This window comes from Brevundimonas faecalis (assembly GCF_040549405.1).
GTDB lineage: Bacteria > Pseudomonadota > Alphaproteobacteria > Caulobacterales > Caulobacteraceae > Brevundimonas > Brevundimonas faecalis.
In genome coordinates, this window is the sequence record NZ_JBEPTF010000001.1 from 1,220,019 (window position 1) to 1,274,264 (window position 54,246).

Sequence of the window (54,246 nt, forward strand, 5' to 3'; positions counted from 1 at the left end):
CATGGAATCGAGGGGACTGAAGGACAGGCGATGGCGGGCGGCGGCCGTGGGCTTCGCCGTCTCGACCGCCGTGGGGCTGGCGCTGGGGATCATCGGTCCGTTCGGCAGCTATCTGAGCGGGACCCTGCCGGTGCGGACGGCCTATTGGGTGGTCTGTCTGTGGGCCGGATGGCTGGCCTTCGGCGTCAGCCTGCCGTTCCTGGCGCGCTGGGCCGAGGCGCGAAGGATTTCGGCCTGGATCTGGACGCCGCCCGCGGTGGCGGTGCTGACCCTGCTGCCCGTGGTGCTGAGCCGGTCGCTGGCGGTGCGGCTGTGGCCGGTGGTCGAGCAGGTGGGCTGGCTGGAATGGTACGGGCAGGGGCTGGTGATCAGCGCCCTGGCCACCGTGGGCATGACCTGGGCGACCCGGCCGCGCGAGAATGCGACGGGCAAGCCGGACGCCGAATCCGCCGATCCGCGCGATCGCCTGCCGGCCAGGCTGGGGCGGACGGTGCTGTGCCTGCAGATGGAGGATCACTATGTCCGGGTGCATACGCCGCAGGGATCGGCCCTGGTGCTGATGTCGCTGTCGCAGGCCATGGCGGGGCTGAAGGACGTGGACGGGACGCAGACCCATCGCTCCTGGTGGGTGGCGCGCGCGGGCGTCGTGGGCGTGGTCGAGGACGGCCGCAACATGCGGTTGCGCCTGACCGGCGGGCTGGAAGCGCCGGTGTCGCGCGCGCGGGTCGGCGCCCTGCGTGAAGAAGGATGGCTGATCCCCTGACCGTGTCTGCGACCCGGCGGCTAGTCGGCGGATTGCGGCAGCCGTAGTTCGAACGTCGCGCCGCCTCGTCTTTCCACCAAGGCCAGGTCGGCCCGGTTCGCGCGCAGGAGGGCCTGGGCGATGGACAGGCCGAGTCCCGCCCCGCCTTCGCTGCGGCGTGTCGTGAAGAAGGGCTCGAAGATGCGTTCGGCGTCGCCTTCGGCCACGCCCGGACCGTTGTCGGACACCGTGAGACGCACCTGATCGGGGGCGGCGTGAGCGGTGATCCGCACCACCGTCGCGCCCAGTTGTCGGCTGTTTTCCAGCAGGATGGTCAGCGCCATCTCCAGGCTGGCCTCGGGCACGGCGACCAGGGGCAGGTCGCCCGGCAGATCGACCTCGATCGCCAGGCCGGCGCCCAGGGCGTCGGCGACGCGGGCCGTGACGGGGCGCAGATCGACCGCCGCTCCGGCCTCTGGTCGCGCCATGTCGGCCCGCGCCAGGTCCAGCAGTCGCTTCACCAGATCAGACAGGCGCCGCGCGTCGGCGTCGATGTTGTCGAGGAAGCGGCGGCGCTGATCGGGGTCCATGTCGTCGCCGTGGTCGCGGAGCAGTTCGACGGCGCCCTGAATCCCGGCCAGGGGCGTCTTGAACTCGTGACTGACGGCGGCGGCGAAGTCGCGCAGGTAGCGCGAGCGGCGTTCCACGGCCTCGGCCATCTGACCGAAGTCTTCGTAGAGGTCGCGGATTTCGACCGCGGCCGTCGAGGGGGGCGGCGGCACCGCGCCGCCGCCGTGCATCACGTCGCGTGTCGCGCGGCGAAGAACCTCGATCGGACGGGCGATGCCGCGAGAGATCAGCACCGCCAATACGCTGAGCAGGCCCAGAACCGCGACGATCCCGAACAGGATCTTGCCCCGGTCCTGATAGATCCCCTTGAACAGGGCGCGCGGCGAGCGCGAGGTCAGGATGACGCCCTCGACCTGTCCGTTCACCACGATAGGCCGCGCATGATGGATACGCAGGCCTGAGGCCCGGCTGAGCCACTCCATCGCATAGCGCGGCCGATAGGCGGCGTTGCGGCGCAGCACGGTCGCCGGAGCGCCTGCGAGCGCGGTCCGGACTTCAGGGAGGTCACGCCAGCTTCCGCCCATGCCGAGGCCGCGTACGACCACGCCGTCGCGGTCCAGCAGGACGAAGGAGGCCAGGGTGGTGCGGCTGGTCTCCTCCATCACCGGCTCGAGGCGATGCGCCGTGAGAACGGCTGCCGGATCGGCCGGCGTCGTCGCGGCGTGCGCGGGCGGACGGGGCGGCAGGACCGGATCGGAGCGCAGGTCGATGCCGGCCGGTTCCGGTTGAAAATAGCCGGGCGTTCGGCGCTGGACCTCGGTCGGGGGAAGGATGCGCGCGCCCGGCCAGGTCGCCTCGGCCGTCGCGGCAAGCGTCGCTGTCTGGGCGATCAGCTCCGCCTCGGTCTGACGGACCAGGGTGTTCTCATAGACCCGCAGGAAGATGGCGCTGAGGCCGGGCAGGACGGCTGCGAAAAACAGCACGGACAACAGGATGGTGCGTAGGCGCAGAGCGGGCCAGTGCGCCCGCACGAAGCCTCTCAGACGCTGGATCGCGCTTCCGATCACGCCTCGCCGCCGCGACAGGGGCCTATCTGGTAGCCGACGCCTGCGCGCGTCTCGACCACGTCGGCCCCGCCGATAGAGGCGAACTTGGCGCGCAGGTTGCGCACATGACTGTCGATGGTCCGATCGGTCAGAGCGAATCCCGGCCCGTGGATGCGGTCGATGATGGCGTCGCGGGTGAAGACCTTTTGCGGAGCCGAGGCCAGGGCGCGGACAATGCCGAACTCGGTGATGGTCAGCGGCACGTCGGCCTCGTTCCAGCGTGCGCGCCAGCCGTCCGTATCCAGGGACAGTCTGCCGATGCGGACCATGCCCGGGGGCGGCGGGGGCGGGGACATGTTCACCCGCCGCAGGATGGCGGCGACGCGGGCCACCACTTCGCGCGGACTGAACGGTTTGACCACATAGTCGTCGGCGCCCAGTTCGATGCCCAGAATCCGATCGATCTCGTCGTCGCGGGACGACAGGAACAGCACGGGCAGGTCGCTCTGGGCGCGGATACGACGACAGACCTCGATTCCGTCCATGCGGGGCATGTTGATGTCCAGGATGACCAGGTCCGGCCGCTGTGCGGCGATGGCGGCCAGGGCCGCTTCGCCGTCGCCCGCCTCGCGCGTCGCCAACCCGGCCTTGTCCAGGGCGAAGGTCAGGAGGTCGCGGATATGCGGGTCGTCATCGACGACCAGGACGGTGCTCTGCATGATCGCCATGTTCAGGTTCCGGCTTCAGAGGTCAACGGGGGAGCGACGGGAGACGGGGGCGGGGACGCCGAGGCGTGCGCGGGCGGCGGGAACAAACGCCCGTCGCAGTCGCGCGGACCGGGTAGCGGGGCGGTCAGAGGCCGGCCGGCGGTCAGTCGCTCGACCCGATCAAGCCGCCGGGCGTCACGCCAGCGCCAGCCCCGCCATTTCGATTGATGCTCCCGCATCGCCGTCAACTGGCGGTCGCGAACCGCCGCGACGCGATCCTGCAGCGCCGGGTCCGTCGTTCGCTGTTCCAACTCGACGAGCGACACCAGGGCCGCGCCGTTCAGGCCGTCGAGATAGCAGAGGTCCAGCCGTGACCCCTGGCCGTCGATCTCGCGCGCATGACGCACGTTCCAATGGGCCGCGATCGCGCCCAGGTCGATCACGCTGACCACCGCCAGCACCGCCAGGGCCGCGCCGACGTTGGCGTTGATCAGCCAGCTTGCGCTCTTGTTCTTCAGCATACGCCAGCAGATCAGTCCCAGGCCGACGCCGACCAGCACCATCCAGATCATGGCGGCGATGCGGAACCGGGTCAGGGAATAGGCCTCGATATAGTCGGCGGTCCGCAACAGGCTGGAGGCGACCAGAAACAGGTTCTGTCCGACCCACAGAACGACCAGTCTTCGAACCAGGGGCCGCGCCGCCGTTTCTGATCCCGGTCGCAGGAAGATCAGGACGAACAGGCCCGCCAGCAGGGCCGTGACGATCAGGGGATAGGCGCCGCGATGGGCGTACTCGGCCAGGGTCACGCCTTCGGGCAAGGGCGCGCCGCTCCACAGGAAGGCCAGGTCCAGGCCGTTCTGCATCGCGAACAGCAGGTTGAACACGATCAAGGACAGCGTGACCGAAGCGGCGGCTACGCGTGGGGTCGTCCGCGCCTCCCGCGACGGCAGAGCGATCAGGCGACGGCGCCAGCGCGGACGCAGAATGCCGCCGACGGCGATCAGAACGACGCCCCAGAAGACGAGCCTCGCCGTCGTGTCTTCGGACAGGGGCGGCAATCGCAGCTGCGCCGCCAGATCGCCGATCACCGGATTGGCGTTGGCGAACAGGGTCAGGAAGACGGCGCCGCCGAGCACGGGCAGGATCAGCAGCCGCACCGTTCCCGGCAGATTCATCGCCTGGCGTCGCCGGTTGGTTCGGTTGAGACGGATCAGGTCGATCCACGGCCCGACCACGGCCGTCGCCGCATGGATGATCAACCGCTGCGCCCAACGCCAGGCGTCCTCGCCGCCGCGCACCCGGGCCGACTGTGCGGCGATCATCAAGGCGAGACCGAACAGGACCCAGGTCAGGAGGCTGGGTTGATCGATCAGGATCACCGCCAGAGCCGCGGCGCCTGCCGCGGCCAGGAGACCGCGCCGATCGCGCGCCCATCCCTTTCGGAACAGGGCGGTCGCCGCCAACCACAGCAGGGCGAACAGGCCGAGCGTGGCGCCGGGTCGCTGCATGAAGAACAGCCGGTCGGCCAGGCCGACCAGCAGCAGCGCGATCCCGATCTTTAGCCAGAACGACGATCTAAGGGATGACTTGAACACGGCCGGACGGCGCTCCTCTTCATGAGGAGGTCCTTGTCGTCTGTGCGTGTCGAATGCTGATGGCCGTCCGTTCGAGATTTGGACCAGGTCGGATGCAGAAACCGTGCAGATGCCAGCCTGCGGGACTCACAGACCTGATCAGGAACGGGCGGCGACAGGCCTCGCCGCCGATCTTTATTCCTACGCTCGCCGTTCGACCTTGTGCGCCATGACGGGGCGGGGGCGTTCCAGGGGCGCTTCGGTCAGGGTTCCGAGGTGGATGAAGCCGGCGATGGTCTCGCCGTCCTGGACGCCGAACAGGGCGACGGCGGCGGGGTCGTAGGAATACCAGTCGGTGATCCAACTGGCCGAATAGCCCAGGGCGTCGGCGGCGTGTTCCAGGTTCATGCAGACGGCGCCGGCGGACAATTGCTGCTCCCAGACCGGGACCTTGTGGCCCTGGATCGGGGTCGAGACGACCATGACGGTCAGGGGCGGATTGGCCAGTTTAGCCAGGACGGCCAGGTCCTTTTCGCTGCGGCCCTGGGTTTCGGCCAGGGCGGCCAGGGCCTCGGACAGGTCGGCGCGGCTCTGGGGGCCCAGGACGACGAAGCGCCAGGGGAAGAGCTTGCCGTGGTCGGGAGTGCGGGCGCCGAGGGTCAGGATCTGCTCGATCTCGGCCTCGGACGGGCCGGGGGCGGCCAGAAGCTGGGCCGACGCCGAGCGACGGGTCGCCAGACGGGACAGAAGCGCATCCGAACGGACGGGCAGGGGCAGGGCGGCGTTGAGATCGGTCATGCCGTCTAGCTAGGATTTTGCAGCGCCCGGCGCCATAGCGGAGGGATGCACGATATTCCCGAGATCAAGCCCCGCTGGGCCCATGACCTGCCCGAGCCGCCGAAATGGGCGAGCCATGGCGACAGCCTCATGATCGACACGCCGTGGATGCAGGTGACGCGGCATCCGGCGACGGCGCCGACGGGGGCGGCGGCCGACTATCAGGTGGTGCGGCCCAAGAATGTGGGGACGGGGGTCCTGCCGCTGCATGAGGACGGGACGGTGACGATGGTGGGGCAGCACCGCTTCGCCCTGATGCGCTATTCCTGGGAGATGCCCGAGGGCGGGGCGCCGATGGACGAGGACCCGTTCGACGCGGTGCGCCGCGAACTGGCCGAGGAGGCGGGGCTGGCGGCGGAGCACTGGCGCGCGGCCCTGGACATGGACCTGTCGAACTCCATCACCGACGAGCGGGTCATGACCTGGGTGGCCTGGGGGCTGAGCGCGGTTCCGGTCGACCCGGACCCGACCGAGGTGATCGTGACGGCGCGCGTGCCCTTCCGTGATCTGCTGGCCGAGATCGAGCGGGGCGCGGTGCGGGACAGCTTGACGGTGGCGACGGCCTACAAGGCCTACCATATGGCGCGGGAAGGCGAACTGCCCGCCGCGCTGGCGCAGGCCATGCTGGGGGCGTAGGATCGCCTGCAAGGAAACGGGAGGCCCGATGGCCAAGCTGGAAATCGTGCCGCAAGAGCCGGACCTGTGGGCGCAGTTGCGGGCCGCAGCCGACGAGGCCGCGCGCGAGGAGCCGCGCCTGGCCTCGCAACTGAACGCCGTGGTGCTGGCGCATGACGATCTGGCGGGGGCCTTGAGCTTCCAGATCGCGCGCAAGCTGGGCGACGCTGAGCTGGGTGCCATGTCGCTGCGCGAGGTGGCGCTGGCGGCCTTTGCGGCCGATCCCGGCATCCTGACGGCGGCCGAGGCCGATCTGAAGGCGGTGCAGGACCGCGACCCGGCGATCCGGTCGCTGTTGCAGCCCTTCATGTATTTCAAGGGCTTCCAGGCGCTGCAGGCCTGGCGTGTGGCCCATTGGCTGTGGGGGCAGGGGCGCGACACCCTGGCCTTCCACTTCCAGAGCCGGATTTCCGAACTGTTCCAACTGGACATCCATCCGGCGGCGCGGATCGGATCGGGCGTCTTCGTCGACCACGGCACCGGCATCGTCATCGGCGAGACGGCGGTGGTCGGGGACGAGGTGTCGATGCTGCACGCCGTGACCCTGGGCGGGACCGGGGCGGAGCGCGGCGACCGCCATCCCAAGATCGGGCGCGGCGTCCTGTTGGGCGCCGGGGCCAAGGTGCTGGGCAACATCGTGATCGGCGACTACGCCAAGGTGGCTTCGGGCTCGGTGGTGCTGAAGCCGGTGCCGGCGGGCTGCACCGTGGCCGGGGTGCCGGCCAAGGTCGTGGCCTGTCCGACCGACGCGACGCCCGCGCGGACGATGGACCACACCCTGGCCGACATCGCCTATGACTATGTGATCTGATCTCGCCGCCTGTGGACGCCTGACGCGCGGGCTTCCCATGTGAGGGCGGCTTCTCTAGGTTCCCCCGCCTACGACACGTCAACGACACCAACGAGGCTACCCCCGTGAAAGAATCTGATCTGAAGCGCGTCGAGACGCACCTGAAGCGCACCTTCAACCACGGCGGCATCAAGGTGAAGGCCCGCAAGGTCGCCGACTCCGCCGAGGTCTATGTCGATGACGAGTTCATCGGCGTCATCTTCGAGGACGAGGACGAGGCCGGCTCGTTCATGTTCGAGATGGCGATCCTGGCCGAAGACCTGCCGCAGGACTGAGGTCGAGCCTCCGGAGGGTTTCTCTGGAAGGCGAGCTACGAAAAAGGCCGGAGGGGCGAACCCTCCGGCCTTTTGTCGTTTCGGACCTGTGGTCGGCCTAGAGGCCGAACAGGCGGGCGAAGAAGCCCTTCTTCTTTTCAGGCTGGGGCGCAGCGGCGGCGGGCGCTGGTTGCGGAGCCTGAGCCTGAGCCTGAGCCGGAGCAGCGGCTGGAGCGGGCGCGGGCGCTTCGACCGGCTTGGGAGCCGGGGCGGGCGCGGCGGCGACCGGAGCAGCGGGGGCCGGAGCCGGAGCGACAGCAGGCTTGGCCGCGGGCTTCGGAACGGCGGCCTTGGGCGCAGCGGCCTTCGGGGCTGCAGCCTTCTTCGGAGCGGCGGCCTTGGCGGCAGCAGCCTTGGGCGCAGCGGTCTTCGGAGCCGCAGCCTTCGGAGCCGCAGCCTTGGCGGCCGGTTTTGCGGCTGCCTTGGCCGGGGCCTTGGGTGCGGCGGCCTTTGCAGCCGGAGCCTTGGCGGCGGGTTTCGCAGCAGGCTTTGCGGCGGCCTTGGGCGCGGCTTTCGCAGCGGGCTTGGCCGCAGCCTTTGGCGCCGCCGCCTTTACGGCGGGCTTGGCCGCCGCCTTGGGCGCGGCGGTTTTCGGCGCGGCCTTCGGTTTTGCCGCAGTCTTGGGCGCCGCAGCGCTCGACTTTGCCGCCGGTTTCGGCTTGGAAGCAGTGGAAGCCGCCTTGGCGGCGACTGGTTTCGTTTCAGACGGTGCTTTGGCCATAAACTCCCCGACCCCTCGATGGACGCGGGCGCTACATACCACAGCCCGCACGGCGATTCGTTATTATAACGGTGTTTAAGAAATGTCCGAATCCGCAGTTCAGGTGATCGCACGCGGCGATCGCGCCCCGGCCGAGGCCGCCGCCGCTGCCATCGACGCCGATCCCATGCTGGAAAACGCGACCTATTCCATCCTGGAAGAGGACGAGGACAAGCAGGTCTGGCGCATCGACGCCTTCCCAACGACCGACGAGGAGGCCGAGGGCATAGCCGCCATCCTGCGCGCCACGCCGGGTCTGGAGGTGATCGTCGAGAAGCTGGCCGACGCCGACTGGCTGGCCATGAGCCTGTCGGGCCTGCCGCCGGTCGAGGCCGGGCGCTTCTTCGTCTACGGCGCGCACGACCAAGGCAAGATTCCCGAGGGGCGGGTCAATCTGAAGATCGACGCCGGCGCCGCCTTCGGCACCGGCCACCACGGCACCACGGTCGGCTGCCTGGAGGCCTTCGACAATCTGCTGGCGACCGAGACCTTCGAGAAGGTGCTGGACGTCGGCTGCGGCACGGGCGTGCTGGCCATCGCGGCCGCCAAGACCGGCTCGCCCATCGCCGTCGGCACCGACATCGACGAGCCCTCGGCCCGCATCGCCAACGAGAACGCCCAGATCAACGACGCCAGGTGCGAGTTCTACTTCGCCGACGGCCTGAGCGATGCGCGCATCGCCCGGCATGCACCCTATGACCTGGTGTTCGCCAACATCTTGGCCGCGCCCCTGGTGTTCCTGGCGCCCGAGATCGGCGCGGCGCTGAAGTCGGGCGGGGTCGCCATCCTGTCGGGCCTGCTGCGAACCCAGGAGGAGCGGGTGCTGGAGGCCTATCTGCCGCTGGGCTTCACGGTGGAGCAGACGATCCATCATGACGCGTGGACGGCGCTGCAGTTGCGCAAATCCTGATCCTTCTCCCCTTGCGGGAGAAGGTGGCTCGCGCAGCGAGACGGATGAGGGGTGAAAACCGTCGTTCGATGATAGGCTTCCGCCATGTTGAAGCCCACGGATCGCACCCGCGCCAACGCCCGCCGATCCCGCCGGGAACCGACCATGGCGGAAGCCGCCATGTGGAAGCTGTTGCGGGATCGTCGATTGGAGGACGTGAAGTTTCGCCGTCAGACGCCGATCGGCCGTTACATCGCGGATTTCTGCTGTCCGGCGTTGCGGCTGATCATTGAACTAGACGGCGGAGTTCATGTCCTGCGGGTCGAGTCCGACGCCGAGCGAGACGCCTGGCTGACGGCGCAGGGGTTCACCGTGTTGCGGTTTGGAAACGAGGCCGTTCTGAACAATCCCGCCGTGGTGTTCGACGCCGTTCGGCAAGCGGTGGCGCGACAGATGAAGTGACGGTGTTTCACCCCTCATCCGGCCCTTCGGGCCACCTTCTCCCGCAAGGGGAGAAGGGATAAGAGGGGGGCATGCGCCAGACATTCGACGAAACCACCGATCCGTCCTTCGGGGCGAAGCACCTGCCCCTGTTGCGGGCGAAGATGGCCGAGCAGGGCCTGGACGGCCTGCTGGTCCCGCACGAGGACGAGCACCAGAACGAGTATCTGCCCGACGCCAGCGAGCGTCTAGCCTGGGTCAGCGGCTTCACCGGCTCGGCCGGGGCGGGCGTGGTGCTGATGGACCGGGCGGCGGTCTTCGTCGACGGCCGCTATACGGTGCAGGCCAAGGCCCAGACCGACGCAGCCCTGTTCGAGCGGGTTGAACTGGGCAGGCTGGCCGCCTGGCTGGAAGGCCTGAGCGCCGGTTCGGTCATCGGCTATGATCCGCGCCTGCACAGCCCCGATGCGCTGGCGACCCTGCGCGCCGCGGTCGAGAAGGCTGGGGCGACGCTCAAGGCGGTCGAGCCCAACCCCATTGATCTGGCCTGGGGCGACGCGCGTCCGGCCCAGCCGCAGGCGCCGGTGGTCCCGCACGACAACAGCTACACCGGCGAGAACGCCGCGTCGAAGCGCGCCCGTATCGGCAAGGCGGTCACCGCCAAGGGTGCGGACGTAGCGGTTCTGACCTCGCCGTCGTCGCTGGCCTGGCTGTTCAATATTCGCGGCGGCGACGTGATCCGCACGCCACTGCCGCTGGGACAGGCGGTGGTGAGGGCCGACGGGACGGCCAAGGTCTTCCTCGACCCCGCCAAGGTCACCAACGAACTGCCCGGCTGGCTGGGCGACGCCGTGACTCTGGAGGCGCCGGAGGCGCTGCCGGGCGCGCTGGACGCCCTGTCGGGGCAGAAGGTGCTGATCGATCCGGCGGTCTCTTCGGCCTGGTATTTCGACCGTCTGGACGCGGCGGGCGCGACCATCGTGCGGGGCATGGACCCCTGCGCCCTGCCGCGCGCCCAGAAGAACGAGGTCGAGATCGAGGGCAGCCGTCGGGCCCACATCCGCGACGGCGCGGCCCTGACCCGCTTCCTGCACTGGGTCGATACGGTCGCGCAGAAGGACCTGCCCGACGAGCGGGCGGTCGTCGAGGCGCTGGAGGGCTTCCGCGAGGCGACGGGGATGCTGAAGGACCTGTCCTTCGACACCATCGCCGGGGTCGGGCCGAACGGCGCCCTGCCGCACTACAAGCCGGTCGGCGCCAAGATCAGGAAGATGGAGGCGGGCTCGCTTCTGCTGGTGGACGGCGGCGGTCAGTATCTGGACGGGACCACGGACGTGACCCGCACCATGGCCATCGGCGAGGGTACGGCGGACCAGCGCCGCATGTTCACCCTGGTTCTGAAGGGCCACATCGCCATGGCCGTGATCCGCTTCCCCGCCGGGACGACGGGGCATCAGCTCGACGCCGTCGCGCGCCAGCCGCTGTGGAACGCGGGCTTCGACTATGACCACGGGACGGGGCACGGCGTCGGCTCCTATCTGGGCGTGCACGAGGGACCGCAGCGCATCGCCACGGCGATCAACGCTCAGCCGCTGCTGACCGGGATGATCCTGTCGAACGAGCCGGGCTATTATCGCGAAGGCGAGTGGGGCATCCGTATCGAGACCCTGCAGGTCGTGACGGCGCCGACCCAGGTTCCGAGCGGCGAGCGGCCGATGCACGGCTTCGAGCAACTGACCCTGGCGCCGCTGGATCGCCGTCTGATCGACGTCGATCTGCTGACAGCGGAGGAGCGGGCCTACGTGGACGCCTATCACGCCGAGGTCCTGGGCAAGGTCGGGCCTCTGCTGGCCGAGGGCGTGCAGAAGGACGAGGCGGCGCTGGCGTGGCTGAAGGTCCAGACGGCGCCCTTGAAATAAGGCCGTACGGCGCCCATCTGAGGGGTGTCGGCGGATGCGCCGTCGACCCCCACACATCAGAAGGAATGCGCGGATGAAGATGCGCAAGCTGGGCCATGGCGGCCCTGAGGTCTCGGCCGTCGGTCTGGGCTGCATGGGCATGAGCGCCTTTTACGGCGGCGCCGACGAAGCCCAATCCATCGCGGTGATCCACCGCGCGCTCGACCTGGGCGTCACCCTGTTCGACACGGCCGAGATGTACGGCCCCCACACCAATGAAGTCCTGCTGGGCAAGGCGCTGAAGGGGCGCAGGGACGAGGCCTTCATCGCCACCAAGTTCGGCATCAACCGCCAGCCGGACGGCTCGGCCGTCACCGACGGCTCGCCCGCCAACGTGCGTCGCGCGGTCGAGGGCAGCCTGAGCCGCCTGGGCGTCGATCACATCGACCTCTATTACCAGCACCGCATCGACCCCAATACGCCGATCGAGGAGACGGTCGGGGCCATGGCCGAGCTGGTGAAGGAGGGCAAGGTCCGCTTCCTGGGCCTGTCGGAGGCGGCGCCCGCCACTCTGCGCCGCGCCCACGCCGAGCATCCGATCACGGCGTTGCAGACCGAATATTCGCTGTGGAGCCGCGACCCGGAGGACGAACTGCTGGGCGTGGTGCGCGAACTGGGCATCGGTTTCGTGCCCTACAGCCCGTTGGGCCGAGGCTTCCTGTCGGGCGAGATCAAGTCGGTCGACGACCTGGCGCCCGACGACTTCCGCCGCACCAATCCGCGCTTCGCCGGCGACAACTTCCAGAAGAACCTGGATCTGGTCGATGCGGTCGGCGCCATTGCGGCGGACAAGGGCGTGACGGCGGCGCAACTGGCCCTGGCCTGGGTGCTGGCCCAGGGCGAGGACCTGGTTCCGATCCCCGGCACGCGCCGGATCACGACTCTGGAACAGAACGCGGCGGCGGCGGACATCGTGCTGTCGGCCGATGATCTGGCGCGGATCGAGGCCGTCTTCCCGCGCGGGGCGGCGGCGGGCGAGCGCTATGCGCCCGGCGGCATGACCTCGGTCAACCGCTGACGTGAAAACGCCTCCCTCGCGATCGCGGGGGAGGCGTCTTTCATTTGGTCTGTGAGGACGGACTACTGGACGCGGGTCCAGGTCTGCGTCTTGCACAGGGGGGCGACGATGCAGCCGCGCAGGCGCAGGGTGTTGTCGTTCGTCAGGGTGATGGTGCCGCGATAGGTGCCGCCGTCCTCGGGGTTGTAGACCGAGCCGCCGCGCCATTCGGTCGGGCCGCCGGTGAAGCCCGACAGCATCCGCAGGCCGCGCAGGGGGCGGTTGCGCTGGGACTCGTCCTTGTTGCGCTGGTCGCGCACGTTCGGGTCGGCGCGGATATGGCTGGAGGTCACGAGCGTGCCGCACAGGGCCTGGCCGCAGCGCTCGATGCGGACCTGACCGCCGTTGGTCGGGGTCTGCCACAGGCCGGTCGGATCGCCGGCGAGAGCCGGGGAAGCGAGGGCGGCGGCCGCGACGGCGAGGGCCGCCAGGACGGAGGTCTTCATCGGCGTTTTCCTTCTGACGGATCGTTGAGCCGATCCCTTGGACGAAGGGTGATCCGGGTTTCGGTCTGAAACAAGGCCGAATTTGTGAACTTCGTTCAATGATTACATGACCTTAGGTCAAGTTGTGATCGCCGTCTCGGCCTAAGGCGATGGATTTCGACGCCTTTTCGCGCGCCAGGGCCTCAGCCCCAGCGGGAGCGGCGAGGGCGCGGGGCGGCCGAGGAGCAGGGGCTGTAGCCGTCGCTCCAGACACGGCCGAGGCTCAGGCGGCCGGCGTCGGCCAGGGCGGGGAAGCTTTCGACCCGGTGCATGCGCGCGGCCTCCAGGGCGACGGAGGCGCAGGCGAAGGCGTCCTCGGCCGCGTCGTGGTGGCGGAAGGCGACGCCCAGTTCGGCGCAGACCTGGTTCAACTTGTGCGAGACCATGTCGGGCCAGCAGGCCTGGGCCAGCTTGACGGTGCACAGATAGTCGAAGGCCGGATAGGCCAGGCCGTAGTGGTCGCAGGTGTTGCGGATGACGCTGACGTCGAAGGCGGCGTTGTGGGCCAGCACCGTGCGGCCTTCGAGGCGCGGGGCGATGGCGGCGAGCACCGCCGGAAACTCCTCTGCGTCCTCGACCTGTTCTGGGCCGATGCCGTGGAAGGCGATGTTGAACCCGGCGAAGCGCATGCCCGGCGGACGGATGTAGTGGTGCTCGACTGAGGCGATGACGCCGTCGTCGATCCAGGCCAGGCCGATGGAACAGGGGCTGGCCCGCTGCTCGTTGGCGGTTTCAAAGTCGATGGCGACGGCGTGCATTACGAGATCAGGGCCAGCCACTCGTCCTCGGTCAGGACGGTCACGCCGTGCTTTTCGGCGTCCTTCAGCTTGGACCCTGCGCCTGGGCCGGCGACGACGTAGTCGGTCTTCTTCGACACCGAGCCCGAGACCTTGGCGCCCAGGCTTTCGGCGCGGGCCTTGGCCTCGTCGCGGGTGAAGCGTTCGAGGGAGCCGGTGAAGACGACGGTCTTGCCCGCCACAGGGCTGTCGGTGGTCGGGGCGGCGACATCCTCGACGCGCTCAAGCTCGGCCAGAAGGGCGTCGACGACCTGAAGATTGTGCGGTTCATGGAAGAAGTGAGCCAGGGCCTCGGCGGCGACGGGGCCGACGCCGGAGACGCCCGCGATCTGGTTCAGGATGTCGGAGGGGCCTTCATCGCGCGCGACGGCGGCCCACCGGGTCAGGTCGCTCCAGCCGTCGGAGATTTCCGCCAGCGAGCGGCGGGCGGGCGCGGCCATGCCGGGGAAGGCGAGGGCGATCTTCTGATCCATCGGCGCCTCGGGCCAGGGATCGTCGGCGGGCGGCGTCGCCTCGGCCATCAGGCCGAGGACGCGGGTGGAAATGGCGTGGGTCGCGGCCAAGGCCTTCCAGTCGTCGCCGGCGAGGCCGTTCGCTGCGGCCATGCAGGCCTCGCGGAAGGCGGTCCAGTTGCCGAAGGCGCGCGACAGGACCAGGGAGGTCTGCTCGCCGATTTCGCGCACGCCCAGGCCGAAGATCAGGCGGTCGAGGGAGATGACGCGGCGCGCGTCGATCCCGGCGATCAGATTGCGGACGCTGGTCTCGCCATAGCCGTCCTCCGCGCGCAGGAGGGTCAGCTTCTCCTCGTCGCGGGCCAGGCGGAAGATGTCGGCGGGCTCCTTGATCCAGCCGCGCGCGTGGAAGGCGATCAGCTGCTTTTCGCCCAGCCCTTCAATGTCGAAGGCGCGGCGGCTGACGAAGTGCTTGAGGCGCTCGACGATCTGGGCGTCGCAGATCAGGCCGCCGGTGCAGCGGCGCTTGACCTCGTCCCCCTCGCGCACGGCTTCGGAGCCGCAGACGGGGCAGGTGGTGGGGAAGACGTAAGGGACGGCGTCGTCGGGGCGCAGGGTTTCGACCACGCCGACGATCTGGGGGATGACGTCGCCGGCGCGTTGCAGGACGACGGTGTCGCCGATGCGGACGTCCTTGCGGGCGATCTCGTCCTCGTTGTGCAGGGTGGCGTTGCGAACCACGACGCCGCCGACGGTGACGGGATGCAGGCGGGCGACGGGGGTCAGGGAGCCGGTGCGGCCGACCTGGATGTCGATGCCTTCCAGAACTGTGGTCGCCTGCTGCGCCGGGAACTTGTGGGCGATGGCCCATCTAGGGCTTCTGGCGATGAAGCCGAGGCGTTGCTGCCAGTCCAGACGGTCGACCTTGTAGACCACGCCGTCGATGTCGTAGCCGAGGCGGCTGCGGTCGGCCTCAAGCGACTGATAGACGCCGATCAACCCTTCCGCGCCCTCGACCCGGGCCGAGCGGTCGTTGACCTGGAACCCCCAGGCGCGGAAGGCCTCTAGCGCGCCGTGTTGGGTGTCGGCGAAGGGGGCGGAGGTCTCGCCCCAGGCGTAGGCGAAGAAGGTCAGGGGGCGCTGGGCCGTGATCTTCGGGTCCTTCTGGCGCAGGGACCCGGCGGCGAAGTTGCGCGGGTTGGCGTAGGTGCGTTTGCCCTCGGCCTCGGCCGCCGCGTTGAAGGCGTCGAAGGCGGCGTTGGGGGCGTAGACCTCGCCCCGGATCTCGATGACGTCCGGCCAGCCGGAGCCGGTCAGGGTCTGGGGGATGCTGTCCAGGGTGCGCAGGTTGGCGGTCACGTCCTCGCCCGTCTTGCCGTCGCCGCGCGTGGCGCCCTGGACCAGGACGCCCTTTTCGTAGCGCAGGCTGGCGGACAGGCCGTCGATCTTGGGCTCGGCGACGAAGGCGACGGGTTCGTCGCCCGGCAGTTTCAGGAAGCGGGCGATGCGGGCCACGAAGTCGCGCACCTCGCCGTCGTCGAAGGCGTTGTCCAGCGACAGCATGGGCACGCCGTGCCGGACCTCTGCGAATTGGCTGGAGACGGGGGCGCCGACGCGTTGCGACGGGGAGACGGGGCTGGAGAGGGCCGGGAAGCGGGTCTCGATGTCGAGGGCGCGGCGCTTCAGGTCGTCGTAGTCGGCGTCGGAAATTTCGGGCGCGGCGTCGGCGTAGTAGAGGGCGTCGTGGCGCGCCAGTTCGGCCGACAGGCGGTCCAGCTCCTCGCGGGCCTGGTCTTCGGTCAGAGCATCGACGGGGGTGTGGGGCATGGGAATCGCGCGGTCAGCCTTGTTCGACGCGCTGTTTAGCACCGGCGGCGGCGGGATCGCAGCGTCCATGACAGAAACGTAATCTGACGAAGGCCGCGACGCCCGCTAGCGTCCGCCGACTGATTTCGCCGGAGCCTTCCATGCGTCCTGTTCTCGCCAGCCTGTCCGTGATCGCCGCCGCCCTGACGCTGGCCGCCTGTGAAACCCAGGGGGTGTCGGACTCCGTGGTTCCGGTGATCGCCAACTCCACCGACTACGGCCAGTTGATGGAGGATGTGCGCATCCTGTCGGCGGACGACATGCAGGGTCGCGACACGGGGTCCGAAGGCGGGGCCAAGGCGCGGGACTATATCGTCGGCCGGCTGGAGGCCCTGGGCGTCCAGGCGTCGCCGATGGGACGGCTGCAGCCCTGGGAGATGCAGGGGCGGACGCGGGAAGGGAACAAGACCTTCCGCGGGACCAACATCATCGGCGTCATTCCCGGCACGCGCGTGGCCGACAAATACATCGTCGTGACCGCCCACTACGACCATGTCGGCGTCAACGACGGCCAAGTCTACAACGGCGCCGACGACAACGCCTCGGGCGTGGCGACCATGCTGGAGCTGGCCAGGCGGCTGAAGGCGAACCCGCCGGAGCACAGCGTGCTGATCGTCGCCCTGGACGGTGAAGAGCGGGGCCTGCTGGGCGCCAAGCACTTCGTCGAGGCGCCGCCCGTGCCTCTGTCGTCGATCTCGATGAATCTGAACTTCGACATGACGGCGCGGGCCGACAGCGACGGCAAGCTGTGGGTGACGGGCACCTATCAGCACCCCTATTTCCGGCCGGTGCTGGAGCGCCTGCCGGCGCGTCAGACCGTGGCCCTGGCCTTCGGCAAGGACACGCCCGAGGACAAGGGCGCCGACAACTGGGTCGAAGCGTCGGACCACGCCGCCTTCCACCGCGCGGGCCTGCCCTTCCTCTATTTCGGCGTGAACTATCACCCCGACTATCACCGCCCCAGCGACGACTTCGAGAAAATCAATCCGGCGGTGTTCCAGGACGCGACTGAACTGGCCGTGGGCGGCTTCCGCGCCCTGGACCAGTGGCTGGATCAGTAGAGGCGCGATGCGTTCGCAAACATAGGCCTTGAAAGCGCCGCTTGCGCGGCGTTCTGTCGCACCCTCAATTCGGTCGAGGGCATGTGATGTCGACGGTTCAGGGATTTGATCTGCAGCGGGTGCAGAAACTGCGCAAGCTGGCCTTGCTGGCGGGTCTGGTCGGGGCGATCGCCCTGGCCTTCGTCACCCGATCGATGGGCGGCGAGACGGCGCTGCATGAAGGGCTGGAGGCCTTCGGCCTGGGCCTGATCGTGGTCTGCATCGTCGGCCGGGCCTGGTGCTCGCTCTACATCGGCGGGCGCAAGAAGGCGGAGATCGTCGATCGCGGTCCCTATTCGATCAGCCGCAACCCGCTCTATCTCTTCAGCTTCATGGGCGCCTTCGGCGTCGGAGCGCAGACGGGGAGCGTGACCCTGGCGTCCGTCTTCCTGCTGCTGACGGTCGCCGTCTTCTACGCCACGGTGAAGCGCGAGGAGGCCTGGCTGGCGGACGCCTTCGGCTGGACCTACCGGGACTATTGCGCGCGGACGCCGCGCTTCGGGCCGGACTTCTCGAAATGGCGGGATGCGGAGAGCCTGGAGGTGAAGCCCCAGTTCTTCCTGACGACCCTGCGCGACGGCCTGGTCTTCCTGCTGGCCGTGCCTCTGTTCGAGTCGGTCGAGCGCCTGCAGGACATCGGCTGGCTGGCCGCCCTGATCCGTTTGCCCTGATCAGGAAGGGCGAGGACCCTTCTCGCCCGAGAGCGAGAAGGGTCGGGGAGGCGGTTAGGCCACGGTCGCCTTGACGATCTTGCCCGGCGCGCGCGGCGGCTCGCCCTTCGGCAGGGCGTCGACGTGGTCCATGCCCTCGATCACTTCGCCCCAGACGGTGTACTGGCCGTCCAGGAAGCGGGCGTCGTCGAAGCAGATGAAGAACTGCGAGTTGGCGCTGTCGGGGTTGGCGGTGCGGGCCATGGAGCAGACGCCGCGCACGTGCGGCTCCTTCGAGAACTCCTGCTTCAGGTTCGGCTTCTTGGAGCCCGAGGTGCCGGTGCCGGTCGGGTCGCCGCCCTGGGCCATGAAGCCCGGAATCACGCGGTGGAAGACGACGCCGTCATAGAAGCCTTCCGACGCCAGGTCGGTGATCTGCTTGACGTGGTTGGGCGCCAGGTCGGGACGCAGCTTGATCACGACGGCGCGTTCTTCGCCGTCGCCGGTGTCCAGGGTGAAGGTCAGGGTTTGGTCGGTCATCTGGCGCTCCTTTTAAGTCCATGCGAGCCGGAATTGTGCGCGGGTCATAGCGGCTGAACGCCGTCGCGGCTATGTGGGAAGCATGAGCGACGACGAAAAGCCCCAAGACAAGCCGCCGGAACGCCGCCGGATGGTGCGCCCGCCCACGGGCGGCACCGCCGCCGGGCGAGGCCTGGGCCAGAAGATGAAGACGGCCGACACCAAGTCGATGTCGAGCCAGCAGTGGATCAAGCGCCAGTTGGCCGACAAGTGGTCCGAGCGCGCGCGGGCCGAGGGCTGGCGCAGCCGCGCGGCCTTCAAGCTGATCGAGATCGACGACCGATTCCGCCTGATCAAGAAGGGCTCGCGGGTCATCGACCTGGGCGCGGCGCCGGGCGGTTGGATCCAGGTGGCGCTGGATCGCGGCGCTGCGGCGGTGGCGGGCGTGGACCTGTTGATGATCGAGCCGATTCCCGGCGCGACCCTGATCCAGGCCGACTTCACCCATCCGGGCGTGGACCAGCAGTTGATCGACGCCATCGGCGGACGGGCGGACCTGGTGCTGTCGGACATGGCGCACAACACCGTGGGCCATCGACAGACGGACCACCTGAAGATCATCGCCCTGATCGAGATCGCCGCCGACTTCGCCATCCGCACGCTGAGGCCGGGGGGTAATTTCGTCTCCAAGAACTTCCAGGGCGGCGACGCCGGCGGAGTGCTGGCGCGGCTGCGCGAGGAGTTCGAGACGGTGAAGTATGTGAAGCCGGAATCGAGCCGCAAGGGCAGCGCCGAGGTGTTTCTGGTGGCGCTGAACAAGCGTTAGGGCGCTAACTCCTCCCCCGCTGCGCAGCGGGGGAGGGGGACCGCGAAGCGGTGGAGGGGGCGACCATAGCCGCAGCCTCGGCCAAGTTCCCACCGACGCTCGCTCGAACCGGGAAACCGCAGCTCGACGCTTCGCCCCCTCCACCACGCTACGCGCGGTCCCCCTCCCCCGTTACACGGGGGAGGAGTTCAGGCCGCAGCCTCGGCGGCGCGGCGGGCGGCTTTTCTGGCTTCGATACGGGTCCAGATGCGGTCGTGCAGGGTGAAGAAGACCGTCTGCACGAGGGGCTCGACCGTGCCGATGGCCAGGGCGATGCGGATGTCGCGCGTCAGGGCGAAGGCGACCAGAACGGCCACGGTGAAGTGCATGACGCCGTAGGTCACGGTCTTCAGCGCGATCTGCTTCAGGTTGCGGGGCAGGGCGTGGCTGTGGCCGTGATGGCCGTGGTGATTGTGCGCCCGGTTCTGTTCGTGGGCGTCCATCAGTTCCAGGCGGGCGGTGAAGGCCTCGGCCGTTTCCTCGACGCCGGACAGCATGCGGCGACGCTCAACGCGGTGCCAGACGCGGTCGTGGATGGAATAGGCGATGGTCTGGAAGACGGGTTCGACCACGCCGACCGCCAGGGCGATGCGCCAGTCCCGGGTCAGGGCGAAGGCGACCAGGACGGCCACGATCAGGTGCATGGCGCCGTAGCTCGCGATCTTGAGCGCGAGGCGACGGGCTGTGCTGATCAAGATGCGAACCATTATCGGAACATGTGGCGGCCAGGGCGCGGGTTCAAGCCAATTCCTTTTATTCCCCTTATAGCTCCCGCTTGGGGTTGCGGTTCCGAGCCAACGGGCGTTATACGCGGCCCGCAAAACGGAGACTCCCCCATGGAGATACGCGAAGGCCTCACCTTCGACGATGTTTTGCTCGAACCCGGTCCGTCCGAGATCATGCCGGCCATGGCCGACGTCTCGACCCGACTGACGCGCGACATCAAACTGAACATCCCGCTGCTGTCGTCCGCCATGGACACGGTGACCGAAAGCCGTCTGGCCATCGCCATGGCCCAGGCCGGCGGTCTGGGCGTGCTTCACCGCAACATGACCATCGAGGAGCAGGCCGAGCAGGTCCGCACCGTCAAGCGCTATGAAAGCGGCATGGTCATCAACCCGGTGACGGTCTCGCCCGACACGACCCTGGGCGAGGTTCGCCAGATCGTCGCCGCCAAGAAGATCACCGGCTTCCCGGTGGTCGATCCGGCGACGGGGCGTCTGGTCGGCATGCTGACCAACCGCGACATGCGTTTCGAGAGCGATCCTTCGATCAAGGCCTCGGCCCTGATGACCACGGGTGACCTGATCACCGTGCGCGAAGGCGCCGGTCGTGAAGAGGCGTGGAACCTGCTGCGCACGCGCAAGATCGAACGCGTCATCGTCGTCGACGATCAGAACCGCGCCATCGGCCTGATCACCATGAAGGACATCGAGAAGGCCCAGGCCTTCCCGAACGCCGCCAAGGACGAGCAGGGCCGCCTGCTGGTCGGCGCCGCCTCGACCGTCGGCGACGCCGGTTACGAGCGCGCCATGGCCCTGGCGGAGGCCGGCGCCGACGTGGTGGTGATCGACACCGCCCACGGCCACTCGGCCTCGGTGGCTCAGGTGGTCGAGCGCATCAAGCGCGAGAACAACCGTCTGCAGATCATCGCCGGCAACGTCGCCACCTATGACGCCACCCGCGCCCTGATCGACGCGGGCGCCGACGCGATCAAGGTCGGCATCGGCCCGGGCAGCATCTGCACCACCCGGATCGTCGCCGGGGTGGGCGTACCGCAGCTGACCGCCATCATGGATTCTGCTCGGGCCGCCAAGGGCACGGGCGCCACGGTCATCGCCGACGGCGGCATCAAGTATTCGGGCGACATGGCCAAGGCCATCGCGGCCGGCGCCAGCGCCGCCATGATGGGCTCGATGTTCGCCGGGACGGATGAATCGCCGGGCGACGTCTTCCTGTATCAGGGCCGCAGCTACAAGTCGTATCGCGGCATGGGCTCGGTCGGCGCCATGGGCGCGGGCTCGGCGGACCGCTACTTCCAGAAGGAGGTCTCGTCCGAGAAGCTGGTGCCTGAAGGCATCGAGGGCCAGACCGCCTACAAGGGGCCGATCGCCCCGGTCATCCACCAGATGGTCGGCGGCCTGCGCGCCTCCATGGGCTATGTCGGCGGGGCGACCATTCCCGACTTCCAGGACCGCGCCCGCTTCGTGCGCATCACCAATGCGGGCTTGCGCGAAAGCCATGTCCACGACGTGATGATCACGCGTGAGGCGCCGAACTATCGTCAGGGCTGATCCCCTGGTCCGCTCCCGGTCCTCGGATCGGGAGCGGTTTCGTATTGAACAGAGGCGGGGCGGGACGTGACGACGGAGCTGATCTATCTGGCGGCGACGCTGATCCTGGCCCTGGTGCAGGTTCTGATCCCGGCCGTGGTCCGGGATATGGAGTTCGGTCTGGCCTGGGGCGGGGGGACGCGCGATCACACTCCCGAATCGAAGAACCTTGTCGTCGGCCGCCTCGAAAGGGCCAAGGCCAACCTCTACGAAACCCTGCCGCTGTTCATCGGCGCTGTCCTGATCGCCCACGTCACGGGCGCGGAGAGCGCCCTGACCCTGTGGGGCGCCGCCCTCTATTTCTGGGCGCGCGTCGCCTATGTTCCGTTCTACGCCCTGGGCGTGCCCTATGTCCGGTCGCTGGTTTGGCTGGTCTCGCTTGCGGGACTGATCATGATCTTCGCGGCCCTTTTCATCTGATCCGAGACCCGATTGACCCCTGCAGCCCGCCTCGCCGCCGCCGCCTCCGTCCTCGACAGCATCGCCCACAGCCGCCAGCCGGCCGAGGTGGTGTTGAAGGCCTGGGGCGCCGCCAACCGCTATGCGGGCTCCAAGGACCGCCGCGCCATCGCCGACTGCGTCTACAAGGTCATCCGCGCACGGGGACGTCTGGTCTGGGCCATGGGCGGTCGTGAGGACGGCCGCGCCTTGGTCATCGGCTCGCTGTCGCTGATCGACGGCCTGCCGCTGGACGAGATCGAAGCCCTGCACTCTGGCGAGGGATACGGCCCGCGTCCGCTGTCCAAGCAGGAGCGCGGTCGCATCACCGCCGCGCCGGGCGAACTGCCGGGCTGGGTCGCCGCCGGCCTGCCCGAGTTCGTGGTCGAGGACTTCAAGGCCGTCTTCGGCGACCGCTGGACCGAGGAAGCCCACGAGCTGATGGCGCCGCGCGCGCCGATCGACCTGCGCGTCAACCTGGCCAAGACCACGGTCGAGGGCGTCGAGGCGGAATTGACCGAGGCCGGTCTGTCGCCCGAGCGCACGCCCTGGTCGGCCGCGGGCCTGCGCCTGTCGGCCGAGCCGCCGCCGAACGTCCAGGCGCTGGAGGCCTTCAAGCAGGGCCATATCGAAATTCAGGACGAAGGCAGCCAGGTCGCCTGCTGGCTGACGGGCGTTCAGCCCGGCATGACCGTCGTTGATTACTGCGCCGGCGGCGGCGGCAAGACCCTGGGTCTGGCCATGCTGGGTCAGTCGGCGGCGACCCAGGCCGCCATGGTCGAGACGCCCGCCGCCCCGGTGGCCGTCTGGTCGCCGGTCGGCGGGGACGGGCAGGGGGCCGTGGTCCAGCCCAAGGCCAAAGCCAAGCCGGTCGAGAACGCCGAGATGGGCATCCGCCTGATCGCCTGCGACGTGGTGCAGAAGCGTCTGGACAACATCCGGCCCCGACTGACGCGCGCGGGCGTGAAGGCCGATCTTCGCCTGCTGGGTCAGAACGGCGGCGGGGTCGAGGATCTGAACGGTCAGGCGGACGTGGTCCTGGTCGATGCACCGTGCAGCGGTTCCGGCACCTGGCGTCGCCGTCCCGAGGACGCGTGGCGTCTGAAGACCGATGAGGTCGAGCGCCTGCACGACTTGCAGACGCGCATCCTGAAGCAGGCCTCTCTCCTGGTGAAGCCGGGCGGGCGTCTGGTCTTCATCACCTGCTCCATGCTGCGGGCCGAGAACGAAGCCTCCGCCGAGGCCTTCGAGGCGGCCTGTCCCGACTTCCGGCCCGTTCCCATGACGGAAGCCCTGAAGGCGGCGAACCTGACCGAGGCGGCGCGCGAGCGTCTGGGCGCCGTCGCCGACGGGCATCGCCTGCGCCTGTCGCCCGCCTCTACCGGCACGGACGGCTTCTTCGCCGCCGTCTATGAGCGGACGGCATGAGCGACGGGCGGTCAGAGGACATCTACGGCCTGACGGTCCTGCCCGTCATGGCGGCGCCGGCTGAATACGGCGCCGCTCTTCAGGCGCGGCTCACGCCCCTGATGACCGGGATCGGTCCGGTCGAGGCGGCCATCGCCCTGACGGCGGCGCTGACGCGGCTGGAGGCGGACGACGCCCTGCCGGACCTGATCGTGTCCCTGGGCTCGTGCGGGTCGCGCGACCTGGAACATGCGGCGGTCTATCAGGCTTCCTCGGTCAGCTATCGCGACATGGACGCCAGCCCTCTGGGGTTCGAGAAGGGCAGGACGCCGCTGCTGGACCTGCCCGCCGTCCTGCCTCTGCCTTGCCCCATCCCCGGCGTGCCGACCGCGACCCTGTCGACCGGCGCGAACGTGGTCTCGGGCGCCGCCTATGACGCCATCGACGCCGAGATGGTGGACATGGAGACCTTCGCCCTTCTGCGTGTGGCCCAGACCTTCGGCGTGCCTCTGATCGCCCTGCGCGGCGTCAGCGACGGCAAGAGCGAGCTGTCGAAACTGGAAGACTGGACCGAGTATCTGCATCTGGTCGACGTCCACCTGGCCGAGGCCTGGGATCGCCTGTCCGAGGTGCTGACGACGCAAGGCCTGGCCGCATTGGCCGATGTGCCCGCCTCGCGACTTGATCCCGACGTCTTCACCCGTCAAGAACCCGCCCCATCAACGCCCGCTTCGGATTCTGAGCCCTCATGACCGCGCCCCACACGCATGAAGCCGTACTGATTGTCGATTTCGGCAGTCAGGTGACGCAACTGATCGCGCGCCGCCTGCGCGAAGCCGGCGTCTATTGCGAGATCCACCCGTTCAACAAGGCGGGCGAGGCGCTGAAGACGGTCGCGCCCAAGGCCATCATCCTGTCGGGCGGTCCGGCCTCCACGACCGAGGCGGAGAGCCCTAAGGCTGACCCCGCCCTGTTCGAGGCCAGCGTGCCGGTGCTGGGCATCTGCTACGGCGAGCAGACCATCTGCGCCGAGCTGGGTGGTAAGGTCGAGAGCGGCCACCATCGCGAGTTCGGCCGCGCCGAGATCGTCATCACCCGCGAAAGCCCGCTGTTCGCCGGCATCGGCGGCGTCGATCACCGCGAGACCGTGTGGATGAGCCACGGCGACCGCGTCACCGCCATCCCCGAAGGCTTCCACGTCATCGCCACCTCGGAAGGCGCGCCCTTCGCCGCTATCGCCAACGAAGAGAAGAAGATCTACGGCGTGCAGTTCCACCCGGAGGTGATGCACACCCCGCGCGGCGCCGTCATCCTGAAGAACTTCACCCACGGTATCGTCGGCCTGAGCGGCGACTGGACCATGGCCGCCTATCGCGACGAGCAGATCGCCAAGATCCGCGAACAGGTCGGCGACGCCAAGGTCATCTGCGGCCTGTCGGGCGGGGTGGACAGCTCCGTCGCCGCCGTCCTGATCCATGAAGCCATCGGCGATCAGCTGACCTGCGTCTTCGTGGACACCGGCCTGCTGCGCAAGGACGAGGCGACCCAGGTCACGACCCTGTTCCGTGAGCACTACAACATCCCGCTGGTGCACGTTGATGCGTCGAAGGAATTCCTCGGAGAGCTGGCCGGGATTTCGGACCCGGAGACCAAGCGCAAGACCATCGGCCGCGTCTTCATCGAGATCTTCGACCGCGAGGCGGGCAAGATCGAAGGCGCCGAGTTCCTGGCCCAGGGCACCCTCTATCCCGACGTGATCGAGAGCGTTTCGGCCTCGGGCGGCCCCTCGGCGGTGATCAAGAGCCACCACAACGTCGGCGGCCTGCCGGACTTCATGAAGCTGAAGCTGGTCGAGCCGCTGCGTGAGCTGTTCAAGGACGAGGTTCGCGCCCTGGGCCGCGAACTGGGCCTGACCGACGCCTTTGTCGGACGCCATCCCTTCCCGGGGCCGGGCCTGGCCATCCGCATCCCCGGCGAGATCACGCCGGATGCGGTCGCCACCTTGCAGGACGCCGACGCCATCTACCTTGAGGAAATCCGCAAGGCCGGTCTCTACGACGACATCTGGCAGGCCTTCGCCGTCCTGCTGCCAGTCAAGACGGTCGGCGTCATGGGCGACGCCCGGACCTATGAAAAGGTCCTGGCCCTGCGCGCCGTCACCTCGACGGACGGCATGACCGCCGACTTCTACCAGTTCCCCTGGGACGTCCTGGCCAAGACCGCCACGCGCATCATCAACGAGGTCCGCGGCGTCAACCGCGTCGTCTACGACGTGACCTCCAAGCCCCCCGGCACCATCGAGTGGGAGTAATTCAGGCCTTTCGGAAGCTTTCGGCGTCGCTTCCGGAAGCGCCAATAAGTTGCTGACATAAAAGTGAATTTATTCGAGACCCTTCGAAGCCTTTCTAAGGGGCGTTTCATTTGTAACGCCGTCGTTTCTGACGGTATCGTCAGCTGTTGACCATGCACTGGGTCCGCGCGGCCGTGACCGGGTCAAGCGAGGCTGACGATCCGATAGGCTTTCTTCTTAACCACGTCGTTCACCGTTGGGATCGATGCGTGTGGTCAGTAAGCTTGCTCATTTATCCTTTGGCCAGCGTGTACGCCACAATGGCGTTGGCATGGCCGTGGCCCATCTTGTGGTCGTTCTTCAGCATCGCGACCAATTCCATGTGTTTGGCGGGAAGCTGCTAGCGCACCAGCTCCTGCCATTCGCCGATGGGGCGTCCGTATTTTTCCTCGATGGAGGGAAAGTAGGAGGCCGGCCCCTTCACAACGTCGTCAGCCATGGCGGTTTCCTCTTTCAATCTTCAGAGGAGGGCGACGATGTGCGCGCCCGGCTTCCAAAGGGGAATATCGCTCTGAGAGCAGGGTTCCGGAGCCAGAGGCCGCCCCACAACAACAGGCCAAGATAGAGCCCGAACAAGACGTGGCTGAAGAGGGGGCTGTCGACCCTGAACTGGGTTGCGATCGCGCCGCCCAAAAGTCCCGTGGTGAGGATTGCGCCCAACACGCTGGTCCGAGGAAGGGCGTACAGGATCACGCAGACCAGTTCGATCAGGCCGATCAGCAGCGTGTGGCGTGGATCCCAACCGACCGACCGCAGGGACTCCGTAGCCACCGCCGCGCCTGAGAGCTTGGGCGCGACAGAGGCGCCCAGAAGAAACAGCACGACGAGCGCGGACATGGCTCGCCCTGCGATGACGAGCTTGGGGCCTATGCCGGGTTTTCCGGATAGATAAGATTCTTGTGCTGAGAGCGTTTGCAAAGCGGCTTCCTTCTCTGGTGTTTCTGGGCGGATGTATTTATCTTTCTGGAAAGATAATGAGCGGATTTATCTTTTCGTCAAGAGAATTTCATGGATCACGTATCATCTCGTATCGAGCAGTGGCGTCGGGAATTGCCGGATGTGGACACGGTCGGAATGGCCGTCCTTGGACGCATGCGATGGATCACCTTGCAGGTCAGACCGGGTATCGAGGCGGTGTTCGCCCGGCACGGCCTCGACACTGGCGAGTTCGACGTTCTTTCGACCTTGCTGAGAGCGGGGCCGCCCTACCGGTTGCGACCGACAGAGCTTTTTCGGTCGCTGATGATCACTTCCGGCGGACTGACGCCCAGGCTGGATCGTCTCACCAACCGAGGCTTGATCAGGCGTGCGGCGGAGAGCAGCGACAAGCGCAGCCTGCCGGTCGAATTGACCGCCGAGGGACGGGCCTTGGTCGAAGCTGCTTTTCGCGAGGACATGCTTGTCGAGCGGGCGCTCATTTCCGGCCTATCCGCCAAGGACAGGGATCGGCTTTCCAGTCTGCTCGAGGAGTTGGCCTTGATTGTTGGTCAGGCCGTGAAAGAGCAGGATCAAGACGGACCTGACTGAGAACTCGATTTCCCAGGGCGTTTGCGGCTGAAGCCTTGGGCGGTCCGTCTGCAGCTGTGAACTGGACGATTGCGTGTCTCTGGGGGAGTGTCATCGTCCTTTCGGACAAGGTGCGAACCTGCTGGCATGACGGATGAACATCCCTGTCGGACGGCGGAGGGGCGATCTGACTGGGGGCAGGCAGAGCGGGTCAGCAGCGAACGTGGGCTGAGTTCCTCGGAATGGAACGTGTGAGTTCACGTCCTTCGAAAGCGCGGTGTATTTGCGTTCAGGTCGGCTGCGGAGGAAAGAACGATGCTTCTGGTTCTCAAAGACAAGACGTTCGCCATCAAGAGCGCCGAGATATCGGCAGCTATCCCCGACCCGTACTGGCTACGCACGTACCACCCCGCCGGCGACGCACGCCTCTTTTGGTCGCTGGACGTGGAAGCCGAGCAGAAGACCGGCGGCGAGATGTGGGAGCCGCGAGCGTACCATGAGAACCTGCACTTCCCGATCCGCCGGTGGAAGGACGTGGTCGGCCAAGCGGCCGAGTGGTCAGAGCCGTATGACGAAGAGGCGAACGAGCATAATGGGGGGTTCTACGTCTTCGAGCACGGGGACATTTCCCGTGCTCGTCTCCGCTTCCCGGAGCGAGACGGCGTGAAATTCCGGTTCGAGTGGGACGGAGTTTGCGACGTGTTCTGGGACGACGATTACGGCCAGGATGTGCCCTTCTCCGCGTCAGGTTGGGCGGAGTTTACTGGAGTAACCGTTCAAGGGAGTGAATTGGACACGGACGAGATGTTGCGGGATCGCCTCGCTCAGCACCTCGACCCACGTGACTTCGTGTGTGAGTCAGTCGTCCGTGAGGGGCAGAGCTACGAGAGCGGGGTCAAGATGGCCCGTGCGGTGTTCACTCCACTGAGCGTGATCTGCCCCTTCTGAGTGATTCAAAATCGCTGATATTTTGAGATTTTGAAGGCCACGCAAGAGGAAGCGCCCAGAAGAGATTATCTGGCAAGCCGCGCCATGTTGCGAAGATTTAAGGATGGGCGCTGCATCCGCCAATGCAGTCGGATAGCTCTTCCTTGTCGTGGCGTGACGAGCATGCCGCGTAGGGGGACTAGATTTGTCAAAAGCCAATAAGCCTGTCGGCGTGCGTATCGCCTTCATCTGCCTGACCGCCGCCATCCTGTCCGCCGCTCCGGCCCTGGCTCATGTCCCTGAGCGCATGGATCGGATCGTGAGGACGTCGGTCGAGGCGAACGAGTTTTCGGGATCCGTCCTGGTGGCCCGCGACGGCGAAGTCTTGCTCGACAGAGGCTATGGCTTCGCCAATCGTGAATGGCTCATTCCCAATGACGGAGACACCAAGTTCCGCCTGGGGTCGATCACCAAACAGTTCACCGCCGTCGCCGTCATGATCCTGAACGAGCGCGGCCTGGTCGATCTGGACGCGCCCGTGAAGACCTGGCTTCCGGATGCGCCCGCGGCATGGGATCAGGTTACGGTGAGGCGCTTGCTGGCCCACACCGCCGGCGTGCCGAACTTCACCAGCTTCGACGATTTCCAGGCGCGAAAGGCGCTGCCGGATACGGTCGACGGCCTGATCGCCCGCTTTCGGGATCGTCCGCTGGACTTCCAACCGGGCGAAGGGCGGAAGTACTCCAACTCAGGCTATGTCCTGCTGACGGCCGTCATCGAGAAGGCGAGCGGCCGCTCCTATGCGGACTTTGTCGCCGAGAACCTGCTTCAGCCGCTCGGCATGACCGATAGCGGGTACGATACGAACGCCGAGATCCTGCCGCGTCGCGCGTCCGGATACACGCCGAGCGCCCATGGCGTCGTCAACGCAGCCTATTGGGACATGAGCATTCCGCAGGGCGCCGGCGGTCTCTATTCCACCACGCACGACTTGTTGAAATGGGAGCAGGGGTTGTACGGCGGCCGACTGCTGAGCCCCGCATCGCTGACGCTTCTGACGACGCCCGTTCGCGATCAGTACGCCTTTGGGGTGTTCGCCGTTCAAGCGGCGGGGAATACGACCATAGCCCATTCGGGCGGGCTCGACGGCTTCAATACCTATATGGCCTATGATCCGGTCCGCCGTACGACGGTGATTGTCCTGGGCAATCTCAACGGGCTGGCGCCGGATTCCCTGGGCGCTTCTCTGCTGGGCTTGGCGCGCGAGGAGTCGTCCGTCCAAGCTGTAACTGCCGTCGAACCCTTGCAGACCTTTGTGGGCGTCTATGATCTGACGCCGACTTCATCCGTCACCGTATCGCTTGTGAACGGCCGGCTACGGAGCCAGATCACAGGGGAGAAGGAGGTCGAGTTGGATCCTGGGTCGGGCGATGTCTTCTCTCTGAGAGCAAGCAACGCCCGGCTGACCTTCACGCGCGATGCGTCGGGCGCCGTCTCCGGTTTGATGCTCCATCGTGACTGTCGAGACGCCGTGGCCCGGAAGGCATAGCCAGGGAGCAGGTCTCTTCGTTGGATGTCGTCGCTTCTGGTGATGCTGCGCTTCCGACCTTACAAACGCCCCGGAAGGGATGTCGCGATCCTGGTCTTCGGAGGGGCGTTGATGCAGCGGGAGGCCGGTTTGAGGGGAAGCGGATCAGGCGGTCGCAGCACGACGATCCTTGGCGCTGTCGGGGGCGCTGTCGGGCTGATTCTCGCCTTGATCGGGGCGACGCCCGCCGGCGCGATCGTCATCCGCCACGACGTCGCGGACGGCCGCTATCGAGTGGCCGACAGCTACTTGCCCGCGCTTGTCGATCTGCCGGTTGAAGGGCATGGCGTCCTGATCGCCGACCAGTGGGTCGTTACAGCCGCCCACGCCTTGACCTGGAGGCATGAGAAGCTTTCAAGCGTCGTGATCAACGGGCGTAGCCACGCCGTGGCCGACGTCATCTTGCACCCCGGGGCGCGTGATCCGGACGCTTTCCTGCTGCGAGGCGACGCGGCTCCGTTGATGGCGTTCCAACTACAGAGGGCGGACATCGCTCTGATCCGATTGGCGGAGCCGGTGCGGGACGTGAAGCCCGTGCGCCTCTATCGCGGTCAGGGGGAGCGCGGCGAGATCGTGGAGATCATCGGCCGTGGCGCGAGCGGCGCCGGCGTCGCCGGACAGCCTGGCGATGCGCCGCATCGAGGGCCGCTTCGTCGCGCGCAGAACCGGATCGCCAGCGCTGACGGCGCCTGGCTGACCTACGTTTTCGATCAGGGGCGAGGGGCGCTACCGCTCGAGGGCATGCTGGGCAACGGCGACAGCGGCGGGCCGGTCCTGATCCGTCAGGGGCGGGAGTGGCGGTTGGCCGGACTGGCGTCCTGGCAATGGTGGGACGGCGATCTCGCCGATTTCCAGGGCGGCGTTTACGGCCGAACCAGCTATCAGGTCCGCATCTCCCATTTCGCGGACTGGATCGATACGACGATGCGCCGACAGCAGAGCGAGTGAGGACCGGCCCGAGGCCTTTGTCGAGCGACTGGAAGACTGGTTCGACGTCGTTGCGAACGGGAGTCCCAGCGTCTGAAGCTGACGAGACGGGTCGCCTATCGCAGGATTTGTCGGCTCGAGACGTGCCAGGCTCCGCATGATTTCAACGTCAGGAAGAGCCGGATGATCAACCAAGTTCCGTACCGCGACCGTCTCGATCGCGTCCTGGACCATATCCACGCCCATCTGGAAGACGACCTGTCCTTCGACCGACTGGCCGAGGTCGCCTGTCTGTCGCCTTATCATTGGAGCCGGATCTATTCGGCTATGCGGGGGGAGACCGTCGTGGCGACGATCCGCCGCCTGCGGCTTCAGCGCGCGGCGGAGCGCCTGTCCAATACGGACCTCGACATTGCCGCGGTCGCGTCGCGCGCCGGTTACGGCTCCGCCGATGCGTTCAGGCGGGCGTTCAAGGAGGCGTTCGATCTGAGCCCGGCGGCTTATCGTGCGCAAGGTTCGCATGCGGCGTTCAAGGCGGCCTGCGCCGCCGCAGACGCGCGGGCCTTCCCCGTGACCATCGAGACCATCCCGGCCCAGCGTTGTGTAGGGATGGATCATGTCGGGTCCTATATGGGGATCGACCACGCCATGGGACGGCTTTTCGGGGAACTGGCCGCGCGCGGCGTCCTGCCCGCCCAGCCGGCGATGAAGGCCGTGTTCTTCGACGACCCGGACCTGGGTCCCGAAGAGGCGTTGCGTTCGCGCGCCTGTCTGCCGGTCGCGGATGAGGCGATGATTGACGCTCCCTTGGTGGAAACGGTCCTGCGCGGCGGCGTCTACGCCAGGCTGGCCTATACCGGCCCCTACGCCGACATGCGCGGGGCCTATCGCTGGCTTCTGGGCGTCTGGTTGCCGGCGTCGGGGTACGAGCCCGACGATGCGCCCATTTTCGAGGCCTATCTCAACGATCCGAGCTCGACGCCGCAGAACGAATTGCGCACCGACATCCACCTGCCGCTCGTCGTGCTCTAGCCGGCGACGGGGATCGACAGCGTGGCCGCCATCTGGACGACCTCCGCCTGGCGGCGCACGCCGGTCTTGTCGAAGACCCGGAGCAGATGCGTTTTTACTGTGCTGTTCTCGACCCCGAGCGCGACGGCGATCTGAGCGAGGGTTCGGCCATCCGCGACATGCTGGAACACGCGGGCTTCGCTAGGGGTCAATCCAAACAGTTCGCTGATGATCTCGGTCGGCCCGACGAAAGGCGCCAGGGAGCGGGCGACGAAGACCGCCGCCAGCGCGCCGGATCGGCGCAAGGCGTCGTTCGGAGCCAGGGGCAGGACGTGGAGGGCGCCGACTTCGCCGTCGTTCAGGCGCATGGGGATGCCCAATCCCTTGCGCCCCAGCGAGGTTCGGCCGTCCGTGGCCTGGGTGATGGCGGCGGCCAGGGCGCGGTCGGAACCGATGTCGCTGAGCGACAACAGCCCATCGCGCAGACGGAAGGGTTCCGTTCCATCCAGCAAGCGACGCGCCGCCGCATTGGCGTGAGCCAGCCGCATGCCGCTTCCCACAAGCAGGATCGGAACGGACAGGACGTCGAACAGGGCGGCGAAGTTCGATTGCTGGATCGCCGCGATGTCGAGCAGTCGATTGATGGTCGCGGCGCGCTGAAGGTGGGGGGCGAGCAGCGTCATGATCGCCAATTCACGATCGCCATAGGGGCCATGCTTCTCCAGGCGGCCGAAACCCAGGACGCCGAAGGCCTGTGAATCGCGCGCCAGCCAGACGCCCATGACGTCGCACAGGCCCTGGGGTCTGGCCCATTCGATAGAGAAACGCGCCGTGTCCAGAAGGCCGATATCCGGCGTCGTCCGCACGAGCGTCATCGGGAGATGCAGCGGCAGGCGGCTCAGCCGCTCGATCCCGCCCCACAGTTCCAGGGCCTCTCCCGCGTAGTTCAGCATGGTGTCGCAATAGGGCGCGGGGATATTGGTCATGATGTTGAGAACGCTGCGGGCGTCCGGCACCGTGACCAGGTCGAGCGTGGCGCTGGCGCCGTCGATCTCGATCCGGATCGCCTCGAGCGCCGCTGACCAGCGCGATACGTCTATCGCGCTGTCGTAGATCAGTCCGATCAACGTCGACAGGCGTTCGGCTGAAATACAATCGGTCATTGGGATCCTGAACAACACCGTCGCATACCCACGGTAGTCTTTCCGCCCGTTGCGGCAAAGGCGCCTCCACCAAATGGTGGACGCCGCCGTCGAGCGCCCCGCGCAGCATCCCTTCATCGACCCTTGGTGGGAGCGGGAGCGAATAGATGAACACCATGACCAACAGCCTTGTCGGCGCGCCGACGACCCTGCGGCGCGGCGGCCTGAGAGCCGTTCTGATCGCAGGAGCGTCCTGTCTCGCGCTCGCCGTGATCGGTGCGCCGGAGCAGGCTTCGGCGCAGGACGCCTTCTGCCGGGATACGAACGGAAACCTCATCCTTCCGGCCCCGAGTACGGACCAGGGCGTGGAGGAGGGAACGGCCAACACGACCTGCAGCGCCGGGGCGACGGCCATCGGGGCGTTCAACAACGCCAGCGGGGTGGCCAGCACGACCGTCGGACGGTCGAACGTCGCGCTCGGCTACGCCGGCTCCGCCTTCGGCTATTTCAACACCGCAGCGGGGTCCGGGAGCAGCGCCTTTGGGAACGGCAACCAGGCTCTCGGCGTGAAATCCAGCGCGTTCGGATACTATTCCAGGACCGGCTCGCTCGCTGAGGGGGCCTTGGCCGTCGGCGGTTGGCTGGATCGCAACGGCGACGGCGTGGTCGATGCGAACGAGCAGACGGTCGCGGAGGGGGAAGGATCGGCCGCCTTGGGCGTCACGGTCCAGGCCCTGGGCCGGACCAGCTTCGCGGCGGGCGTCGGCGGCTATGCGGACGGGGCCAGCAGCACGTCGGTCGGCGTGGGCAACAACATCCGGACCCTGGGCGGCGTGAGGATTCTCGGCGGAGAGAAGAGCAGCGCGATCGGCTATTTCAACACGGCCTCCGGTGAAGAGAGCGCGGCGGTCGGGGCGTCGAACAACGCAAGCGAGTATCGGGCGAGCGCCTTGGGCGCAGGCAACGCCGCCTCGGGGACGGACGCCACGGCCGTCGGCAGCATGAACAGGGCGACGGAGACCGGAGCCAGCGCCTTCGGCTTCAACAACGGGGCGCTCGGCACGCAAAGCCTGGCCATGGGCGCCCAGAACTGGGCTCGGGCCGAGCAGAGCGTGGCGATCGGTTTCAGATCCGAAGTCCTGACCGGCGCGATCGGCGGCCTGGCGATCGGCGGTTGGGTCGATGTCAATCTCGACGGCGTGGTCGACCCAGGCGAAACCACCCTCGTAGGCGCTCGCGGCGGCGTGGCGGTCGGAAACGGGGCCGTGGCGAACAGCCTCTACAGCGCGGCTTTCGGCGTCGGCGCGGTGGTTCAAGCGGGCGCGGATCGGGGCACGGCCGTCGGCGTCAACGCGGTCGTCACCGCCGAGGAGGGGACGGCCATCGGCTGGGGCGCGGTCGCCGACCGGGCGCACGCCGTCTCGGTCGGGGCCTCCGGCGCCGAGCACAACATCATCCATGTCGCCAACGCCGTGGCGGCGACGGATGCGGTGAACCTGCGGCAGATGGTGAACGCGGACAACTTCCTGGGTACGACCCTGGCGCAGATCATGGGCGGCGGGATGACCTATACCGGGTCCATCGGGTCCACGATCATCAACTATCCGTCCTTCACCATTCAGGGACCGGCTATTCCAACGTCGGGGGCGCGTTGACCGCGGTGGATACGCGATTGACCAGTCTGGCGGCCCAGATCGCCGCCATACCGGCCGGACCGCAAGGCCAGGTCGGACCGACGGGACCCCAGGGGCCCCAAGGTCCGCAAGGCCCGGGCAATCCTCTGGCGCCGGAGTATGACGACGCCACGCGGGATGTCCTGACCCTGGAAGGAGCGAGCGGCACCCGCGTGGCCAATGTCGCCGATGGAGTCGATCCGATGGACGCCGTCAATCGCCGCCAGATGGAAGCGGGCGACGCGGCGACCCTGGCGTCCGCCCAGACCCATGCCGACGCGGGCGATGCGGCGACCCTGGCCTCGGCCCGGGCGCACGCGGATGCTGGAGACGCCGTGGTCCGCGCCTATGCCGACGCCGGCGACGCCCGGACGCTCACCGCCGCCATGGCCTATACGGATCAGAAGCTGGCGGCGTTCGATGATCGGCTGACCGGCGTGGCCTCGCGGCTGGACGGGCAGGATCGCCGAATCGACCGCCTGGGCGCCATGAGCAGCGCCCAGTTGAACATGGCGATGAACGCCGCCGCGGCCATGCCGGGACGTGGACGCCTGGCGGTCGGACTCGGTTTCCAGAACGGCGAGGAGGCGCTTTCCGTCGGCTATGGTCGGCGTTTCGGCAATGGGGTGTCGATCTCTGTCGGCGGCGCCTTCGGCCGGAACAACGAGAGCTCCGGCGGCGTCGGCATCGGGTTCGACCTTTTCTAAGGCAGGCTGAATCTTGATGAAGTCGGGGCCGTGCTCTGCGCGGCCCCGATCGTTCCTTTTTGCCCAGGAGGCGTGTCGAGTCTTCAGGCTCGAGTCTTCATCCACTCCCAGACACGCCGTGCAAGCGCGGCGACGCTGTCGGGGGCGTCGCCGGAGATCGCCTGACGATAGTCTCCGGCGGGCAGGCCGTAGTATCGGATCTTCACCTCGCATTTCATGTACGGGATCGATGCCGACGGCGGAGCGAGGATCGAGCGCTTGACCGAGGCGGCGCCTCTTTCGGCGCGGTGCGTTCGGGGCCAAACTGGATGAATGGAATCATCGCGGGAAAGGTCGGCTTCATGGCCCAGTTCGGCGGCCTGACAGGCTTCGAGGTCTTCGTGGGCAAGGGGCGTCATGCGCGCCGCCTGCAGCCGCAGCGCAAGGACTGGCTGCTGTGGCTGTTCATGGCGTGGATGCGGCGGACCTAGTTTCCGGTCAGCCTGCCCGGAGGGCCAACTCGACGGCGTCGGGACCTGCTGGGAAGCGCAGATGGTCGCCGGGTTCGTGGACGGCGGCCCAGACGGCCTCGGCCACGTCGGACGGGGCGGTGGTCAGGGGCGGCGCAGCGAAGGCGGCGATGATCGGAGCCGCGAAGTCGGCGTAGGCCGGGTGGATGGCCTCTTCCAGCCTGATGTCCGAGTTGGCGGTGAAGCGGGTGGTCGGACCGTAGCCGGGCTGGACCAGGCGCACGTGAAGGCCGAAGGCGCCCAACTCATGGGCCAGGGAGCCGGTGAAGCCTTCCACTGCCGTCTTGCTGGCCGTGTAGATGGAGGCCAGGGGCATGGCGGCGATGGCTACGCTGGAGGTCACGTTGACGATGGTCCCTGCGCCGCGTCGACGGAACTGGGGAAGGACCGCCTGGCAGACGGCCATGACGCCGAAGGTGTTGGTCTCGAAGATCTCTCGCGCCTTGGTCAGGGAGGCCCCTTCCAGGGTGCCGACCAGGCCGATCCCGGCATTGTTGACCAGGACGTCGATCGGTCCGGCTTCATCGATGGCGGCGGCGATGCTGTCGGGACGGGTGACGTCCATGGCCACGACGCGAATCCGGGGGGATCGGGGCAGGACGTCGTCGCGCGGCGTGCGCATGGCGGCGACGACGTTCCAGCCCATGGCGTGGAAGTGTCGAGCCGTCTCCAGGCCGTAGCCGCTGGAGCAGCCGGTGATCAGAATGGTCTTCATGAGAGCCTCCTGGGCGTTTCGATGAAGCCAGGATAGGCGCTGGCGTCAGGATGATCTGCGGCTTGAAGTCCAGGAAATATTCGCCATAGTCCGGATGTGGTCGATCCCTTGTCAGACGTCATCCGCCTGTTGCGTCCGCGCGCGGTCTTCACCAAGGGCATCAGCGGGGCGGGCGCATGGGCCGTGCGCTATTCCGATTTCGGCGATCCCAGCTTCTGCGCGGTGACGGAGGGACGGTGCAGGCTGTCGGTCGACGGCCAGGCGCCGATCATTCTGGAGCAGGGGGATTTCGTCCTCTTGCCCGCCACGCCCGGCTTCACCATGAGCGGCTTCGAGCCGGCGACGCCGCGGCTGATCGATCCGCGTGCCGCCACGGCCCCGACAGAGGAGGTTCGCCACGGCGACCCCGAGGCGCCGGCCGAGGTGCGGATGCTGGGGGGCTATTTTCTGTTCGACTCGCCGGACGCGGCCCTGCTGGTCGCCCTCTTGCCGGCACTGGTTCACGTCCGAGGCGTCGAACGGCTGACGACTCTGGTGCGGATGCTGGGCGAAGAGGCCGAGGACGAACGGACGGGCCAGAGCCTGGTGATGTTCCGTCTGATCGAAATCCTGCTGGTCGAGGCGCTGCGGTCCCTGCCGGGGGAGGGCGCGGCGCCGGGCCTGTTGCGCGGGCTGGCGGACCGGCGCATCGCCGCAGCCATGAGGCGCATGCACGGCGCGCCGGCCCAGGCCTGGACGGTGTCGCAACTGGCGCAGGAGGCGGGGATGTCGCGCTCCGCCTTCTTCGACCGCTTCACCCGCGCGGTCGGCCTGGCGCCGATGGAGTATCTGCTGACTTGGCGGATGGCGGTCGCCAAGCGTTTGTTGCGGCGACGCGAGGCCTCGATCGACGCCGTGGCCGAACAGGTCGGCTACGGATCGGCCAGCACCTTCAGCACCGCCTTCCGGCGTCACGTGGGCGAGCCGCCCGGACGATACGCCCGAGCGGCCCTTGTAGGCGCATAGGAGCCGAGCCGCTGCCTGATCGAACGATCAAACATCGGAAATGTCTGGTCGGTCGGAGGCGTGTCTTCAGCTTTCGATGAAGGTCAGGCGGCGTCGACGAGGACGATCTCGCTGTCGGACAGGGCGGTGACGACCAGGGTCTCGACGTCGCGAACGGCCAGGCCGTCACGGGCGTTCCCACGCACCCCGTTGACCTCGATCGAGCCCTTGGCCGGCACCAGATAGGCGCGGCGCTGGGCGCCCAGGGGGTATTCGACCGTTTCGCCCGCCTTCAGCGTCGCGCCGACGACGCGGGCGTCAGTGCGGATCGGCAGGGCATCCGTGTCGTCCTCGAAGCCCGAGGCCAGAACCACGAACTGTCCGGCGCGCTCCCCCTTGGGGAAGGGCTTGGCGCCCCAACTGGCCTTTTCGCCACGACGGGTCGGCTCGATCCAGATCTGGAAGATGCGGGTCGTCTCGGATTCCAGGTTGAACTCGGAGTGGCGCACGCCGGTCCCCGCGCTCATGACCTGGACGTCGCCCGCCTCGGTGCGGCCCCGGTTGCCCAGGTTGTCCTCATGGGTGATGGCGCCGTCACGGACATAGGTGATGATCTCCATGTCCGAGTGGGGGTGGGGCGGGAAGCCCGTGCCGGCCTGGATTTCATCGTCGTTCCAAACCCGCAGCGAGCCCCAGCTCATGCGCTTGGGATCATAGTAGTTGGCGAAGGAGAAGTGATGCTTGGCGTTCAGCCAGCCGTGGTTTTCACCGCCGAGGGTGTCGAAGGGGCGCAGTTCGATCATGGTCTTGGTCCCGAATGTCTGTCAGAGGCCGAACCGTCCGGCGCTCTTGTATGAGGCCAAGATAGCGATCAGGCTGAACTCAGAAATAGAAACGAATGAAACTCATCGTTTCGGAGAAGTGATGTCGAAACTGCCCGATCTCGAGGCCCTGGCCATCTTCGCCAAGGTGGCTGAAACCCAGTCCTTTTCGGGCGCGGCCGACGCCCTGGCCCTGTCAAAGGCCACGGTGTCCAAGGCGGTGTCCCGGCTGGAGCAGAGGCTGGGAACGACCCTGCTGCACCGGACGTCGCGGCGTTTCTCGCTGACGGATTCCGGGCGTTCCCTCGCCGCACGCGCCGCTCAGATGGTGGCCGAGGCCGAGGCGGCGGAGGGAGAGGCCCTGGATCAGGCGGTTACGCCGCGGGGTCTGGTGCGCCTGGCCGCGCCCATGTCCTTCGGCATGGCCTATGTGGCACCGGCCCTGCCGGAGTTCCTCGCCCGGCACCCCGACGTGTCGGTGGATCTGCACCTGTCGGACGCGACGGTGGATTTGGTGGGAGAGGGCTTCGACTGCGCCCTGCGGATCGCGTCCCTGCCGGATTCGTCCATGACCGCGCGGCGGTTGCGGCCGGTGCAGCGGCATCTGGTGGCCTCGCCGGGCTATCTGGAGCAGCGCGGCCGACCGACCCACCCCGACGACCTCGCGCGGCACGCCTGCCTCGGCTACGCCTACCTGCCCAGCGGCGAGGCCTGGCGCCTGGTGCATGAGGAAAGCGGGCAGGAGGCGGTGGTGCGTCCGGTGGGGCCGCTGCGGGCCAACAACGCAGACGCCCTGACGGCCGCCCTCTGCGCAGGGCTCGGCCTCGCGGTCCAGCCGGACTTCATCTACTGGCGCGACGTGGCCGAAGGACGGCTGGAGACGGTCATGACGGACTGGGCCCTGCCGCCCATCTCCCTGCATCTGGTCGCACCGGGCGGCGGCCCCAGACCGGCGCGGGTCACGGCCCTGATGGACTATCTGGCCAAGCGCTTCTCGACTCCGCTGTGGCCCGGGCAGGGATGAGGAGACGCGACGGCGATCTTGAGGAGATGGCTTCTATCCTTCAGGATTTTGCTTTCTTTTGCGGTTTCCAAACGAGGGCATGAGCCATGGCACCTAGCACTAGGCGGTCCATTCTTATGGGAGCCGCGTTATTCTCGGGCGCTTCCTCTGTTGTTCGAGCCGATGAAGGGGCGCCGACGGGCGGCTACACCTGTCCGCCGTGCGGCTGTGTCGTGAGCGGAAGGCTGTTTTCGTCGCCGGGGACCTGTCCGGTTTGCGGCATGAAGCTTGTTCCTACGGCGATGGTTTCGAGTGAACCGGCGACGGACTTCCCTTCAGGGCAACTAGAGATGCGCGTGCCGGTTCCGCCTACGGCTGTGCCAAGCGACGGCCGCGAGTATCTTGTCTACGAATTGCACCTTCGCAACTTCGGACACAGACCTATGTCGTTAGGCCGGATGGAGGTCCTCGATCCCGTTTCAGATACGGTTGTTGCGAGCTTTGAAGGGGCAAGCCTGGAATCCATGATCAGCCCGGTCGGGCAGGATGCTCTGACGATCGGAGATGGGCTTATGCTTGGGAGCGGGCGGAGTTGCGTGGTCTTCATGCGCCTGGCCAGCAGCGGATCGGCTCCCTTGAAACTGCAACATCGTATGAGTTCGGGCGCCGTCACGATCACGGCTCCCATAATCGATGTCTTGCCGAAAGAGACGCTCAGACGGCTAGGTCCCCCGTTGAAAGGAGCCGATTGGGCGCCGACGCACAATGCGGGAGAGGACGCCCATCACCGTGTCGGCTTGCTCGCCATGGACGGGTCAGCCCGTATCGCCCGCCGCTATGCGATCGATTGGAAGAGGCAACGAGACGGCGCCTGGTTCGATGGCGACGAGACTGACGTGCGCGCCTATCACTGCTATGGTCAACCGGTGGTCGCGGTGGCGGATGCGATCGTGGTCATGGCGAACGACGGCTTTCCGGACAACAGGCCGCGAACCCGCGACGGTTTCACGCTTGCCGTGGAACTGACCCTGCAGTCGGTGGGCGGAAACGTCGTGACCCTGGACTTGGGGGACGGCCTGTTCGCCTCCTATGCGCATCTACAACCTGGAAGCGTGGAGGTTCGCGTCGGCGATCGGGTGCGGCGAGGGCAGGTGCTGGCCGCCATCGGGAACTCCGGCGACAGTCGCTGGCCGCATCTGCATTTCCAAGTAAGCGACGGCCCCGGCTTGCTCGGGTCAGAAGGGGTTCCTTATGTCATCGACGCCTATGGCGAAACGGTCGGGGATCGCAGGGATCAGCGACGCAATGAGATGCCGATGCGCGACGCGAGAATAGACTTCGCTTGACGTCAGTAGACCCAAGGCCGCTCGAGAGCGTCCTGCGCGCGCAGGGCGCGGATGCGGTCGGCCTGTTTCAGGGTCAGGGCGATGGCGTCCAGGCCTTCCAGAAGCATTTCGCGGGCTTCGGGGTCGATGACGAAGGTCCAGGTCGCGCCGTCGGGGCGGCGGATCTCACAGGCCGCCAGATCGACGGTAAGCGTAGGGTCCGCCGAGGAGACGGCTTCGGCGATCGCGGCGGCGGCTTCGGCCGGGACGACGGCGGGGACCATGCCGTTGAGGATGCAGTTGTTGCGGAAGATGGGATTGAAGGAGGGGGCGACGACGACGCGGAAACCGTACTCGGCCATGGCCCAGGCGGCGTGCTCGCGGCTGGAGCCGCAGCCGAAGTTGGCGCCGGCCACCAGGATGCGCGCCCCGGCGTAGGTCGGCTGGTTCAGGATGAAGGCCGGATCGGGATCGCGACCGCCCTGGGCCGTATAGCGCCAGCCGGCGAACAGGCCGTCGGCCAGACCGGTCTTGGACACGGACTTGATCTCACGCGAGGGGATGATGGCGTCGGTGTCGATATTGTCGCGCATCAGGGGCGCGGCTGTGGCCGTCAGGCGGGTGAAGGGCTGCATCAGAACGCCTTTCGCGGATCGGCTATGGCGCCGGCCAGGGCCGAGGCGGCGACGGTTTCCGGCGAAGCCAGGTGGGTGCGGGTCTCCGGTCCCTGGCGGCTTTCGAAATTGCGATTGGTCGAGCTGATGACCCGTTCGCGCGGGCCGAAGCTTTCGCCCCCGGCGTAGAAGCACATGGAGCAGCCGGATTCCCGCCATTCGAAGCCGGCGTCGAGGAAGACCTGATCCAGACCCTCGGCCTCCGCTTCACGGCGAACGCGGCTGGAGCCGGGAACGCAGATAGCCCGCACGCCGGGTGCGATCTTGCGGCCTTTGAGCACGGCGGCGGCGCGGCGCAGGTCGGACAGGCGGCTGTTGGTGCAGGAGCCGATGAAGGCGCCGGTGACGGGCAGGCCTTCCAGCGGTCGACCCGGCGTCAGGTCCATATAGGTCAGGGCGCGCGCGTGAGCCTCGGGCGTGTCCAGGCCGCCGTCTTCGAAGGCGGGGACGGCGCCGTCCAGGGGGACGACCTGCTGCGGACTGACGCCCCATGTCACCATGGGGGCGACGTCGGCGGCGTTCACCGACAGTTCCACGTCGAAGACGGCGTCGGGGTCGCTGGCCAGTTCGCTCCATTGCGCGACTGCCTGATCCCAGGTTTCGCCCGTCGGGGCGAAGGGGCGTCCGGCCAGGTAGTCGAACGTCGTCTGGTCCGGGGCGATGATGGCCGAGAAGGCGGCGAACTCGGTCGCCATGTTGCACAGGGTCAGGCGCGCCTCGACGTCCATGGCGCGGACGACTTCGCCCGCATATTCGACCACATGGCCCTTGCCGCCGCCGACGCCGAAGCGGCCCAGCAGGTGAAGGGCCAGGTCCTTGGCCGTCACGCCGGGCGACAGACGGCCGTCGATGGTGATGCGCATGGCGCGCGGCTTCTCGACGCGCAGGGTCGATGTGGCCAGGGCGTGCTCAGCCTGGGTCGAGCCTATGCCCCAGGCCAGGGCGCCGAGCGCGCCCTGTGAACAGGTGTGGCTGTCGGGGCAGACCAGGGTCAGGCCGGGCAGGACGATGCCCAGTTCGGGGGACATGACGTGGACGATGCCCTGGTTCGGGTCGCCCAGGTCGAACAGGCGGATTCCGGCCTCGGCGGCGGCCTGGCGCGTGGTGCGGATGAAGTCGGCGCCGGTCGGCATCAGGGTCTGGTCCGTCCGGCCCGGACGGGTGTCCACGATGTGGTCCATGACGGCGAAGGCCTGTTTCGGCGCGAAGACCGTGCGCCCGGCCGACAGCACGCTTTTCAGCGCCACGCCGCCCGTGCGCTCATGCAGCAGGACGCGGTCGACCAGCAGCAGGCCGGTCCTGGCGTCGATGTCGCTGACCAGATGGCGGTCCCAGATCTTGTCGAAGAGGGTGCGGCTCATCCGGCGAGGGCCGCCTGCGAGGCTTCGGCCAGGATGGCCGCCCGGTCGGCGTCGGGCCTCGGCACGTCGTGACGCAGGCCCAGACGGCGGCCGTCGAATTCCAGCGGCAGGGCGGGCAGGCGGGCGGAGGAGCCGTCGGACAGGGTGATCTCCACCATGCCGCCCTCGGCCAGGTGGGGGTCGTCGAACAGGTCCTGGGGCCGCGAGACGGGGGCGAAGGGCAGGCCGATGGCCTCCAGGCGGGTGACCAGTTCGGCGCGGGCATAGCCGGCGAACAGTTCGCGGACGCGCGGCAGGATGCGGTCGCGCGCCTTCACCCGGTCGTTGTTGGCCGCCAGCGAAGGATCGGCGCCCAGATCGTCCAGCCCCATGGCCTTGCAGAAGGCGACCCACTGGCTGTCGCTGACCACGCCGACGAACAACTGTTCATTCTCTTGCGCGGTCTCGAACACGTCATAGACGGCCCAGGCCGAGATGCGGGCGGGCATGGGATTGGGGGCGACGCCGGTCACGGCCTGTTGGGCCATATGCTGTCCGACCAGGAAGGCGGTGGTTTCGAACAGTGAGCATTTGATCTCCGCGCCCTTGCCCGTGGCGTGGCGCTGGTTCAGCGCGGCCAGGATGCCGATCACCCCGAACATGCCGCCGGTGATGTCGACGACGCTGGTCCCGGCGCGCAAGGGCTTGCCCGGAGGTCCGGTCATATAGGCCAGGCCGCCCATCATCTGGGTGACTTCATCCAGGGCCGTGCGGTTCTGATAGGGGCCGGTCAGGAAGCCCTTGGCCGAGCAGTAGATCAGGCCGGGGTTGGTTTCGGCGAAGTCGTTCGGCCCCAGGCCCAGGCGTTCGAGGGCGCCCGGACGGAAGTTCTCGATCAGGACGTCGGCGTCCTCGACCAGACGACGGGCGCTGGCCAGGTCGTCGGGCGACTTTAGGTTCAGGCAGATGCTGCGCTTGTTGCGGTTGAACATGGGGAAATAGCCCGCGCCCGAGCCCAGCAGATTGCGGGTGTGGTCGCCGCCCTCGGGCTCGATCTTGATCACCTCCGCGCCCAGGTCGCCCAGAATCACCCCGATGGAGGGCCCCATCACCATGTGGGTGAATTCGACGATCTTGAGCCCGGCCAGAGGGCCGACAGAGGCGGGGTTTGGGGCGGTCATGCGTGCTCAATCCTCGAAACCGACTGCGGGCGGCGCGGAGATTTGCAGTCTTCGCGCTCGACAGAACCCTATAATGGTTATAGAGGCATAACAATAGATCAAAGCAAGAGGCGTGAACGAGACAGATGGACGTCCTGGTCAGCGAAGTGGGGCCGCGTGACGGCTTGCAGAGCATTCGCCGCATCATGCCGCTGGAGGCGAAGAAGGCCTGGATCGCCGCAGAAGCGGCCGCTGGTGTCCGTGAGATCGAGGTGGGCAGCTTCGTTCCCGCCAGCGTCCTGCCGCAACTGGCCGACACGGCCGAGGTGGTCGCCTTCGCCAAGACGATCCCGGGCCTGGAGGTTGCGGTCCTGGTTCCCAACGCACGTGGAGCCGAAGCGGCGATTCGCGCCGGAGCGGACAAGCTGACCCTGCCGCTGTCGGTGTCGGAGACTCACAGCCTGGCCAACCTGCGGCGCACCCATGTTCAGGTCCTGGACGAGGCGAAGCGCATCGCCGACATGATCCGCGACCTGCCGGAGGGCGAGCGGCCGCATTTCGAGGGCTCCCTGTCCACCGTCTTCGGCTGCACGCTCGAAGGCGCGATCCCTGACGCCCAGGTGGCGCGTCTGGCCGAGTCGCTGATGGCGGCGGGGTGCGACGAGGTGGGTCTGTCGGACACGACCGGCTATGCCGATCCGTCGGCGGTCAAACGTCTGATCGCCCTGGTGCGCGGCGTCGTGGGGGAGAAGGGGCTGACCGGAATCCATCTGCACAACACGCGGGGGCTGGGCCTGGCCAATGTTCTGGCGGCGCTGGAGTCGGGTCTGACCACGGTCGACAGCTCGCTGGGCGGCATCGGAGGCTGTCCCTTCGCGCCCGGCGCCAGCGGCAATATCGTCACCGAGGACCTGGTCTTCATGCTCCAGGCCATGGGGCTGAAGACCGGCATCGACCTTGAGGCCCTGCTGAAGGTGCGGTCCATACTGGAGGAAGCCTTGCCGGGCGAGCCGCTGTACGGCTTCACGCCGGATGCGGGCTTGCCGCTCAACTTCGTTCCCGAGGAGGTCCGCTGAATGTCCGAGGCTGTTGCAAGACCCGCCGGCGATCCCGGCCTCTATGACTTCTCGCCCTATCGGAACCGGCCCAGGATCGTCTGGCCGGGCGGCAAGACGGTGGCCGTCTGGGTGGCGCCGAACCTCGAGTATTACGAGATCGATCCGCCCGCGAACCCCTTCCGCAAGAGCTGGACCAAGCCGCATCCGGACGTGGTCGGATACGGGCATCGCGACCACTCCAACCGCGTGTCGCACTGGCGCATGGCCGAGGCGATGAGCCGTCACGGCTTCCCCGGTTCGGTCTCGCTGTCGATCGCCCTGTGTCAGCACCATCCGGAGGTGGTCGCCGACGCCAACGAACGCGGCTGGGAGTTTTTCAGCCACGGCATCTACAACACGCGCTACAGCTACGGCATGGACGAGGCGCAGGAGCGCCGGATCATCGAGGATTCGATCCGCACCGTCCGCGACGCCACCGACCAGACCATCCGCGGCTGGCTGGCCCCGGCCCTGACGCACACGCCGCGCACCCTGGATCTGATCGCCGAATACGGCCTGGACTATACCTGCGACCTCTATCATGACGATCAGGTGCAGCCGGTGAAGACCAGGGCCGGGCGGCTGGCCTCCATCCCCTACAGCCTGGAGGTCAACGACCACTACGGCTTTTTCGTCTACAACATGTCGCCGCGCGAATACGCCGACGCCCTGATCCGCCAGTACGAGCGGCTGGCCGTCGAGGGCGAAAAATCGGGCACGGTCATGTGCATTCCGCTGCACGCCTATCTGATCGGCCAGCCGCACCGGATCGCCGCCTTCGAGGGGGTGCTGGAGCATATCGCGGCGGACGGCCGCGCCTGGATCAGCCGCGCGGGCGACATCGTCGACGCCTGGCGCGTACAACAGACGGGAGACGCGGCATGAGCCTGGACGCCGCCTATCTGGAATATCCGCACCGCAAGCGCGGCTACGACCACGATCTTTATCCCTGGACCATGCTGCACGAACGCAAGCCGGTCGCTTGGCCCGACGGCAAGAGCGTCGCCGTCTGGGTCTGCATCGATCTGGAGTGGTTCCCGATCACGCCGGAGGACAAGCCCTTCCGCGCGCCGGGGCATATGCAGACGCCCTATCCGGACTATCGCCACTATACGTCGCGCGAGTACGGGACGCGGGTCGGCTTCTATCGCCTGCTGGACGCCCTGGCCAAGGCCGGGGTCAAGGCCTCGGTCGCGGCCAACTCGGCCGTCGCAGAGCGCTATCCCGAGGTGATCGCGGACATCATGGCGGCGGGGCATGAGATCATCGCCCACTCCACCGACATGAACGGGACTATCGCCACCGGTCTGGACGAGGCGGACGAGAAGGCCCTGATCGACGGCGCCTTGGGCGTGCTGGAGCGGGTTTCCGGCGTGCGTCCGCGCGGCTGGCTGTCCATCGCCCGTTCGCAGAGCTGGAACACCGTGCGGCTGCTGAAGGAGGCCGGGGTCGACTACTGCTGCGACTGGGTCAACGACGAACTGCCTTGGCGCTTCAACAACGGCCTGATCAACCTGGCGCTGAACCACGAGCTGTCGGACCGGCAGATCATCACCGTCCAGCAGCAGTCGGCCGACAGCTATGTCCAGCAGATGAAGGACGCCTTCGACTGGCTGGCGCGGGAAGCGAAGCAGACGGGCGGAGGACGGATGCTGCCGCTGAACGTCACGCCCTACATCCTGGGTCTGCCTTATCGGATCGACGCCTTTGAGCGGTTGCTGCTGGACCTGGCCGGCCGGCCGGAGGCCTGGTTCGCGCGCGGGGATCAGATCATCGACGCCTGGGTCGACAGCGGCGCCTGACGCCGCCTGTCGCCCCCAACGCCCAGGCGTCGTGAACCGGCCCGGTCCTCCACACGGATCGGGCCGGACTGCTTTTGGGGCTATCCCTGGCTTTCGGGCAGGCGGACCAGCAGACCGTTCAGGGGCTCGGACGCCTTGATCTGACAGGACAGGCGGCTGTTGGGCTGAACGCCCTCGGCGAAGTCCAGCATGGACTCCTCCATGGCCGATGGGCCGCCGGTCTTCTCCAGCCAATCGGGATCGACGTAGACGTGGCAGGTGGCGCAGGCGCAGGCGCCGCCGCAGTCGGCGTCGATGCCGGGGATGTTGTTGCGCACCGCCCCTTCCATGACCGACTGCCCCGGCTTGAGCTCGACGGAATGGGCGACGCCGTCGTGGGTGAGGTAGGTGACCTGGATCATGGGGGATGCTCGACTTCAGGCCGCGACGGCCTTCATGGAATGGTCGGGGTCGGCCAGCCGCTCTGCGACGACGGCGGCCTGGGCGCCGATCAGGGCGCGGGCGCCCATGAAGGCGGCGGGCGAGTTGACGGCCTCCACCGCCAGGATGCGGTCGCCCTTCAGGTGGAAGATGGCGAAGGCGCCGCTGGACGGGTCGCCGCGCGTCACCTGTCGGTCGGCGCCGTGGGGCAGGCCGGCAATCTGCAGCTTCAGGTCATACTGATCGGACCAGAACCAGGGCGTTTCGGGCGATGGGGCGGGACGGCCCAGGATCGCGGCGGCGGCCTGCTTGGCCTGTTCCAGGGCGCTGGGAACGCTTTCCAGCCGGGCGTGGAGATCATGGTGGGGCAGGGGACGGCGCGTGACGTCGCCTATGGCGAAGACGGCGGGGTCGTCGGTGCGGGCCTGGCTGTCCACGATCACGCCGTCGGCGCAGGCCATGCCGCAGGCCCGGGCCAGGTCGTCGTTGGGCAGGGCGCCGACCCCGATCAGCACGGCGTCGCAGGCGAGGCGGCGACCGTCCGACAGAAGCACGGCCTCGACCTTTCCGTCGCCCTCGACGGCGGCCAGTTCGACGCCGGTCAGGATCTCGACCCCTTCCGCCGTGTGGCGTGCATGGAAGAAACGAGACAGGGGTTCGGAAGCGACCCTGGCGAGCAGGCGTGTCTCGCGCTCGATCAGAACCACGTCGACGCCCAGGGCGCGGGCGGAGGCGGCGGCCTCCAGCCCCACATAGCCGCCGCCGACCACAACCAGGCGTCGGCCGGGGATCAGGGCTTGCTTCAAGGCTTCCGCATCGGCCGCCGTGCGCAGGGACAGGACGCCGGGCAGGCTGGCGCCGGGAACAGCCAGGGACCGCGCCCGCGCGCCCATGGCCAGGATCAGCCGATCGTAGGGAAGTCGCTGGCCGTCGGTCGTCACGACCGTCCGGGCGGCGCGGTCAATGGCCGTGACGCCCGTATCGACCATCAGATCGACGTGGTTCTCGGCATACCAGGACAGGGGTTTCAGCAGCAGGTCGTCGGCCTCGACCTCGCCCTTGAGCCAGGCCTTGCTGAGCGGCGGGCGTTGATAGGGGGGCAGAGGCTCATGGCCGACCAGGGCGATCGGTCCTTGATGGCCGTATTGGCGCAGGAAGCCGGCCACGGCGCCGCCCGCATGTCCAGCGCCGATCACGACGATCCGGTCATCGACGGCGGAGGCGGGGACGCTGGTCATGGCGATCAATCCAGAATGAGGCCGCCCGACAGGTTCAACGTCGTTCCGGTGATGGAGCGGGCGTGGTCCGAGAGCAGGAAGGCGACGGCGGCGGCGACCTCGTCCGCCTCGATCAGTTCGCCGGTCAGCAGGGAGGCCTTCAGGTCGCGCAGGGCCTCGGGCGACAGGCGGTCGAGCATGGGGGTGCAGACAGGGCCGGGGGCCACGACGTTGACCCGCACCTGAGGCGACCAGGCCTTGGCCAGGTGGCGGCCCAGGTTGGCGACGCCGGCCTTGGCCGCCGCATAGGCCGCGCCGGACAGGGCCGACCCGCCGTTGGCGCCGTTGGTGGAGCCCAGCAGGACCACGGCCCCCTTCGAGGCGTGCAGCGGCGCGTGCAGGGCGCGGGTCAGCAGGAAGGCGGAGGTCAGATTGGCGTCCATGACGGCGCGCCAGTCGGACAGGGCCATGTCTTCCAGAGGTCCGCCGCCGACGATCCCGGCCGCATGGACGAAGGCGTCGATGCGGCCGTGGGCCTCCAACGCCTGGATTACGGCCGTTTCGACGGCCGCTTCATCCGTCACGTCGCAGGTCAGGACCGTGACGCCGTCAAGCGCCGGAGACGACGCCCGGTCCAGGGCGACGACCGTCCCCCCGGCGGCGAGCCAGCGCGCCATGACGGCCCGCCCGACGCCGCCCCAGGCCCCGCTGAGCAGCAGAACCCTTCCAGCGGCGTCGAGCAGGTTCAGGGTCACGCGGCCTGGCTCGTTTCCAGCGAGGCCTGGATTTCCGACAGCATGTCGTAGCGCAGCCCGGCCGAACCGCGCACGGCCTGGACGGCCATCTTCTGGCGGTCCGGCGTGTCGGAGAAGCGGTGGCAGAGCTGAAGCCCGACCTCGGCGTGCTCGTCGTCGTTCTCGACGTGGACGTGGAAGAATTCCAACTCGTCGTCGGTGAAGCCCAGCTTCTCCATGGCCGAGATATAGCCCGGATAGAGGGTCGGCAACTGGCCTTCCAGGGCGACCATGATGCCCGCGCAGGCCTCGTTGATCGGGCGAAGGGTGGCCAGTTCCCAGATCCAGGCGCGCATGGCGCGCGTGCCGGGCAGGATGTCGCCGCGGATCTCGGCGCCGGTGACGTCCTCGTCGGTCAGGCCGCAGGCGCGGGCGAACTTCAGCAGCAGGCGCGGGTGCGACTTCTCGGGCTCGTGCGGGGGCTCCTCGCCGGCCAGGTTCTCCATCAGCATCTCGCGGCCCTGGGGATCGGGCATGCGGGCGTAGAGGGCGGCGAACTGCTGGGGGATGGCCGAGATGTAGTAGTAGTGCTGGACGGCCCACTGACCCAGTTGTTCACGCGTCAGGCCGCCCGAGGACCAGGCCTGGCTGAACGGGTGCTTGCCGGAGCCGCGAGGACGGCGCGCGTCCTCCAACTCGGCGTAGAAGGCGACTTCTTTCAACATCGGCATGGTCTTCATCTCCTGGTGGAATGGGGTTGCGGCGACGTCAGGCCCGGCTCGGCGCGCGGGATTCCTCCAGCACGTCGAGCGGCGCGGGGACGCCGGATTGCATGATCAGGGCCTTGCGGCGCAGGAAGCGGTTGATGGAGGCTGGTCCCATGCGCGATCCGCCCATGCCGGACAGGCCGAATGAGTTCTTTTCCGGCTCATAGGTCAGGATGGTCAGGGCGCAGTCGTTGACCGACATGCCGCCGGCGTTGATCCGTTCGGCGACCGGCAAGGCTTCTTCGACGGTCCCGGCGATGACGGCGCCCGACAGGCCGAAGGTCGTGTCGTTGGCCAGGGCGACGGCTTCGTCCGCCGTGTCGAAGGCCATGACCGGCAGGACGGGGCCGAAAGTTTCCTCGCGCATGATCTCCATGTCGTGGGTCACGTCGGCCAGGACCGTGGCGGGGCACCAGCGACCGCCGCCGTCCGTGCGGATTTCTCCCCCGGTCAGGACGCGCGCGCCCTTGGCCACGGCGTCCTTCAACTGACGCTCGATGATGCCGGCCTGCGGGGCGTGGATCAGCGGGCCCAGGTGGCCGCTGTGGATGTCGGGCCAGTTCAGCGTCAGTCGCGAGGCCTTGTCGGCCAGCTTGTCGAGGAAGGCGTCGTGGATCGCGCGCTGGACGTAGACGCGCTCGATCGACAGGCAGGCCTGACCGCTGTTGGACAGGCCGCCACGCAGGACGGCGTCCACGGCCTGATCCAGGTCGGCGCTTTCCAGGATGACGACGGGGTCCTTGCCGCCCAGTTCCAGGGAGGCGGGGATGAAGCGGCGGGCGGCGGCCTCGGCGACCTTGCGGCCGGTGGCGACCGAGCCGGTGAAGCAGACCAGGTCGACCTGATCGATCAGGGCCTGGCCGACGGCACCGTCGCCCAGGACGAAGGCCAGGACGGACTTCAGTTCCGGCACGGCATCCAGGGTTTCCAGCAGGGGAGCGACGAAGCGGGGCGTGACCTCGGACGGCTTGATCAGGGCGGCGGAGCCAGCGGCGAGGGCCGGAACGGCGTCGATCAGGCTGAGCGTCACCGGGAAGTTCCACGGCGAGATGAAGCCCGACAGCGGATAGGGGACGGACTGGTTCTGGTATCGGACCGTGGGGATCAGAGCCGAAGCCTTTTCCGGCCCGCGCATGTCGTCGCCCAGCATTTCCGGCGCCAGGGCGGCCCAGCGGCGCAGGTTGCGGACAGCCCCGTCCACCTCGGTCTCCGACAGGAACCAGCGGCCGGTGTCCTGGGCCAGGGCGGCGATGATCGGCAGGCGATGGGCGGCGACGGCGTCGGCCCAGCGCGACAGGGCGGCGACGCGGCCTTGGACGCCCAGAGCCAGCCATTCCGGTTGCGCGCGGCGCAGGGCGGCTGCGACGTCGGCCACGTCCTGGGCGCTCGCGGCGGCGAACTCATAGTCGCGCTCGCCCGTCCGGGGATTGACGGCCGCCATCTTCATCGCGCCCTCTCCTGATCTGTCTGATTAAGATGTCATATCGTTATGACAATAGGGCTTGAGATGCAAGTGATAATCCCGAACACGGCGAAGAAGGCGTCCGCCGTGGGACTTCATCGCCCAGATCGCCGTCCGTGCGCGGAAGATACGCTGTGACAGCTAGGGGCGAGCGGATGATTCATCCCTGTTTCCCAAGGTCTAGCCAAGCCCTATGACGTTAGGACATCATAACCAACGCGACCGAATCGTACCGGACGCTTTGTTGAACCCGACAAGCAAGCGGCCAGGAGACCCCATGCGGCCTCATCCCCCGATCACCATCGACCCCAATGTCCGGTCGCCCCGCTACGCGCAGGTCTATGCGGTGTTGCGCGACTGGATCCTGCAGGGGGTCTATGCCCACGGCGAGCGCCTGCCGTCGGAAAGCGAGCTGTCCGATCTGTTTTCCGTGTCCCGCATCACCATCCGCTCGGCGGTCGAGATGCTGGAAAAGGAAGGCATGGTCGAGCGCATCCAGGGACGCGGCACCTTCGTCAGCGGCCAGGCCGCGGATGCGCCGAACCGGGGCGACCTGTCGGAACTGGTTCGGCGTCTGCGGACCCTGGATGGGCGCTCCAAGCTGGGCGACCTGGTGATCCGCACCGAGAGCGCCGACGACCAGGTGGTGCGCGACCTGCAGCTGGACGGTCCGGAAGACGTGGTCCACGCCTCCTACATCCGTCTGCGCGACGGCGAGGCTATCGGGGTGACGGACATCTATGTGCCCGCGCGCCTGAACGTGGAGATCACGCCCGAGGACCTGCACGCGCCGTCGCCGACCCTGCTGGAATCCAAGGGGATCGCCATCCTGGGCGCGCATCAGCTGATCGGCGCCACCCTGGCCGACAGCCAGTTGTCCAGCAAGCTGGACGTGCCGGTCGGGTCGCCCCTGGTCCGTCTGAGCCTGCTGGTGATGGATGCGGACAATCGTCCGGTGGAGCTGTTGCTGGCCCATTATCGGGCGGACAAGTACACGCACCACGTCTTCCTGGCTTCACGGGCGACGGCCGCGCCGCCGCCCGCTTCGCCAAAGCCGCGCTGAGGGGTCAGGCGCGCTCGGGCTCCTTGGCGACCATGGCGAGGATGTCGTCATAGGCCATGTCGTCGGTCGTCTGGGCCCGCTCGAAGTCGGCCTGGATGATGCGCAGGACGCGGCCGACGAAGGCTTGGCGGCGTCTGGCGCGGGCCTCGGCTTCGGCCGGTTCGGGCTGGTAGGCTTCGACGTCGGCGGCGCTGAAGGGCGCGTCGCGACCCGCCACCTGGGTCAGATTGTCGAGCTTGTCGTGCAGGGTGCTGACCTCGGCCGCCAGGGCGATGATCATGGTCAGCAGACGTTCGTGGTCGGCGTTCTCCAGGGAGAAGGGGCGGCCGCCCTTCGACGCCTTGGGCAGGGGAGGGATCGAGGTCATGCGGCGGCTCCTGCGGATTTCCGGGCGCCGTAACCCAGCCAGGCGCCGCGCAGCGAAGTGTGTGTCCGCAGCGGTTCCTCGAAGATGTCGCTCGGATCGAAGCCGGCGCGGACGGCGGGATCGATCAGATCCATTTCGCCCAGGGTGGACCAGAAGGGTTCGTTGTTGTGGGCGGCGTCCCAGTTGGACAGGAACTGGTCGAAGGGGTCGGTGCGGCGCACAGGCACCTCGACGTGCAGCATGACCCCGCCGGGCTTCAGCAGGCGGAAGCACTCGGCCACGATGGCCTCCAGGCCCGCGCGCGAGGTTTCGTGCAGCAGGATATGCGACACGATCAGATCGAAGTGGCCGTCGGGGTAGGGGGCGTGCTCGGCGTTCCCCTGACGGAAGTGCACCGCCTTCCCCAGGGCTTCGGCGCGGGCGTGGCCGTAGCGCAGCGAGGGCGCCGACAGGTCCAGGGCGTGAACCTCCGCCCCCGGGAAGCCGTCGCAATAGGGCAGGGTCGATAGACCGACGGTGCAGCCCAGATCCAGAACCCGCTCGACCTTCAGATCGGGGAAGCGATTCTGGACATAGGCGACGCCGGCCAGCCCCTTTTCCTCGTTCAGGGCGCCGTGCTTGCCCATGGAGAAGACGAAGGAGCCCAGGTCGCTGCGGGCGCCGGACCAGACGTCGTCTTCAGTGCGCTCGATGAAATAGGAGCCCGGCACGCAGTGGATGTCGACTTCGCCCTGATAGGCGGGCAGGGGTTCGTTCAGGCCCAGTTGCAGGGAGCCCTTCGTCTCGCCGCCGGTGATCCTGCGGAAGCGTTCGATCAGTTCCTCGTGCTGGCGTTCGCAGACGGTCGAGGTGACGTCGACATAGAATTCCTGCTGGGCGCGGCCGAGGGCGCTCCACCAGCGATAGGCGGTGTCGTCCTCCATGGCGTCGGCGGCTTCGCGCCAGACCTGCGGGCGGCGTCCATGGGTTTCGGCCCAGGCGGGAGCGGCCTTCTTCTCATAGATGACCGGCAGGGTCTCGCGCATAGGGCCGCGCAGGACGCCTTTCAGGGCCATGGCGAAGTCCAGCCGCGCCTGTTCCTCGAAGTCGGGCATGGGCGACATGGCGTGGGGCAGGGGGCGGGGCGAACTCATGCCGCGGCGACTCCTTCGTTCAGGGGCTGCCCGGCCTCTTCGGCCAGGGTCCGCCAGATGTCGTCCTTGGTGCGCGGGCGCGTGGTGGGGACGGCCTCGTGCGCCCAGCCGGTCGGATCCTGGCGGCGGGCGGGGCTGGGAATGACATAGACCTTGTGGTCCCAGGTCTTCTCGACCTGTTCGTGGTCGATCAGCCAGCCGGCGTCGATCATCCGCAGCACCATGTGGCGGAAGTTGCTTTCCATCTCGTCCGACTTGACCAGGACCTCCTCGCGGAAGCTGGTCGGGCCGATGGCGGGGCGGACGTGGCGGATGACGGCGATGTCTTCGTTGATGGCGTTGCGGCGGCCCGTCAGGCGTTCTTCGTCATGCTCGGGCTCGATGGCGTAGTTGCGGGCCTGCAGGCCGAACTGGCGCGTGTTCCGGGCGTCGATCGGGGTCGAGGCCGAGAAGGTGACCTGGCTCATGCCCGGGCGGAAGGTCGGAT

57 protein-coding genes and 1 pseudogene (1 of these 58 cut by a window edge) are annotated in these 54,246 nt (G+C 67.7%); 31 read left to right on the forward strand and 27 right to left on the reverse strand.

Features of this window, described 5'->3' with window-relative positions; genetic code table 11:
* Position 1 precedes the first annotated feature (1 nt).
* Positions 2-763, forward strand: a complete 762-nt coding sequence (locus ABIE19_RS06010; RefSeq protein WP_354088211.1) for a LytTR family DNA-binding domain-containing protein — start codon at positions 2-4, stop codon at positions 761-763.
* A 20-nt stretch (positions 764-783) separates the two neighbouring features.
* Here the strand turns inward: ABIE19_RS06010 and ABIE19_RS06015 are convergent, their stop codons facing one another.
* The 4 genes from ABIE19_RS06015 to ABIE19_RS06030 all read right to left on the reverse strand — a co-directional run bounded on the left by ABIE19_RS06015 (position 784) and on the right by ABIE19_RS06030 (position 5,440).
* Complete coding sequence (locus ABIE19_RS06015) at positions 784-2,379, reverse strand: sensor histidine kinase (protein ID WP_354088212.1); 1,596 nt, start codon at positions 2,377-2,379, stop codon at positions 784-786.
* Entirely contained in the window at positions 2,376-3,086 is a 711-nt protein-coding gene (locus ABIE19_RS06020) for a response regulator (protein ID WP_354088213.1), read from the reverse strand. The genes ABIE19_RS06015 and ABIE19_RS06020 overlap by 4 nt, the downstream gene beginning before the upstream one ends.
* A 2-nt stretch (positions 3,087-3,088) precedes the next feature.
* Entirely contained in the window at positions 3,089-4,663 is a 1,575-nt protein-coding gene (locus ABIE19_RS06025) for a DUF4153 domain-containing protein (protein WP_354088214.1), read from the reverse strand.
* A gap of 180 nt (positions 4,664-4,843) precedes the next feature.
* Positions 4,844-5,440, reverse strand: coding sequence for a nitroreductase family protein (locus ABIE19_RS06030; RefSeq protein WP_354088215.1), 597 nt, complete (start codon positions 5,438-5,440; stop codon positions 4,844-4,846).
* A gap of 45 nt (positions 5,441-5,485) precedes the next feature.
* Between ABIE19_RS06030 and ABIE19_RS06035 the strand changes: the two genes are divergently transcribed.
* The 3 genes from ABIE19_RS06035 (at position 5,486) to ABIE19_RS06045 (ending at position 7,279) form a co-directional block, all read left to right on the forward strand.
* Complete coding sequence (locus ABIE19_RS06035) at positions 5,486-6,115, forward strand: NUDIX domain-containing protein (RefSeq protein ID WP_354088216.1); 630 nt, start codon at positions 5,486-5,488, stop codon at positions 6,113-6,115.
* 28 nt (positions 6,116-6,143) lie between these two features.
* Positions 6,144-6,965, forward strand: coding sequence for a serine O-acetyltransferase (gene cysE, locus ABIE19_RS06040; protein ID WP_354088217.1), 822 nt, complete (start codon positions 6,144-6,146; stop codon positions 6,963-6,965).
* Between the two features lie 104 nt (positions 6,966-7,069).
* Complete coding sequence (locus tag ABIE19_RS06045) at positions 7,070-7,279, forward strand: DUF3126 family protein (protein WP_354088218.1); 210 nt, start codon at positions 7,070-7,072, stop codon at positions 7,277-7,279.
* 97 nt (positions 7,280-7,376) lie between these two features.
* Here the strand turns inward: ABIE19_RS06045 and ABIE19_RS06050 are convergent, their stop codons facing one another.
* The gene (locus ABIE19_RS06050) at positions 7,377-8,039 is read right to left on the reverse strand and encodes a hypothetical protein (RefSeq protein ID WP_354088219.1); all 663 of its coding nucleotides are present in this window, start codon (positions 8,037-8,039) and stop codon (positions 7,377-7,379) included.
* Between the two features lie 82 nt (positions 8,040-8,121).
* On the opposite strand from ABIE19_RS06050, the gene ABIE19_RS06055 reads away from it, so the two are divergent.
* The 4 genes from ABIE19_RS06055 to ABIE19_RS06070 all read left to right on the forward strand — a co-directional run bounded on the left by ABIE19_RS06055 (position 8,122) and on the right by ABIE19_RS06070 (position 12,384).
* On the forward strand, positions 8,122-8,988 hold the full coding sequence (locus ABIE19_RS06055; RefSeq protein WP_354088220.1) for a 50S ribosomal protein L11 methyltransferase: 867 nt from the start codon (positions 8,122-8,124) through the stop codon (positions 8,986-8,988).
* A gap of 84 nt (positions 8,989-9,072) precedes the next feature.
* Positions 9,073-9,429 (forward strand): endonuclease domain-containing protein, encoded by a 357-nt coding sequence (locus ABIE19_RS06060; RefSeq protein WP_354088221.1) that lies wholly within the window; start codon positions 9,073-9,075, stop codon positions 9,427-9,429.
* A gap of 71 nt (positions 9,430-9,500) precedes the next feature.
* Positions 9,501-11,327: an aminopeptidase P family protein gene (locus tag ABIE19_RS06065; protein WP_354088222.1), complete on the forward strand. Its 1,827-nt coding sequence runs from the start codon at positions 9,501-9,503 to the stop codon at positions 11,325-11,327.
* A 73-nt stretch (positions 11,328-11,400) separates the two neighbouring features.
* Positions 11,401-12,384, forward strand: coding sequence for an aldo/keto reductase (locus tag ABIE19_RS06070; protein WP_354088223.1), 984 nt, complete (start codon positions 11,401-11,403; stop codon positions 12,382-12,384).
* Between the two features lie 62 nt (positions 12,385-12,446).
* Here the strand turns inward: ABIE19_RS06070 and ABIE19_RS06075 are convergent, their stop codons facing one another.
* The 3 genes from ABIE19_RS06075 to ligA form a co-directional block, all read right to left on the reverse strand.
* A complete protein-coding gene (locus tag ABIE19_RS06075) occupies positions 12,447-12,869 on the reverse strand; it encodes a DUF2147 domain-containing protein (protein ID WP_354088224.1) in 423 nt (140 codons plus the stop codon).
* 182 nt (positions 12,870-13,051) lie between these two features.
* Positions 13,052-13,666: a 3'-5' exonuclease gene (locus tag ABIE19_RS06080; protein WP_354088225.1), complete on the reverse strand. Its 615-nt coding sequence runs from the start codon at positions 13,664-13,666 to the stop codon at positions 13,052-13,054.
* Positions 13,666-15,984, reverse strand: a complete 2,319-nt coding sequence (gene ligA, locus ABIE19_RS06085; RefSeq protein WP_354088226.1) for an NAD-dependent DNA ligase LigA — start codon at positions 15,982-15,984, stop codon at positions 13,666-13,668. The genes ABIE19_RS06080 and ligA overlap by 1 nt, the downstream gene beginning before the upstream one ends.
* Positions 15,985-16,124: 140 nt before the next feature.
* On the opposite strand from ligA, the gene ABIE19_RS06090 reads away from it, so the two are divergent.
* Together ABIE19_RS06090 and ABIE19_RS06095 are read left to right on the forward strand one after the other, a co-directional pair.
* Entirely contained in the window at positions 16,125-17,084 is a 960-nt protein-coding gene (locus tag ABIE19_RS06090; protein WP_354088227.1) for a M20/M25/M40 family metallo-hydrolase, read from the forward strand.
* Positions 17,085-17,170: 86 nt separating this feature from the next.
* A complete protein-coding gene (locus ABIE19_RS06095; RefSeq protein ID WP_354088228.1) occupies positions 17,171-17,794 on the forward strand; it encodes a methyltransferase family protein in 624 nt (207 codons plus the stop codon).
* 54 nt (positions 17,795-17,848) lie between these two features.
* Here ABIE19_RS06095 and ABIE19_RS06100 read toward each other — a convergent pair whose 3' ends face one another.
* Complete coding sequence (locus tag ABIE19_RS06100) at positions 17,849-18,313, reverse strand: peptidylprolyl isomerase (protein WP_354088229.1); 465 nt, start codon at positions 18,311-18,313, stop codon at positions 17,849-17,851.
* 82 nt (positions 18,314-18,395) lie between these two features.
* Here ABIE19_RS06100 and ABIE19_RS06105 point away from each other — a divergent pair, with 82 nt between their 5' ends.
* A complete protein-coding gene (locus tag ABIE19_RS06105; protein WP_354088230.1) occupies positions 18,396-19,118 on the forward strand; it encodes an RlmE family RNA methyltransferase in 723 nt (240 codons plus the stop codon).
* 188 nt (positions 19,119-19,306) lie between these two features.
* Here the strand turns inward: ABIE19_RS06105 and ABIE19_RS06110 are convergent, their stop codons facing one another.
* Positions 19,307-19,852: a DUF2061 domain-containing protein gene (locus ABIE19_RS06110; protein WP_354088231.1), complete on the reverse strand. Its 546-nt coding sequence runs from the start codon at positions 19,850-19,852 to the stop codon at positions 19,307-19,309.
* 141 nt (positions 19,853-19,993) lie between these two features.
* Here ABIE19_RS06110 and guaB point away from each other — a divergent pair, with 141 nt between their 5' ends.
* From guaB to guaA, 5 genes are all read left to right on the forward strand, one after another.
* On the forward strand, positions 19,994-21,451 hold the full coding sequence (guaB, locus tag ABIE19_RS06115; protein WP_354088232.1) for an IMP dehydrogenase: 1,458 nt from the start codon (positions 19,994-19,996) through the stop codon (positions 21,449-21,451).
* A gap of 66 nt (positions 21,452-21,517) precedes the next feature.
* A complete protein-coding gene (locus ABIE19_RS06120; protein ID WP_354088233.1) occupies positions 21,518-21,910 on the forward strand; it encodes an MAPEG family protein in 393 nt (130 codons plus the stop codon).
* 12 nt (positions 21,911-21,922) lie between these two features.
* A complete protein-coding gene (locus ABIE19_RS06125) occupies positions 21,923-23,356 on the forward strand; it encodes an RsmB/NOP family class I SAM-dependent RNA methyltransferase (protein ID WP_354088234.1) in 1,434 nt (477 codons plus the stop codon).
* Positions 23,353-24,087 (forward strand): 5'-methylthioadenosine/S-adenosylhomocysteine nucleosidase, encoded by a 735-nt coding sequence (locus ABIE19_RS06130; protein WP_354088235.1) that lies wholly within the window; start codon positions 23,353-23,355, stop codon positions 24,085-24,087. The genes ABIE19_RS06125 and ABIE19_RS06130 overlap by 4 nt, the downstream gene beginning before the upstream one ends.
* A complete protein-coding gene (gene guaA / locus ABIE19_RS06135) occupies positions 24,084-25,646 on the forward strand; it encodes a glutamine-hydrolyzing GMP synthase (protein ID WP_354088236.1) in 1,563 nt (520 codons plus the stop codon). The genes ABIE19_RS06130 and guaA overlap by 4 nt, the downstream gene beginning before the upstream one ends.
* 271 nt (positions 25,647-25,917) lie before the next feature.
* Here the strand turns inward: guaA and ABIE19_RS06140 are convergent.
* Both ABIE19_RS06140 and ABIE19_RS06145 read right to left on the reverse strand, forming a co-directional pair.
* A pseudogene (locus ABIE19_RS06140) lies at positions 25,918-26,124 on the reverse strand (DUF4287 domain-containing protein).
* Between the two features lie 14 nt (positions 26,125-26,138).
* Positions 26,139-26,522, reverse strand: a complete 384-nt coding sequence (locus tag ABIE19_RS06145) for a DoxX family protein (protein WP_354088237.1) — start codon at positions 26,520-26,522, stop codon at positions 26,139-26,141.
* Between the two features lie 171 nt (positions 26,523-26,693).
* Between ABIE19_RS06145 and ABIE19_RS06150 the strand changes: the two genes are divergently transcribed.
* The 5 genes from ABIE19_RS06150 (at position 26,694) to ABIE19_RS06170 (ending at position 31,665) form a co-directional block, all read left to right on the forward strand.
* Entirely contained in the window at positions 26,694-27,212 is a 519-nt protein-coding gene (locus ABIE19_RS06150) for a MarR family winged helix-turn-helix transcriptional regulator (RefSeq protein ID WP_354088238.1), read from the forward strand.
* 294 nt (positions 27,213-27,506) lie between these two features.
* Positions 27,507-28,139, forward strand: coding sequence for a hypothetical protein (locus ABIE19_RS06155; protein ID WP_354088239.1), 633 nt, complete (start codon positions 27,507-27,509; stop codon positions 28,137-28,139).
* Between the two features lie 211 nt (positions 28,140-28,350).
* A complete protein-coding gene (locus tag ABIE19_RS06160; RefSeq protein WP_354088240.1) occupies positions 28,351-29,667 on the forward strand; it encodes a serine hydrolase in 1,317 nt (438 codons plus the stop codon).
* A 111-nt stretch (positions 29,668-29,778) separates the two neighbouring features.
* Positions 29,779-30,654 carry a S1 family peptidase gene (locus ABIE19_RS06165; protein ID WP_354088241.1) on the forward strand — a complete coding sequence of 292 codons (876 nt, stop codon included), beginning with the start codon at positions 29,779-29,781 and terminating at the stop codon, positions 30,652-30,654.
* A gap of 162 nt (positions 30,655-30,816) precedes the next feature.
* Positions 30,817-31,665: an AraC family transcriptional regulator gene (locus ABIE19_RS06170; protein WP_354088242.1), complete on the forward strand. Its 849-nt coding sequence runs from the start codon at positions 30,817-30,819 to the stop codon at positions 31,663-31,665.
* Here ABIE19_RS06170 and ABIE19_RS06175 read toward each other — a convergent pair.
* On the reverse strand, positions 31,662-32,807 hold the full coding sequence (locus ABIE19_RS06175) for a helix-turn-helix transcriptional regulator (RefSeq protein ID WP_354088243.1): 1,146 nt from the start codon (positions 32,805-32,807) through the stop codon (positions 31,662-31,664). The two genes, ABIE19_RS06170 and ABIE19_RS06175, sit on opposite strands and share 4 nt — an antisense overlap.
* Positions 32,808-32,953: 146 nt before the next feature.
* Here ABIE19_RS06175 and ABIE19_RS06180 point away from each other — a divergent pair, with 146 nt between their 5' ends.
* Both ABIE19_RS06180 and ABIE19_RS06185 read left to right on the forward strand, forming a co-directional pair.
* Positions 32,954-34,441, forward strand: coding sequence for a hypothetical protein (locus tag ABIE19_RS06180; protein WP_354088244.1), 1,488 nt, complete (start codon positions 32,954-32,956; stop codon positions 34,439-34,441).
* Positions 34,442-34,458: 17 nt separating this feature from the next.
* Positions 34,459-35,166, forward strand: a complete 708-nt coding sequence (locus tag ABIE19_RS06185) for a YadA C-terminal domain-containing protein (RefSeq protein WP_354088245.1) — start codon at positions 34,459-34,461, stop codon at positions 35,164-35,166.
* A gap of 83 nt (positions 35,167-35,249) precedes the next feature.
* Here the strand turns inward: ABIE19_RS06185 and ABIE19_RS06190 are convergent, their stop codons facing one another.
* A complete protein-coding gene (locus ABIE19_RS06190; RefSeq protein WP_354088246.1) occupies positions 35,250-35,372 on the reverse strand; it encodes a hypothetical protein in 123 nt (40 codons plus the stop codon).
* Between the two features lie 102 nt (positions 35,373-35,474).
* On the opposite strand from ABIE19_RS06190, the gene ABIE19_RS06195 reads away from it, so the two are divergent.
* A complete protein-coding gene (locus ABIE19_RS06195; protein WP_354088247.1) occupies positions 35,475-35,636 on the forward strand; it encodes a hypothetical protein in 162 nt (53 codons plus the stop codon).
* Between the two features lie 7 nt (positions 35,637-35,643).
* On the opposite strand, the gene ABIE19_RS06200 is transcribed toward ABIE19_RS06195, so the two are convergent.
* Complete coding sequence (locus ABIE19_RS06200) at positions 35,644-36,390, reverse strand: SDR family oxidoreductase (RefSeq protein ID WP_354088248.1); 747 nt, start codon at positions 36,388-36,390, stop codon at positions 35,644-35,646.
* Between the two features lie 108 nt (positions 36,391-36,498).
* Here ABIE19_RS06200 and ABIE19_RS06205 point away from each other — a divergent pair, with 108 nt between their 5' ends.
* A complete protein-coding gene (locus ABIE19_RS06205; RefSeq protein ID WP_354088249.1) occupies positions 36,499-37,395 on the forward strand; it encodes an AraC family transcriptional regulator in 897 nt (298 codons plus the stop codon).
* 83 nt (positions 37,396-37,478) lie between these two features.
* On the opposite strand, the gene ABIE19_RS06210 is transcribed toward ABIE19_RS06205, so the two are convergent.
* Complete coding sequence (locus ABIE19_RS06210) at positions 37,479-38,177, reverse strand: pirin family protein (protein WP_354088250.1); 699 nt, start codon at positions 38,175-38,177, stop codon at positions 37,479-37,481.
* A 121-nt stretch (positions 38,178-38,298) separates the two neighbouring features.
* Here ABIE19_RS06210 and ABIE19_RS06215 point away from each other — a divergent pair, with 121 nt between their 5' ends.
* Entirely contained in the window at positions 38,299-39,219 is a 921-nt protein-coding gene (locus tag ABIE19_RS06215; RefSeq protein ID WP_354088251.1) for a LysR family transcriptional regulator, read from the forward strand.
* 260 nt (positions 39,220-39,479) lie between these two features.
* On the forward strand, positions 39,480-40,544 hold the full coding sequence (locus ABIE19_RS06220; protein WP_354088252.1) for a M23 family metallopeptidase: 1,065 nt from the start codon (positions 39,480-39,482) through the stop codon (positions 40,542-40,544).
* Between the two features lie 2 nt (positions 40,545-40,546).
* Here the strand turns inward: ABIE19_RS06220 and leuD are convergent, their stop codons facing one another.
* From leuD to ABIE19_RS06235, 3 genes are read right to left on the reverse strand one after another with little or no spacing between them, the layout of a single operon-like run.
* A complete protein-coding gene (leuD, locus tag ABIE19_RS06225) occupies positions 40,547-41,158 on the reverse strand; it encodes a 3-isopropylmalate dehydratase small subunit (RefSeq protein WP_354088253.1) in 612 nt (203 codons plus the stop codon).
* Positions 41,158-42,558, reverse strand: a complete 1,401-nt coding sequence (locus tag ABIE19_RS06230; RefSeq protein WP_354088254.1) for a 3-isopropylmalate dehydratase large subunit — start codon at positions 42,556-42,558, stop codon at positions 41,158-41,160. The genes leuD and ABIE19_RS06230 overlap by 1 nt, the downstream gene beginning before the upstream one ends.
* The gene (locus ABIE19_RS06235) at positions 42,555-43,718 is read right to left on the reverse strand and encodes a CaiB/BaiF CoA transferase family protein (RefSeq protein ID WP_354088255.1); all 1,164 of its coding nucleotides are present in this window, start codon (positions 43,716-43,718) and stop codon (positions 42,555-42,557) included. Before ABIE19_RS06235 ends, ABIE19_RS06230 begins: the two co-directional genes overlap by 4 nt.
* A 125-nt stretch (positions 43,719-43,843) precedes the next feature.
* Between ABIE19_RS06235 and ABIE19_RS06240 the strand changes: the two genes are divergently transcribed.
* From ABIE19_RS06240 to ABIE19_RS06250, 3 genes are read left to right on the forward strand one after another with little or no spacing between them, the layout of a single operon-like run.
* Positions 43,844-44,773 (forward strand): hydroxymethylglutaryl-CoA lyase, encoded by a 930-nt coding sequence (locus ABIE19_RS06240; protein ID WP_354088256.1) that lies wholly within the window; start codon positions 43,844-43,846, stop codon positions 44,771-44,773.
* Positions 44,774-45,679 carry a polysaccharide deacetylase family protein gene (locus ABIE19_RS06245; RefSeq protein ID WP_354088257.1) on the forward strand — a complete coding sequence of 302 codons (906 nt, stop codon included), beginning with the start codon at positions 44,774-44,776 and terminating at the stop codon, positions 45,677-45,679.
* Positions 45,676-46,596, forward strand: coding sequence for a polysaccharide deacetylase family protein (locus ABIE19_RS06250; RefSeq protein WP_354088258.1), 921 nt, complete (start codon positions 45,676-45,678; stop codon positions 46,594-46,596). Before ABIE19_RS06245 ends, ABIE19_RS06250 begins: the two co-directional genes overlap by 4 nt.
* 80 nt (positions 46,597-46,676) lie before the next feature.
* On the opposite strand, the gene ABIE19_RS06255 is transcribed toward ABIE19_RS06250, so the two are convergent.
* The 5 genes from ABIE19_RS06255 to ABIE19_RS06275 are packed head-to-tail and all read right to left on the reverse strand — an operon-like array spanning position 46,677 to position 51,181.
* Positions 46,677-46,997 (reverse strand): 2Fe-2S iron-sulfur cluster-binding protein, encoded by a 321-nt coding sequence (locus ABIE19_RS06255; protein WP_354088259.1) that lies wholly within the window; start codon positions 46,995-46,997, stop codon positions 46,677-46,679.
* A gap of 15 nt (positions 46,998-47,012) precedes the next feature.
* Positions 47,013-48,254 (reverse strand): NAD(P)/FAD-dependent oxidoreductase, encoded by a 1,242-nt coding sequence (locus ABIE19_RS06260; RefSeq protein WP_354088260.1) that lies wholly within the window; start codon positions 48,252-48,254, stop codon positions 47,013-47,015.
* Positions 48,255-48,259: 5 nt separating this feature from the next.
* Positions 48,260-48,988: an SDR family NAD(P)-dependent oxidoreductase gene (locus ABIE19_RS06265; protein ID WP_354088261.1), complete on the reverse strand. Its 729-nt coding sequence runs from the start codon at positions 48,986-48,988 to the stop codon at positions 48,260-48,262.
* Positions 48,985-49,698, reverse strand: coding sequence for an iron-containing redox enzyme family protein (locus tag ABIE19_RS06270; RefSeq protein WP_354088262.1), 714 nt, complete (start codon positions 49,696-49,698; stop codon positions 48,985-48,987). Before ABIE19_RS06270 ends, ABIE19_RS06265 begins: the two co-directional genes overlap by 4 nt.
* Positions 49,699-49,735: 37 nt before the next feature.
* Positions 49,736-51,181 (reverse strand): aldehyde dehydrogenase family protein, encoded by a 1,446-nt coding sequence (locus ABIE19_RS06275; protein WP_354088263.1) that lies wholly within the window; start codon positions 51,179-51,181, stop codon positions 49,736-49,738.
* A gap of 292 nt (positions 51,182-51,473) precedes the next feature.
* Here ABIE19_RS06275 and ABIE19_RS06280 point away from each other — a divergent pair, with 292 nt between their 5' ends.
* Positions 51,474-52,259: a GntR family transcriptional regulator gene (locus tag ABIE19_RS06280; RefSeq protein ID WP_354088264.1), complete on the forward strand. Its 786-nt coding sequence runs from the start codon at positions 51,474-51,476 to the stop codon at positions 52,257-52,259.
* 4 nt (positions 52,260-52,263) lie between these two features.
* Here the strand turns inward: ABIE19_RS06280 and ABIE19_RS06285 are convergent, their stop codons facing one another.
* The 3 genes in view from ABIE19_RS06285 to ABIE19_RS06295 are tightly spaced (each overlapping or abutting the next) and all read right to left on the reverse strand, a layout consistent with a single transcriptional unit that may run on beyond the window.
* Positions 52,264-52,626: a hypothetical protein gene (locus ABIE19_RS06285; RefSeq protein WP_354088265.1), complete on the reverse strand. Its 363-nt coding sequence runs from the start codon at positions 52,624-52,626 to the stop codon at positions 52,264-52,266.
* Positions 52,623-53,759 carry a class I SAM-dependent methyltransferase gene (locus ABIE19_RS06290; RefSeq protein ID WP_354088266.1) on the reverse strand — a complete coding sequence of 379 codons (1,137 nt, stop codon included), beginning with the start codon at positions 53,757-53,759 and terminating at the stop codon, positions 52,623-52,625. Before ABIE19_RS06290 ends, ABIE19_RS06285 begins: the two co-directional genes overlap by 4 nt.
* Positions 53,756-54,246, reverse strand: partial view of a Rieske 2Fe-2S domain-containing protein gene (locus tag ABIE19_RS06295; protein ID WP_354088267.1) — the 3' portion only. Its footprint extends 703 nt past the window's final position; only the last 491 of its 1,194 coding nucleotides appear in the window; the start codon falls outside the window, past its right edge — the gene reads right to left on this strand; the stop codon is at positions 53,756-53,758. Before ABIE19_RS06295 ends, ABIE19_RS06290 begins: the two co-directional genes overlap by 4 nt.

Excerpts from the sequence above, each read along its gene's own strand:
- ABIE19_RS06010 (WP_354088211.1), top strand. The coding sequence starts at position 2 with ATGGAATCGAGGGGACTGAAGGACAGGCGATGGCGGGCGGCGGCCGTG.
- ABIE19_RS06020 (WP_354088213.1), bottom strand. The coding sequence starts at position 3,086 with ATGGCGATCATGCAGAGCACCGTCCTGGTCGTCGATGACGACCCGCAT.
- ABIE19_RS06030 (WP_354088215.1), bottom strand. The coding sequence starts at position 5,440 with ATGACCGATCTCAACGCCGCCCTGCCCCTGCCCGTCCGTTCGGATGCG.
- ABIE19_RS06035 (WP_354088216.1), top strand. The coding sequence starts at position 5,486 with ATGCACGATATTCCCGAGATCAAGCCCCGCTGGGCCCATGACCTGCCC.
- cysE (WP_354088217.1), top strand. The coding sequence starts at position 6,144 with ATGGCCAAGCTGGAAATCGTGCCGCAAGAGCCGGACCTGTGGGCGCAG.
- ABIE19_RS06050 (WP_354088219.1), bottom strand. The coding sequence starts at position 8,039 with ATGGCCAAAGCACCGTCTGAAACGAAACCAGTCGCCGCCAAGGCGGCT.
- ABIE19_RS06055 (WP_354088220.1), top strand. The coding sequence starts at position 8,122 with ATGTCCGAATCCGCAGTTCAGGTGATCGCACGCGGCGATCGCGCCCCG.
- ABIE19_RS06060 (WP_354088221.1), top strand. The coding sequence starts at position 9,073 with ATGTTGAAGCCCACGGATCGCACCCGCGCCAACGCCCGCCGATCCCGC.
- ABIE19_RS06065 (WP_354088222.1), top strand. The coding sequence starts at position 9,501 with ATGCGCCAGACATTCGACGAAACCACCGATCCGTCCTTCGGGGCGAAG.
- ABIE19_RS06070 (WP_354088223.1), top strand. The coding sequence starts at position 11,401 with ATGAAGATGCGCAAGCTGGGCCATGGCGGCCCTGAGGTCTCGGCCGTC.
- ABIE19_RS06075 (WP_354088224.1), bottom strand. The coding sequence starts at position 12,869 with ATGAAGACCTCCGTCCTGGCGGCCCTCGCCGTCGCGGCCGCCGCCCTC.
- ABIE19_RS06080 (WP_354088225.1), bottom strand. The coding sequence starts at position 13,666 with ATGCACGCCGTCGCCATCGACTTTGAAACCGCCAACGAGCAGCGGGCC.
- ligA (WP_354088226.1), bottom strand. The coding sequence starts at position 15,984 with ATGCCCCACACCCCCGTCGATGCTCTGACCGAAGACCAGGCCCGCGAG.
- ABIE19_RS06090 (WP_354088227.1), top strand. The coding sequence starts at position 16,125 with ATGCGTCCTGTTCTCGCCAGCCTGTCCGTGATCGCCGCCGCCCTGACG.
- ABIE19_RS06095 (WP_354088228.1), top strand. The coding sequence starts at position 17,171 with ATGTCGACGGTTCAGGGATTTGATCTGCAGCGGGTGCAGAAACTGCGC.
- ABIE19_RS06100 (WP_354088229.1), bottom strand. The coding sequence starts at position 18,313 with ATGACCGACCAAACCCTGACCTTCACCCTGGACACCGGCGACGGCGAA.
- ABIE19_RS06105 (WP_354088230.1), top strand. The coding sequence starts at position 18,396 with ATGAGCGACGACGAAAAGCCCCAAGACAAGCCGCCGGAACGCCGCCGG.
- guaB (WP_354088232.1), top strand. The coding sequence starts at position 19,994 with ATGGAGATACGCGAAGGCCTCACCTTCGACGATGTTTTGCTCGAACCC.
- ABIE19_RS06130 (WP_354088235.1), top strand. The coding sequence starts at position 23,353 with ATGAGCGACGGGCGGTCAGAGGACATCTACGGCCTGACGGTCCTGCCC.
- guaA (WP_354088236.1), top strand. The coding sequence starts at position 24,084 with ATGACCGCGCCCCACACGCATGAAGCCGTACTGATTGTCGATTTCGGC.
- ABIE19_RS06145 (WP_354088237.1), bottom strand. The coding sequence starts at position 26,522 with ATGTCCGCGCTCGTCGTGCTGTTTCTTCTGGGCGCCTCTGTCGCGCCC.
- ABIE19_RS06150 (WP_354088238.1), top strand. The coding sequence starts at position 26,694 with ATGGATCACGTATCATCTCGTATCGAGCAGTGGCGTCGGGAATTGCCG.
- ABIE19_RS06155 (WP_354088239.1), top strand. The coding sequence starts at position 27,507 with ATGCTTCTGGTTCTCAAAGACAAGACGTTCGCCATCAAGAGCGCCGAG.
- ABIE19_RS06165 (WP_354088241.1), top strand. The coding sequence starts at position 29,779 with ATGCAGCGGGAGGCCGGTTTGAGGGGAAGCGGATCAGGCGGTCGCAGC.
- ABIE19_RS06170 (WP_354088242.1), top strand. The coding sequence starts at position 30,817 with ATGATCAACCAAGTTCCGTACCGCGACCGTCTCGATCGCGTCCTGGAC.
- ABIE19_RS06175 (WP_354088243.1), bottom strand. The coding sequence starts at position 32,807 with ATGACCGATTGTATTTCAGCCGAACGCCTGTCGACGTTGATCGGACTG.
- ABIE19_RS06180 (WP_354088244.1), top strand. The coding sequence starts at position 32,954 with ATGAACACCATGACCAACAGCCTTGTCGGCGCGCCGACGACCCTGCGG.
- ABIE19_RS06195 (WP_354088247.1), top strand. The coding sequence starts at position 35,475 with ATGAATGGAATCATCGCGGGAAAGGTCGGCTTCATGGCCCAGTTCGGC.
- ABIE19_RS06200 (WP_354088248.1), bottom strand. The coding sequence starts at position 36,390 with ATGAAGACCATTCTGATCACCGGCTGCTCCAGCGGCTACGGCCTGGAG.
- ABIE19_RS06210 (WP_354088250.1), bottom strand. The coding sequence starts at position 38,177 with ATGATCGAACTGCGCCCCTTCGACACCCTCGGCGGTGAAAACCACGGC.
- ABIE19_RS06215 (WP_354088251.1), top strand. The coding sequence starts at position 38,299 with ATGTCGAAACTGCCCGATCTCGAGGCCCTGGCCATCTTCGCCAAGGTG.
- ABIE19_RS06220 (WP_354088252.1), top strand. The coding sequence starts at position 39,480 with ATGAAGCTTGTTCCTACGGCGATGGTTTCGAGTGAACCGGCGACGGAC.
- leuD (WP_354088253.1), bottom strand. The coding sequence starts at position 41,158 with ATGCAGCCCTTCACCCGCCTGACGGCCACAGCCGCGCCCCTGATGCGC.
- ABIE19_RS06230 (WP_354088254.1), bottom strand. The coding sequence starts at position 42,558 with ATGAGCCGCACCCTCTTCGACAAGATCTGGGACCGCCATCTGGTCAGC.
- ABIE19_RS06235 (WP_354088255.1), bottom strand. The coding sequence starts at position 43,718 with ATGACCGCCCCAAACCCCGCCTCTGTCGGCCCTCTGGCCGGGCTCAAG.
- ABIE19_RS06240 (WP_354088256.1), top strand. The coding sequence starts at position 43,844 with ATGGACGTCCTGGTCAGCGAAGTGGGGCCGCGTGACGGCTTGCAGAGC.
- ABIE19_RS06245 (WP_354088257.1), top strand. The coding sequence starts at position 44,774 with ATGTCCGAGGCTGTTGCAAGACCCGCCGGCGATCCCGGCCTCTATGAC.
- ABIE19_RS06250 (WP_354088258.1), top strand. The coding sequence starts at position 45,676 with ATGAGCCTGGACGCCGCCTATCTGGAATATCCGCACCGCAAGCGCGGC.
- ABIE19_RS06255 (WP_354088259.1), bottom strand. The coding sequence starts at position 46,997 with ATGATCCAGGTCACCTACCTCACCCACGACGGCGTCGCCCATTCCGTC.
- ABIE19_RS06260 (WP_354088260.1), bottom strand. The coding sequence starts at position 48,254 with ATGACCAGCGTCCCCGCCTCCGCCGTCGATGACCGGATCGTCGTGATC.
- ABIE19_RS06270 (WP_354088262.1), bottom strand. The coding sequence starts at position 49,698 with ATGCCGATGTTGAAAGAAGTCGCCTTCTACGCCGAGTTGGAGGACGCG.
- ABIE19_RS06275 (WP_354088263.1), bottom strand. The coding sequence starts at position 51,181 with ATGAAGATGGCGGCCGTCAATCCCCGGACGGGCGAGCGCGACTATGAG.
- ABIE19_RS06280 (WP_354088264.1), top strand. The coding sequence starts at position 51,474 with ATGCGGCCTCATCCCCCGATCACCATCGACCCCAATGTCCGGTCGCCC.
- ABIE19_RS06285 (WP_354088265.1), bottom strand. The coding sequence starts at position 52,626 with ATGACCTCGATCCCTCCCCTGCCCAAGGCGTCGAAGGGCGGCCGCCCC.
- ABIE19_RS06290 (WP_354088266.1), bottom strand. The coding sequence starts at position 53,759 with ATGAGTTCGCCCCGCCCCCTGCCCCACGCCATGTCGCCCATGCCCGAC.